The sequence below is a fragment of the Microbacterium lushaniae genome (assembly GCF_008727775.1).
In the GTDB taxonomy this organism is placed as follows: Bacteria; Actinomycetota; Actinomycetes; order Actinomycetales; family Microbacteriaceae; genus Microbacterium; species Microbacterium lushaniae.
In genome coordinates this window covers 3,389,259-3,446,266 of sequence record NZ_CP044232.1, presented here as the reverse complement: position 1 = coordinate 3,446,266, position 57,008 = coordinate 3,389,259, and the positions used below count along the sequence as shown (strand labels likewise).

General features: G+C 68.7%; 53 protein-coding genes (2 of these 53 cut by a window edge). 41 read left to right on the top strand and 12 right to left on the bottom strand.

What is annotated here, in order from left to right; genetic code table 11:
• Window positions 1–192: the beginning of a GntR family transcriptional regulator gene (locus F6J85_RS16630; RefSeq protein ID WP_150926770.1), read on the bottom strand. Its footprint begins 465 nt before the window's first position; only the first 192 of its 657 coding nucleotides appear in the window; it begins with the start codon at window positions 190–192; the stop codon falls past the left edge of the window.
• Window positions 193–368: 176 nt separating this feature from the next.
• On the opposite strand from F6J85_RS16630, the gene F6J85_RS16625 reads away from it, so the two are divergent.
• Window positions 369–1,865, top strand: a complete 1,497-nt coding sequence (locus tag F6J85_RS16625; protein ID WP_150926768.1) for an aldehyde dehydrogenase family protein — start codon at window positions 369–371, stop codon at window positions 1,863–1,865.
• A 190-nt stretch (window positions 1,866–2,055) separates the two neighbouring features.
• Here F6J85_RS16625 and F6J85_RS16620 read toward each other — a convergent pair whose 3' ends face one another.
• Complete coding sequence (locus F6J85_RS16620) at window positions 2,056–2,862, bottom strand: SDR family oxidoreductase (RefSeq protein ID WP_150926766.1); 807 nt, start codon at window positions 2,860–2,862, stop codon at window positions 2,056–2,058.
• A 184-nt stretch (window positions 2,863–3,046) separates the two neighbouring features.
• Here F6J85_RS16620 and F6J85_RS16615 point away from each other — a divergent pair, with 184 nt between their 5' ends.
• On the top strand, window positions 3,047–4,138 hold the full coding sequence (locus F6J85_RS16615) for an LLM class flavin-dependent oxidoreductase (RefSeq protein WP_191906669.1): 1,092 nt from the start codon (window positions 3,047–3,049) through the stop codon (window positions 4,136–4,138).
• A gap of 63 nt (window positions 4,139–4,201) precedes the next feature.
• On the opposite strand, the gene F6J85_RS16610 is transcribed toward F6J85_RS16615, so the two are convergent.
• Window positions 4,202–5,149: an alcohol dehydrogenase catalytic domain-containing protein gene (locus tag F6J85_RS16610; protein ID WP_150926762.1), complete on the bottom strand. Its 948-nt coding sequence runs from the start codon at window positions 5,147–5,149 to the stop codon at window positions 4,202–4,204.
• 152 nt (window positions 5,150–5,301) lie between these two features.
• Between F6J85_RS16610 and F6J85_RS16605 the strand changes: the two genes are divergently transcribed.
• The 9 genes from F6J85_RS16605 to F6J85_RS16565 all read left to right on the top strand — a co-directional run bounded on the left by F6J85_RS16605 (window position 5,302) and on the right by F6J85_RS16565 (window position 15,965).
• Window positions 5,302–6,399, top strand: a complete 1,098-nt coding sequence (locus F6J85_RS16605) for an LLM class flavin-dependent oxidoreductase (protein WP_150926760.1) — start codon at window positions 5,302–5,304, stop codon at window positions 6,397–6,399.
• A 10-nt stretch (window positions 6,400–6,409) separates the two neighbouring features.
• A complete protein-coding gene (locus F6J85_RS16600; protein ID WP_150926758.1) occupies window positions 6,410–8,155 on the top strand; it encodes a CocE/NonD family hydrolase in 1,746 nt (581 codons plus the stop codon).
• Window positions 8,156–8,187: 32 nt separating this feature from the next.
• Complete coding sequence (locus F6J85_RS16595; protein ID WP_150926756.1) at window positions 8,188–9,483, top strand: ABC transporter substrate-binding protein; 1,296 nt, start codon at window positions 8,188–8,190, stop codon at window positions 9,481–9,483.
• A gap of 83 nt (window positions 9,484–9,566) precedes the next feature.
• On the top strand, window positions 9,567–10,391 hold the full coding sequence (locus F6J85_RS16590) for an ABC transporter ATP-binding protein (RefSeq protein ID WP_150926754.1): 825 nt from the start codon (window positions 9,567–9,569) through the stop codon (window positions 10,389–10,391).
• Window positions 10,388–11,200 (top strand): ABC transporter ATP-binding protein, encoded by an 813-nt coding sequence (locus F6J85_RS16585; protein WP_150926752.1) that lies wholly within the window; start codon window positions 10,388–10,390, stop codon window positions 11,198–11,200. Before F6J85_RS16590 ends, F6J85_RS16585 begins: the two co-directional genes overlap by 4 nt.
• Window positions 11,200–12,105 carry a branched-chain amino acid ABC transporter permease gene (locus F6J85_RS16580; protein WP_150926750.1) on the top strand — a complete coding sequence of 302 codons (906 nt, stop codon included), beginning with the start codon at window positions 11,200–11,202 and terminating at the stop codon, window positions 12,103–12,105. The genes F6J85_RS16585 and F6J85_RS16580 overlap by 1 nt, the downstream gene beginning before the upstream one ends.
• Before the next feature lies 1 nt (window position 12,106).
• Window positions 12,107–13,270 (top strand): branched-chain amino acid ABC transporter permease, encoded by a 1,164-nt coding sequence (locus F6J85_RS16575; protein WP_150926748.1) that lies wholly within the window; start codon window positions 12,107–12,109, stop codon window positions 13,268–13,270.
• Window positions 13,267–14,178, top strand: a complete 912-nt coding sequence (locus tag F6J85_RS16570; protein ID WP_150926746.1) for an SDR family NAD(P)-dependent oxidoreductase — start codon at window positions 13,267–13,269, stop codon at window positions 14,176–14,178. Before F6J85_RS16575 ends, F6J85_RS16570 begins: the two co-directional genes overlap by 4 nt.
• A gap of 50 nt (window positions 14,179–14,228) precedes the next feature.
• The gene (locus tag F6J85_RS16565) at window positions 14,229–15,965 is read left to right on the top strand and encodes a sigma-54-dependent Fis family transcriptional regulator (RefSeq protein WP_150926745.1); all 1,737 of its coding nucleotides are present in this window, start codon (window positions 14,229–14,231) and stop codon (window positions 15,963–15,965) included.
• Window positions 15,966–15,974: 9 nt separating this feature from the next.
• Here F6J85_RS16565 and F6J85_RS16560 read toward each other — a convergent pair whose 3' ends face one another.
• Window positions 15,975–17,144, bottom strand: a complete 1,170-nt coding sequence (locus F6J85_RS16560; RefSeq protein ID WP_150926743.1) for a flavin reductase — start codon at window positions 17,142–17,144, stop codon at window positions 15,975–15,977.
• A 135-nt stretch (window positions 17,145–17,279) separates the two neighbouring features.
• Here F6J85_RS16560 and F6J85_RS16555 point away from each other — a divergent pair, with 135 nt between their 5' ends.
• Window positions 17,280–18,782, top strand: a complete 1,503-nt coding sequence (locus F6J85_RS16555; protein ID WP_202980848.1) for a 4-hydroxyphenylacetate 3-hydroxylase N-terminal domain-containing protein — start codon at window positions 17,280–17,282, stop codon at window positions 18,780–18,782.
• Here the strand turns inward: F6J85_RS16555 and F6J85_RS16550 are convergent.
• Complete coding sequence (locus F6J85_RS16550) at window positions 18,734–20,332, bottom strand: FAD-binding oxidoreductase (protein WP_191906668.1); 1,599 nt, start codon at window positions 20,330–20,332, stop codon at window positions 18,734–18,736. The genes F6J85_RS16555 and F6J85_RS16550 overlap by 49 nt on opposite strands.
• Before the next feature lie 164 nt (window positions 20,333–20,496).
• On the opposite strand from F6J85_RS16550, the gene F6J85_RS16545 reads away from it, so the two are divergent.
• From F6J85_RS16545 to dhaK, 6 genes are all read left to right on the top strand, one after another.
• Window positions 20,497–21,441, top strand: coding sequence for an AraC family transcriptional regulator (locus tag F6J85_RS16545; protein WP_150926737.1), 945 nt, complete (start codon window positions 20,497–20,499; stop codon window positions 21,439–21,441).
• Between the two features lie 99 nt (window positions 21,442–21,540).
• Entirely contained in the window at window positions 21,541–22,443 is a 903-nt protein-coding gene (locus tag F6J85_RS16540) for an SDR family NAD(P)-dependent oxidoreductase (RefSeq protein ID WP_150926735.1), read from the top strand.
• Between the two features lie 24 nt (window positions 22,444–22,467).
• Window positions 22,468–23,325, top strand: a complete 858-nt coding sequence (locus F6J85_RS16535; RefSeq protein WP_150926733.1) for a class II fructose-bisphosphate aldolase — start codon at window positions 22,468–22,470, stop codon at window positions 23,323–23,325.
• 1 nt (window position 23,326) lies between these two features.
• On the top strand, window positions 23,327–24,067 hold the full coding sequence (locus F6J85_RS16530; protein ID WP_150926730.1) for an HAD-IA family hydrolase: 741 nt from the start codon (window positions 23,327–23,329) through the stop codon (window positions 24,065–24,067).
• On the top strand, window positions 24,064–24,732 hold the full coding sequence (dhaL, locus tag F6J85_RS16525; RefSeq protein ID WP_150926728.1) for a dihydroxyacetone kinase subunit DhaL: 669 nt from the start codon (window positions 24,064–24,066) through the stop codon (window positions 24,730–24,732). Before F6J85_RS16530 ends, dhaL begins: the two co-directional genes overlap by 4 nt.
• A gap of 1 nt (window position 24,733) precedes the next feature.
• Window positions 24,734–25,729 carry a dihydroxyacetone kinase subunit DhaK gene (dhaK, locus tag F6J85_RS16520; RefSeq protein WP_150926725.1) on the top strand — a complete coding sequence of 332 codons (996 nt, stop codon included), beginning with the start codon at window positions 24,734–24,736 and terminating at the stop codon, window positions 25,727–25,729.
• Window positions 25,730–25,795: 66 nt separating this feature from the next.
• Here the strand turns inward: dhaK and folE are convergent, their stop codons facing one another.
• From folE to F6J85_RS16485, 7 genes are all read right to left on the bottom strand, one after another.
• The gene (folE, locus tag F6J85_RS16515; protein WP_135070012.1) at window positions 25,796–26,392 is read right to left on the bottom strand and encodes a GTP cyclohydrolase I; all 597 of its coding nucleotides are present in this window, start codon (window positions 26,390–26,392) and stop codon (window positions 25,796–25,798) included.
• Window positions 26,389–26,979, bottom strand: coding sequence for a PadR family transcriptional regulator (locus tag F6J85_RS16510; protein WP_150918980.1), 591 nt, complete (start codon window positions 26,977–26,979; stop codon window positions 26,389–26,391). The genes folE and F6J85_RS16510 overlap by 4 nt, the downstream gene beginning before the upstream one ends.
• Window positions 26,980–27,084: 105 nt before the next feature.
• A complete protein-coding gene (ligM, locus tag F6J85_RS16505; protein ID WP_150926723.1) occupies window positions 27,085–28,488 on the bottom strand; it encodes a vanillate/3-O-methylgallate O-demethylase in 1,404 nt (467 codons plus the stop codon).
• Window positions 28,489–28,539: 51 nt separating this feature from the next.
• Window positions 28,540–29,415, bottom strand: a complete 876-nt coding sequence (gene purU, locus F6J85_RS16500; RefSeq protein WP_150926721.1) for a formyltetrahydrofolate deformylase — start codon at window positions 29,413–29,415, stop codon at window positions 28,540–28,542.
• A gap of 13 nt (window positions 29,416–29,428) precedes the next feature.
• Entirely contained in the window at window positions 29,429–30,235 is an 807-nt protein-coding gene (locus tag F6J85_RS16495; protein ID WP_150927566.1) for a methylenetetrahydrofolate reductase, read from the bottom strand.
• A gap of 167 nt (window positions 30,236–30,402) precedes the next feature.
• Complete coding sequence (locus F6J85_RS16490; RefSeq protein ID WP_191906667.1) at window positions 30,403–30,972, bottom strand: MarR family winged helix-turn-helix transcriptional regulator; 570 nt, start codon at window positions 30,970–30,972, stop codon at window positions 30,403–30,405.
• A gap of 142 nt (window positions 30,973–31,114) precedes the next feature.
• Window positions 31,115–32,602, bottom strand: a complete 1,488-nt coding sequence (locus F6J85_RS16485; protein WP_150926717.1) for an aldehyde dehydrogenase family protein — start codon at window positions 32,600–32,602, stop codon at window positions 31,115–31,117.
• A 217-nt stretch (window positions 32,603–32,819) separates the two neighbouring features.
• Between F6J85_RS16485 and F6J85_RS16480 the strand changes: the two genes are divergently transcribed.
• The 23 genes from F6J85_RS16480 to F6J85_RS16370 form a co-directional block, all read left to right on the top strand.
• The gene (locus F6J85_RS16480; RefSeq protein WP_191906666.1) at window positions 32,820–33,698 is read left to right on the top strand and encodes a transketolase; all 879 of its coding nucleotides are present in this window, start codon (window positions 32,820–32,822) and stop codon (window positions 33,696–33,698) included.
• Complete coding sequence (locus F6J85_RS16475; RefSeq protein ID WP_150926713.1) at window positions 33,698–34,663, top strand: transketolase family protein; 966 nt, start codon at window positions 33,698–33,700, stop codon at window positions 34,661–34,663. The genes F6J85_RS16480 and F6J85_RS16475 overlap by 1 nt, the downstream gene beginning before the upstream one ends.
• A 37-nt stretch (window positions 34,664–34,700) precedes the next feature.
• Window positions 34,701–35,771 carry an alcohol dehydrogenase catalytic domain-containing protein gene (locus tag F6J85_RS16470; RefSeq protein ID WP_150926710.1) on the top strand — a complete coding sequence of 357 codons (1,071 nt, stop codon included), beginning with the start codon at window positions 34,701–34,703 and terminating at the stop codon, window positions 35,769–35,771.
• Entirely contained in the window at window positions 35,768–37,294 is a 1,527-nt protein-coding gene (locus F6J85_RS16465) for a sugar ABC transporter ATP-binding protein (protein ID WP_238706995.1), read from the top strand. Before F6J85_RS16470 ends, F6J85_RS16465 begins: the two co-directional genes overlap by 4 nt.
• A complete protein-coding gene (locus F6J85_RS16460; RefSeq protein ID WP_150926708.1) occupies window positions 37,291–38,280 on the top strand; it encodes an ABC transporter permease in 990 nt (329 codons plus the stop codon). The genes F6J85_RS16465 and F6J85_RS16460 overlap by 4 nt, the downstream gene beginning before the upstream one ends.
• Before the next feature lie 90 nt (window positions 38,281–38,370).
• The gene (locus F6J85_RS16455; protein WP_150926706.1) at window positions 38,371–39,366 is read left to right on the top strand and encodes a sugar ABC transporter substrate-binding protein; all 996 of its coding nucleotides are present in this window, start codon (window positions 38,371–38,373) and stop codon (window positions 39,364–39,366) included.
• A gap of 72 nt (window positions 39,367–39,438) precedes the next feature.
• Window positions 39,439–40,221 (top strand): SDR family NAD(P)-dependent oxidoreductase, encoded by a 783-nt coding sequence (locus F6J85_RS16450; RefSeq protein ID WP_150926704.1) that lies wholly within the window; start codon window positions 39,439–39,441, stop codon window positions 40,219–40,221.
• 14 nt (window positions 40,222–40,235) lie between these two features.
• Window positions 40,236–41,186: a TIM barrel protein gene (locus F6J85_RS16445; protein WP_150926702.1), complete on the top strand. Its 951-nt coding sequence runs from the start codon at window positions 40,236–40,238 to the stop codon at window positions 41,184–41,186.
• Entirely contained in the window at window positions 41,183–42,646 is a 1,464-nt protein-coding gene (locus F6J85_RS16440) for an aldehyde dehydrogenase (protein ID WP_191906665.1), read from the top strand. Before F6J85_RS16445 ends, F6J85_RS16440 begins: the two co-directional genes overlap by 4 nt.
• Window positions 42,643–43,731, top strand: coding sequence for a zinc-binding dehydrogenase (locus tag F6J85_RS16435; RefSeq protein WP_150926700.1), 1,089 nt, complete (start codon window positions 42,643–42,645; stop codon window positions 43,729–43,731). Before F6J85_RS16440 ends, F6J85_RS16435 begins: the two co-directional genes overlap by 4 nt.
• Before the next feature lie 22 nt (window positions 43,732–43,753).
• Window positions 43,754–44,047, top strand: coding sequence for a hypothetical protein (locus F6J85_RS16430; RefSeq protein ID WP_150926698.1), 294 nt, complete (start codon window positions 43,754–43,756; stop codon window positions 44,045–44,047).
• Between the two features lie 183 nt (window positions 44,048–44,230).
• Entirely contained in the window at window positions 44,231–45,715 is a 1,485-nt protein-coding gene (locus tag F6J85_RS16425; RefSeq protein WP_150926696.1) for an aldehyde dehydrogenase family protein, read from the top strand.
• Window positions 45,716–45,789: 74 nt separating this feature from the next.
• Complete coding sequence (locus F6J85_RS16420; protein ID WP_150926694.1) at window positions 45,790–46,563, top strand: IclR family transcriptional regulator; 774 nt, start codon at window positions 45,790–45,792, stop codon at window positions 46,561–46,563.
• Window positions 46,564–46,691: 128 nt separating this feature from the next.
• Window positions 46,692–47,762 (top strand): amidohydrolase family protein, encoded by a 1,071-nt coding sequence (locus tag F6J85_RS16415; RefSeq protein WP_150926691.1) that lies wholly within the window; start codon window positions 46,692–46,694, stop codon window positions 47,760–47,762.
• Window positions 47,759–48,781, top strand: a complete 1,023-nt coding sequence (locus F6J85_RS16410) for an ABC transporter substrate-binding protein (RefSeq protein ID WP_191906664.1) — start codon at window positions 47,759–47,761, stop codon at window positions 48,779–48,781. Before F6J85_RS16415 ends, F6J85_RS16410 begins: the two co-directional genes overlap by 4 nt.
• Window positions 48,782–48,813: 32 nt before the next feature.
• A complete protein-coding gene (locus tag F6J85_RS16405; RefSeq protein ID WP_150926687.1) occupies window positions 48,814–49,626 on the top strand; it encodes an ABC transporter permease in 813 nt (270 codons plus the stop codon).
• On the top strand, window positions 49,623–50,453 hold the full coding sequence (locus tag F6J85_RS16400; RefSeq protein ID WP_150918994.1) for an ABC transporter permease: 831 nt from the start codon (window positions 49,623–49,625) through the stop codon (window positions 50,451–50,453). Before F6J85_RS16405 ends, F6J85_RS16400 begins: the two co-directional genes overlap by 4 nt.
• A gap of 9 nt (window positions 50,454–50,462) precedes the next feature.
• Window positions 50,463–51,275, top strand: coding sequence for an ABC transporter ATP-binding protein (locus F6J85_RS16395; RefSeq protein ID WP_150926685.1), 813 nt, complete (start codon window positions 50,463–50,465; stop codon window positions 51,273–51,275).
• 34 nt (window positions 51,276–51,309) lie between these two features.
• Window positions 51,310–52,800 carry an aldehyde dehydrogenase family protein gene (locus tag F6J85_RS16390; RefSeq protein ID WP_150926683.1) on the top strand — a complete coding sequence of 497 codons (1,491 nt, stop codon included), beginning with the start codon at window positions 51,310–51,312 and terminating at the stop codon, window positions 52,798–52,800.
• A complete protein-coding gene (locus F6J85_RS16385; RefSeq protein WP_191906663.1) occupies window positions 52,797–54,587 on the top strand; it encodes a thiamine pyrophosphate-requiring protein in 1,791 nt (596 codons plus the stop codon). Before F6J85_RS16390 ends, F6J85_RS16385 begins: the two co-directional genes overlap by 4 nt.
• Complete coding sequence (locus F6J85_RS16380; protein WP_150919003.1) at window positions 54,584–55,636, top strand: amidohydrolase family protein; 1,053 nt, start codon at window positions 54,584–54,586, stop codon at window positions 55,634–55,636. The genes F6J85_RS16385 and F6J85_RS16380 overlap by 4 nt, the downstream gene beginning before the upstream one ends.
• A gap of 215 nt (window positions 55,637–55,851) precedes the next feature.
• Window positions 55,852–56,835 (top strand): ABC transporter substrate-binding protein, encoded by a 984-nt coding sequence (locus F6J85_RS16375; protein ID WP_150919005.1) that lies wholly within the window; start codon window positions 55,852–55,854, stop codon window positions 56,833–56,835.
• 80 nt (window positions 56,836–56,915) lie between these two features.
• A protein-coding gene (locus F6J85_RS16370) for an ABC transporter permease (RefSeq protein WP_150926678.1) crosses the window boundary here: on the top strand, window positions 56,916–57,008 show its beginning. It continues 756 nt past the right edge of the window; only the first 93 of its 849 coding nucleotides appear in the window; its start codon is at window positions 56,916–56,918; the stop codon falls past the right edge of the window.

Here is a 57,008-nt window from a genome sequence, read left to right as displayed (position 1 = left end):
GAGTCCTTCGCCGGCCAGGTTCAGCAGCGCAGTGCGCACCGACGCGCGGGTGGCTCCGAATCGTTCGGAGAGGTCGGCTTCGACCAGACGCTGGTGGGGGACGAACTCGCCCCGCAGGATCGCCTCCCGGATCTGTACCGTCAGGTCCGGTGAATCGGTCGACGCCGGATCTTCGGTGGGCAGCGTGCTCATGCATGGTCCTTCCGCCTGGCGCGGGGCGTCCCGCGTCAGGATCATTGTCGCCGACATTCGCGCCAATCCGGCTAGCATCATTCGAGGACATGGAATGCCGCAGCGCTGCGGCACTGCGCAGCATCCCGTCGTCCGCACCGCTCGGTGCGGACAGTGTCGAGGCGAGGAGCGCAGAGATGACGATGACCGAGACGTCTGCCGGAGTGCGGACGGGACTGTACATCGGGGGAGCGGAGCGCTTCACCGACGACGTGCTCTCCGTGACCGATCCCGCCAGGCCCGGCGCGGTCGTGGGGCAGGCCGCTGCGGCATCTGCGGCGGATGTGGCGGATGCCGTCGCTGCCGCCAACGCGGCGTTCCCGGGCTGGGCGGCGCTGGGCGCAGCCGAGCGGGCCCGCATGATGGCGGAGGCCATCGCCGGCATCGCCGATGACCGGGACGAGGACGCCGCGATCCTGTCGCAGGAGAACGGCAAGGTCCGGATGGAGGCCTGGGTCGACGCGCTCGTGTTCGAGATCCGCTGGAACCTCGCGCTGATGCTGGCCGACGAGGTGGAGAAGGGGCACACCCTGCCCGTGGTACCGGGAGCGATCCCGGTCTCGACCGAGGTGGCCTATCAGCCTCTCGGCGCGGTGACGGTCATCGTGCCGTTCAACTGGCCGATCGCGATCCTGGGTGCGGCGCTGCCGCATGCCCTGCTGGCGGGCAACACCGCGATCGTGAAGCCGCCGCCCTCGGCGCCCCTGGCCACCGCGCGGGTGGTGCAGCGGGTGGCCGAGAAGCTGCCGCCGGGCGTCCTGAACGTCGTCACCGGGCGGGATGAGGACATGGCGGGCCTCATCCAGAACACCGACGTGGCGAAGGTGTGCTTCACCGGCTCGGTCAACGGCGGCAAGCGCATGATGGAGATGGCGTCCAAGACCCTCACCCGCGTGACGCTGGAGCTGGGTGGCAACGACGCCGCGGTCTTCCTCGCCGACGCGATTCTCGATGAGACGCACCTCGACCGCCTCTTCGCGGCGGTCTACGACACCACCGGCCAGATCTGCATGAACGCCAAGCGCGTCTTCGTGCACCGCTCGCGCATGGACGAACTCCTCGCGGGACTGGAGGCGCGGCTGAACAAGGTCGTCCTCGGCTACGGGCTGGACGAAGGCACGAGCATGGGTCCGCTGCACCAGCCGGCGCAGAAGGCGTTCGTCGAGGAGATCATCCAGGAGGCCAAGGATGCCGGCGCCGACGTGCGCGAGTTCGGGGAGCTGCCCGGCGGCGACCTCGCCGGCGGCAACTTCCTGCGTCCGGCGATCGTGGTCGACCCCGACCTGCAGCTGCGCGTCGTCACGCAGGAGCAGTTCGGCCCGGTCATCCCGATCATCCCGTTCGACGATGAGGACGAGGCCGTCCGGATGGCCAACGACACGTGGGGCGGCCTGTGCGGGTCGGTGTGGACCGCGGATCCCGCCGCGGCGCAGCGCGTGGGGTCGCAGCTGGTGTGCGGGTACGTGTGGGTCAACGACCACGGTGCGACGCGCCTGGATCTGCGTGCCCCCTTCGGCGGCATGAAGCAGTCCGGCATGGGACGCGAGCAGGGGATCGAAGGCGTGCGGGCGTTCCAGGACACCCGCTCGATCGCCACGATCGACCCGGAGGCGCTCGCCGCCATGGCCCACTGAGCAGGACCGGGGCGGCCACCGACGGCCGCCCCATCCGGCCCCTCGGTCAGGTGCGGACGGAACCCAGGTCACGCATGCGCTCCCGAACTCCTCAAAACCGTTGCCGGGGACCGGTTGCAGGGGCGCGTTCGGCGTCTTCCGGCCGCATTCTGCCGGAGTTCGGGCTGCGACGGGGGCGGGGTGCGCCGGCTCAGGAGTAGCGCGTCATGGCCGCCCGCACGCCGTCGAAGGATGCTTCGACGTCGCCGAGCATGTTCGGGTGCGTGAACGCATAGCGATCGCCGTTGCGCACGGCGCGCAGGACGATCGCCCCGGCATCCTCCGGCTCTATCCACATGTCGGTATCGGTGACCTTCTGGGCGATGTCGAAATCGACGAGTCCGCCGGTGGAGCCGGACGGTCGATTCCGCAGGCTGTCCTTGATGTTGGAGCGGACGGCGCCCGGGTGCAGCACCGTGACGCCGACCGTGTCGCCGGCAGCTTCCAACTCGGCTGCGATGGTCAGGCTCAGCCCCTCGACGGCCGCCTTGCTGGCGACGTAGGGCGCATACCCGGGAGGAGTGAAGAAGCGCGACATCGACGCCGTGTTCACCATCCACGCTCCGTGCGGATTCGCGAGAAGCGCGGGCAGGAACGCCTGGACTCCGTGCACGACCCCCATCAGGTTCACGTCGAGCACCCAGCGCCAGTCCTCGATGGTGAGGTCTTTCGCCGCAGCCTTCGGCCCGACTCCGGCGTTGTTCACCACCAGATCCACGCGTCCGAAGGCTTCGAGCACCTCGTCGGCGAGCCGGGTGACCTCCTCGGCATCCGTCACATCCGTGGCATATGCAGGGTAGCCTTCCGCACGCGCGCGCTCCAGCGCGGCCACGTCCCGATCTGCCACGACCACAGTGGCGCCGGCCTCCCGGAACGCGCCGGCGATGCCCTTGCCGATGCCACTGGCACCGCCGGTGACGACGGCCACGCGGCCGTTCCAATCCTTGATGCCCTCCATGGGACCTCCCTTTTCCTGCCTCCGAGCATTCTGTCGTCGTCGAGACGACGCGGAGGTCTCAGATTGCGTCACAGCCGGTCGATCGTCTCAAGGTGATAGCTCCCAGACGGCCCCCGCCCTCTTAACGTTGAGGCCGTCCGACGCACTCGCGCGTCCAGGCGTCCCACCGCGCAAAGGAGCATCCATGCACATCGGTCTGAACTTCGGCTTCGGAAAACTCGACCCGGAGGTGTCCGACCACGACGTCTACCGCAACGAGACAGAGCTCGCAGTGCTCGCCGAGGGGCTCGGGTACGACAGCGTCTGGGCGGTGGAGCACCACTTCAGCGACTACGCGTTCTGCCCCGACAACCTTCTGTGGCTCGCGCACGTGGCGGCGCGGACCTCGTCCATCAAGCTCGGCACCGGCGCGGTCATCCTGCCGTGGAACACCCAGCCGATCCGTGTCGCCGAGAAGCTGCTCATGCTGGACCACCTCTCCGAGGGGCGCGTCCTGTTCGGGATGGGCCGCGGACTCTCCCGCAAGGAGTTCGAGCCGTTCGGGATCCCGCTGGAAGAGACGCGAGGCCGCTTCGACGAGTCCTCCAAGATGATCATCGAGGCGATCGAGTCGGGATACATGCAGGGAGACGGACCGTTCTTCCCCGTGCCCCGCACACCCATCAAGCCCGGTCCCTTCGCCCCGTGGGGCGACCGCATCTTCACGGTCGCCGGCTCGCACGACTCCATGGTGTCCGGCGTGAACAACAAGTGCCGCTTGATGTCGTTCATCCTCCGCCCGGTCGACAAGATGATGCCCACCTTCCAGGCATACCTGGACTACTACCGCGAGGTCTGGGACGAGCAGGCGCCCCCCGTGTCGCTGAACGTCGCGATGTACTGCCACGAGGACGCACAGGTCGCTCTCGACGGCATGTACGAGTACGTCGGCAACTTCTTCGAGGCGAACGTGGACCACTACGAGATGGACGGGGTGCACTTCGCGGACACCAAGGGGTATGAGCGCTACGCCGACACGGCCGCGCTCATCCGTGAGAAGGGCGTGAGCAAGGCCGGTCGGGACTACGCCGATGCCGCGCTGTACGGCACGCCCCAGGAGATCCTCGACAAGCTCGTCTGGATCCAGGAGCAGATGGGTCAGTTCGACCTGGTCCTGCAGCCGTCGTTCGGCGGTATGTCGCACGACACCGCACGCAAGAGCGTGGAGCTCTTCGCCCGCGAGGTCATGCCCAAGGCCCGTCAGCACTACGACGCCACCGTCTCCGCATCCGTCTGAGCCCGCCGGCCGGGCGTCTTCGGGCGTCCGGCCGACCGGGTCAGGCCCGGGGGTCTCGCGCGCTCACCGGAAGTCGATGACGACGCCGGACCGGAGTCGTCCGGACTGGATGCGGGCGTGGGCCTGGGCCGCGCGGTGCGGGGCGAACGTCTCCACGGGCCGGGTGATGTACGGTGCGTCAGCGAGCATCTCGAGCTGACGGCCGGCGCGCCACTCGCGCGGAACCATCACCGGGACGATCCGCGCGCCGCTGTCCTCCGCGCCCGCCCAGCCGCGAAGAGTCACCACGACACCGCCGGGCCGAACGGCGGGCACGATCGCTTCGTCGACCACGGCCAGATCCACAGCGGCGTCCACCGGGCCGCCTGCATGGGAGAGCACCCGCGCTGCGAGGTCGTCGCCGCGCGTGACGACAGACGTCGCACCTCGCTGCAGGACGGTGTCGTGGTCGTCGTCGGCGCAGACCCCGATGACCCGGAGCCCGGCGGCGGCAGCCAGCGGGAGGAGGATCGCGGCCAGCGCGCCCGCGGCGCCCGTGACGACGATCGTGGACCCGGCCGCCAGATCGAGCACGCGCATCGCCTGGATCGCGGTGTGGCCGTTCATCGGCAGTGTGGCGGCCTGGTCGAGCCGGATGTGATCGGGCACCGCGGCGAGCGTGTCGTCCGGTGCGACGATCCGCTCGCGGTACGCGCCCCCGTAGGGGCTCGAGGGCAGGGCCATCCCCATGACGCGGTCACCGGTCCGCCACGCGCTGCCCGTCCCGGTGGCCTCGACGACCCCGGCGTAGGCCATGCCCGGAACGTGCGGAGGGGGCCCGGCGATGGGCATCATCCCCGCCCGGATGGCGATGTCGGACGGATGCACGGCGGCGGCTTCGACACGGACGCGCACCTCGCCGGGGCCGGGCTCAGCCACCGGTACGCGCGTCACGTGGAGCACGTCGGGGCCGCCGGGCTGCGTGAAGGCGACAGCGAGGCCGGTCGTCGGGGAAGCGGTTTCTGGGTGCATCCGAGTGATGGTAGACGGGTCGATGCCGGTCTCCCGTCGCACAGCCCCGGCGTCTCACGATGAGACGTCGGGGCGCGCACGCGCCTCAGTAGCTTGAACAGAAATCAGGGTGCGCGGGTGCCCCTGATCACGATCGCAAAGGAGCATCGGCGATGCACATCGGAGTGAACTTCGGTTTCGGCCGCTACGACAAGACCGTCCCGGAGTACCAGGTGGTGAAGGGCGAGACCGACCTCGCGATCCTGTCGGAGCCCCTCGGGTACGACAGTGTGTGGGCCGTCGAGCACCACTTCACCGACTACTCCTTCATGCCCGACAACATCCAGTGGCTCTCCTATGTCGCGGCGAAGACCGAGCGCATCGGCCTCGGCACCGGCGCGGTCATCCTGCCGTGGAACGATCCGCTCCGTGTCGCGTCGAAGCTGCTGCTGCTGGACAACCTCTCCGGCGGGCGCGCGATCTTCGGAATGGGCCGCGGCGTCGCCCGTGTGGAGTTCGAGGGCCTGCGCATCCCGGTCGGCGAGTCGCGCGAGCGCATGGATGAAGCCGTGCCGATGATCATCGAGGCGCTCGAGACGGGTTTCATCGAGGGCAAGGGTCCGCACTACGAGCAGCCGCGGCGCCAGCTCAAGCCGGGTCCGATCCGGAGCTTCAAGGGCCGCATGTACACGGTGGCCGGGTCCGAGGACTCGATCATCGCCGCGGTGAAGAACCGCGTGAGCGTGATGTCGTTCATCCTCCGTCCGGTGGACAAGCTCGTGGAGACGTTCGAGCTGTACAACAACCTGTGGCGCGAGACGTGGGACGATGAACCAGCCCCCATCTGCATCAACGCCAACATGTACTGCCACGAAGACCCCGACGTCGCGAAGGACCGGATGTACGAGTACATCGTCAACTTCTGGCACCAGAACGTCGAGCACTACGAATTCCTCGGTAACCACTTCGCGACGCAGAAGGGGTACGAGCGCTACGCCGAGAAGGCGGGGGCGCTGCGGGAGCGGGGCGTGGATCAGGCCGGACGCGACTACGCCGATGCCGCACTGTATGGAACGCCGCAGCAGCTGATCGAGAAGCTCGACTGGATGCAGGACGTGATGGGGCAGTTCGAGCTCGTGGTGGCGCCCTCGTTCGGGGGCATGCCGCAGGCGATGGCAGAGGTCAGCCTGCGGACGTTCGCGGAGAAGGTCATGCCGACCGCGCGCCGCAACTACGACGCCCGCATCGCCGGCGGCGCCAAGGCCCGCTGAGCGCCCGGTCATGGTTGACAGCAGGGGTGAGGTCGGCACGCCCAACCGGCGACTGGTCGACAGCGGCGTGCCGATGACGACGCGCGACGGTGTCACGCTGCGTTCGGTCGTCCACCGGATGGCGGATCGGGAGACCCAGCCGATCGTCCTGGTGCGGAACCCCTACGGGGAGCCGCTGACGCGGAACCTCCCCATCTGGGCCCTCCTTGATCGCGGATTCGCGATCGTGATCCAGGACTGCCGCGGAACGGGTGATTCGGACGGCGAGTTCGTCCCGTTCGAGGGTGAGGGTCCGGACACGGCGGACGCGATCGAGTGGTGCGGTTCGTTGCCCTTCTCGGACGGCCGCGTGGTGATGTACGGGGCGTCGTACTCCGGCATGGTCCAGTTCGCCGGTGCCGTGGAGCGCCCCCGCGCGCTGGCCGGGATGATCCCGGTGGTCACGCCGGATGACTACCAGACGCGGTTGGCCTATCGCTCCGGTGCGTTCCAGATGGGACAGCTCACCGGGTGGTACACCATGAAGACGCTGCAGTCCTTGATCTACCGCGCCCAGCACGGTGAGGACGTGCGCGACCTCATGGGCCGCTTCTTCCGGCATGCCGCCGACCCGTACGCCTCCGTCGGATCGGGTGCGCTCATCGACGCTCCGGTGCTCAGTGAGGTCCTTCCCACGTGGCGCCGGTGGGCAGCTGCCGACACGACCGGGGAGTACTGGCCCTCCATCAGCTACCGTGACCGTCGGGCGGACATCGAAGTGCCCGCGCTCCACGTCGGCGGCTGGTTCGACCTGTTCCTCGGTGGCACGATCGCGAACTTCACGTGTCTCCGCTCCGAGGCCTCGACGGAGCAGGCCCGCACCGGACAGCGCCTCATCATCGGTCCCTGGCAGCACATCGACCAGAGCGGCACCGTCGGCGACCTGAGCTTCGGCGCCGCGGCCTCGGCGGCAGGGTTCGGCTTGGAGACCGCGGTCGCAGACTTCGCGCGCGCGGCCGCCGAGGGGAGCGAGGTGCCCGGGGCCCCCGTTCGCATCTACGTCATGCAGGCTGGGCGTTGGCGCGAGGAGCAGGAGTGGCCCCTTCCGGGAACGCGATGGACGCCCTGGTTCCTCGACGAGGGGGGATCGCTCTCCCCGCGGGCGCCGCAGGGGGACGCCGGCGAGACCCGCTACATCCATGACCCGAACGACCCTGTTCCCATGCGGGGAGGGCAGTCCGGCGTCTTCGCAGGAGGCCTCGATGGCGGCAGCGAATGGACCGCCGGTCCGCGTGACCAACGGCCGCTCGATGGTCGGAGCGACATCGTCCGTTTCACCGGCGACGAACTGGCCGAGGATCTCGAGGTCACGGGGCCGGTGACGGTGCGGCTGTTCGCGGCGACGGATGCCGAGGACACCGACTTCGTCGCTCGTCTCATCGACGTGTACCCCGACGGGCGCGCCATCGGTGTCGTGGACGGGATCGTCCGCGCCAAGTTCCGCAACGGGCAGGATGAGGCGACGCCCGTCGGGCCGAACGAGGTCGTGGAGTACGAGATCGACCTGTGGGCGACGAGCTGGCTGTTCCGGGCGGGGCACCGTCTCCGCGTCGACATCGCCAGTTCGTCCTACCCGAACTGGGATGTCAACGCCGGCGTGCTCGGCAACAACGCGATCGTGCCGCCGGAGCAGCGGCGTACGGCGCGGCAGAGGATCCTGCACAACGGCGTCCATCCGTCTCACATCGTGTTGCCCGTGCAACCCGTTTCTCCCTAGCACCACCCGAAAATCACAGCAAGGAGGACTCAATGAAGAGAGCACATGTCACCGGTGCCATCGCACTACTCGCCGCCGCGGGACTGGCCCTGAGCGGGTGCGCCGGAACCCCGAGCGGTGGTTCGGACGCCGGCCCCGCCGGCGACGGCGAGATCGTGAGCGGTCCGGGTGTCGACCTGGACACGAAGACGATCAAGGTCGGAGCGCTCGTACCCGTCTCCGGCGTCTTCGCCGGCGCCATCACGAACATCGAAGGCATGGATGCCGCATTCCACCGCGCCACCCAGCCCGGAGGTGCCATGGAGGGCTGGACGCTCGAGGTGGTCAACCAGGACACGAAGTACGACGCCGCGACCGCGATTCCGCTCTACGAGGGCTTCAAGGACGACGTGGCGATGGTCTCGCTCGTGCTCGGCTCGACGATCATCGACGCCATGCTGCCCTCCATCGAGACCGACAAGATGACCCTCATCCCGGGTGGAACGACTCCCAACCTTCAGTTCGCCGACCATCTGGTGCCGAGCCTGCCGATGACCAGCAGCCACGCTGCGAGCCTCATCCCCTACGCGGTCGAAACCTACGACGTGGAGGACGCGACGTTCTGCAGCATGACCGTCGAAGACACGCTCGGTAAGTACATCCAGGAGAACTTCGACTTCACCCTGGAGGAACTGGGTCTCACGAAGGGCATCGACACGACCTTCGCCCCGAACGCCGACCAGCTGACCGCGCAGATCACCTCGATGAAGAACGCCGACTGTGACGTCGTCATGACCGGCGGAACCGGCGGCTTCCTGCAGACGCTGGCGGTGCAGTCGGTGCAGCAGGACTTCGCTCCGCTGGTGCTGGCCGGAAACAGCGCCTACAACATCACCCTGGCAACCGGACCCGGCGCAGACTGGCTGGCGGAGAACGCGATCATCTCGGTTCCCGGTGACGAGTGGCTGGGAGAGAACGCTCCGGGCCAGGCCATGCTCATCGAAGACCTCGAGGCGATCAACCCGGACTACACCCCGAGCGCCAACGCCCACCTGACGGGCTACGTCAACGGCCTGCTGACGGCCGACATCCTCGCCCAGGCCCTGAAGAACGGCGACCTCAGCCGTGACGGCATCGCCACGGCGGCCACGGAGATCGGCACGTGGGAGGACGAGCTCGGCCTCACCGGCGGCGATGTCGTGATCGGGGCGACGGCCGCCGAGAACGTGCCCCCGCACAAGCTGTCGATGTTCCGCATCGACGGATCGGTTCCCACCGGCCTGAAGCTCGAGGCGTACAACTACGACTCGGACGTCGCGGTGAAGTACCTGGAATCCGTCGCTCCGTGAGTCTCAGCGGGCGGCGACGGCACCCGTCGCCGCCCGCTCCGTACCCGTCTCCGGCAGTTGCCGGACTCACAGAGAGGTGCCCCATGGCATCCGATGCCGCAGCAGGTGCGCGAGAGCTGCCCCTGCTCGAACTGACCGAGGTGTCCGTCAGCTACTCCGGTGGCGCCGTGCGAGCGCTCCAGAACGTCGACCTGCGGGTGTACCGCGGTCAGATCGTCGTTCTGATCGGCGTGAACGGCGCCGGTAAGACGACCGCGCTGTCCACGATCTCCGGACTCCTGCCCTTCACCGGAGGCTCGCTCGACACCGGCGCGGTCCTGTTCGAAGGTCAGGACCTGAAGTCCAGGACGGCGTCCGCCCGCGTACAGCGGGGGATCTCCATGGTCATGGAGGGGCGCCGCACCTTCCCGGACCTGACCGTCGAGGAGAATCTCACCGCCGGTGGCTTCACCAGGACGTTGGCGGAGGCGAAAGAGAGCCGTGACCGCGTCTACGGGATGTTCCCGATCCTGGCAGAGCGTCGCAAGCAGCTCGCCGGCCTCATGTCCGGCGGCGAGCAGCAGATGCTCGCCATCGGGCGGGCCCTCATGCAGCGTCCCACGCTGCTCATGCTCGACGAACCGTCGCTGGGGCTCGCACCGCTCATCGTGGAACAGATCAAGGATTACATCGTCGAGATCAACGCCGAGGGGACCAGCGTCCTCCTGATCGAGCAGAACGCCGCGATGGCGCTGTCGATCGCCGATTACGCCTACGTCCTCGACGGGAAATCCGTCGCGCGGCAGGGAACCGGCGCGGATCTGCTGGCGGACCCGGTGGTGCAGGAGCTGTATCTGGGTGTCGCCGGCGAAGGCCGGCGTTCCTTCCGTGGGGCCTACGAGGAGCGCAAGAGAGGTCGGATCCGATGAGTGGACCATTGCTGAGCGCCCAGGATGTGACCGTCCGATTCGGTGGCGTCACGGCCGTCGACCAGGTCAGCTTCGACGTCGAGAGGGGAGAGCTGTTCGCGATCATCGGGCCCAACGGCGCAGGAAAGACGACCCTGTTCAACTGCCTCAGCGGGCTCGTGAGCTATTCGGGCGAGATCCGTTTCGACGGCACACCCTTGACGGGCCAGCGGGCGGATCAGATCGCGCAGCACGGTATCGCTCGGACCTTCCAGAACCTGGGCCTGTTCTCCAGCATGACGGTGCTCGAGAACGTGCTCGTCGGGCGAGCCAGCAAGATCGGCGCAGGCATCCCGGCCGGTCTGGCGTGGTTCGGCAAGGCCCGTCGCGACGAGATCGACGCGCGCCAGCATGCCTACGAGGTGCTGGATGTCATGGGGATGGCCGACCTCGCCCACACGCCCATCAAGAGCCTGCCCTACGGCACGCGCAAACGGATCGAGTTGGCGAAGGCGGCTGTCGTCGCACCGCAGCTGCTGCTGCTCGACGAGCCGGTTGCCGGGCTGAACCATGCGGAGACCGACGAGTTGATCGGGGCGGTGCTCGAGCTCAAGGAAGCGATGGGCTTGACCATCGTGCTCATCGAGCACGACACCTTCCTGGTGATGGATGTGGCGGACCGGGTGCTCGCCCTCAATTTCGGTCAGGCGATCGGACTGGGCACCCCCGCGGAGACGCAGGCCAATCCGCGCGTCGTAGAGGCATATCTGGGCGCCGCTGCGGTCGGGGGCGCGTCGGCCGTGAAAACGACGAAGGGAGGCGAAGGCTGATGGACACCTTCGTCCAGATCCTCATTTCGGGCATCGCGCTCGGGTTCCTCTATGCGCTGGTGTCGCTCAGCTTCGTCGTGCTGCTGAAGGCCACGGGGCACTTCAACCTGCTGCCGGGGTCGTTCGTGCTCCTCGGCGCCTACACGCTGTTCCAGTTCCATCAGAACTTCGGCATCGACTTCTGGCTCTCGCTGCTGATCGCGATCCTCCTGGTGACGGCGCTGGGGCTCGGCATCCAGTACGTGATCTTCCAGCGGATCGACCGCACCGCAGACCAGCATGCCGCCGGCCTGGCGATCCTTCTCGTCACCATCGGCCTGCTGAGCCTGAGCCAGGCCACGGCGGTGTCGTCCTGGGGGGCGGAAGTGCTCCTCCTGGGCGACCCGTGGGGCCTGAACACCCTCCGGCTCGGCGCCATCAACGTGCCGATGCGCGACATCTGGGTGATCGCCCTGAGCATCGCCGTCCTCATCATCTTCTGGCTGGTCATCCAGCACACTCGCGTGGGAGTGGGGATGCGCGCCATCGCGAGCGACACTCAGGCGGCATTCGTGCAGGGCATCAGTCCGCGGAAGGTGGCGCCGTACGCATGGCTCATGAGCGCCGGGGCCGCGGTGATCGCGGGAGTCCTCATGGCGACGGAGGCCGGCGGGGGGCTGCGCCCGACGCTGGATGTCGTCGCCTTCACCGCTCTGCCGGCTCTCATCCTCGGCGGCATCCGATCCCTCCCCGGCTGCGTCGCCGGTGGGCTCGTGCTCGGGGTGCTGCAGCAACTGGCCAACGGGTACGCCCCGGCGGCCTTCGGTCAGCACTTCGCGACCGTCCTGCCCTGGATCATCATGATCATCGTTCTTCTCGTCCGTCCCAGTGGCCTGTTCGCCACGCGTGAGTTCCGGAGGGCCTGATATGGCCACCTTGGCAAGCACCGGCACCCTTCGGACGCAGGGTGTGTTCGACGATCGCATCCGGCGTGAAGTGCGGATATTCCAGTCGCCCGTCACCAGGTACGGAGCGGTGCTCCTGACCCTGCTCGCCGTGGTCCTGCCGCTGAGCACCGCCGATTCCTTCCTGCTGTCGCTCGGCATCACCGTCGGCTTCTTCTCCATCGCCGCGATCGGCCTGAACGTGCTGAACGGCTATGCGGGTCAGATCAACATGGGGCAGCCGTTCTTCCTCGCGATCGGCGCCTTCACGGCGGTGGGGTTCGGGTCGATCATGGACCTGCCACTGCCCCTCTGGCTGCTCGCGGTCGTGGTGGTGGGAGCCCTGTCGGGAGCGCTCGTGGCGCCCTTGGCGCTGCGGCTGAAGGGCGTCTATCAGATCGTCCTGAGCCTCGGACTGATCTTCATCGGCCAGTACATCTTCGTGAACTGGAGCGACCTCACCGGTGGCGTGGCCGGGCGCAGGGCCGCGCTGAACCTCTCGGTCGGGCCGCTGGATTTCGCGGCGCTGCAGTTCGGCGGGATGACCTACAACTACCAGCAGGGGCTGTTCATGCTCGTCTGGCTGTTCGTCGCGCTGTGCATGTTCCTCGTCCACCTGCTGATGAAGTCCCCCGGCGGCCGCCACATCGTGGCCCTTCGGGATGCGGACCTCCCCGCGCGCGTCGCCGGCATCAACCCGGTGCGCTCGATGGTCGGCGCCTACGCCATCTCCAGCGCGATGGGCGCGCTCGGCGGTGCGTTCTACGTCGCCCAGCTGCGTTTCGTCAGTCCTGAGCAGTTCAACCTCGGCATGGGCCTGAACTTCATCATCATCGTCACGGTGGGCGGGCTGGCCACCGCCTGGGGGCCGGTCGTGGGGAGCCTGATCATCTGTTCCATCCCCGTCCTGGCCAGTCGGTACGCCGAGTTCATCCCCTTCCTCAAGGCGAACTCGTCGACGCCCGACGGGACGTGGGGCATTCCGGTGGGGCAGTTCCCGGTCGTGCTGTACGGCGTCCTCCTGGTCCTCATCCTGATGTTCGAGCCGCGAGGGCTCACGCATCTGCTCAAGGTCTTCGGTCTGTGGCTGACGGGGCCGCTGCGGCGCCGTCGGGTGGCACCGTCCGACGGGCAGGAGACCTCGTGAACCCGTTCGCAGGTCGTGTCGCCTTCATCACGGGCGCGGCCTCGGGCGCGGGCTTCGGTCAGGCTGTCGTGTTCGGGCGGGCGGGGGCACGCATCGTCGTGGCGGATGTGCGGGAAGCCGCCGTCGAGGAAGCGGTCGACCGGCTGCGCGCGCAGGGGATCGAGGCGTGGGGCATCCCCCTCGACGTCACCGACCGCGTCGCCTACGCCGCAGCTGCCGACGCCGCCGAGTCGCACTTCGGCGACCCGGTCACACTGCTGTTCAACACGGCGGGCGTGAACGGCTTCGGTTCCGCCGAAACCCTCACCTTCGCCGACTACGACTGGCTCCTCGGGGTGAACCTGGGCGGCGTCGTGAACGGGATGGTCACGTTCGTCCCGCGGATGATCGAGGCCGGCCGCGGCGGGCACGTGGCGTCGGTGGCATCCGTCGGTGGGTTGGAGGGCGGTCTCATGACGGCTCCCTATTCCGCCGCCAAGGCGGGCGTGATCAGCCTCATGGAGAGCTACGCGAAGGTGCTGCCCCGGCATGGCATCGGGGTGACCGTGCTGTGCCCCGCGAACATCCGCTCCAACATCGCGACGTCACACGACCTTCGCCCCGGCGACGGCGGGGACACGGGTATCCGCACCGACGAACAGTTCGTGTCGGCGCTCACCGAGGTGCACCGGCACGGCATGGAGCCGGAAACGCTGGCGCTGCACCTGAAGCATGCCATGGAGGCCGGAGAGCTCTACGCCATCCCCTACCCCGAGGTGCGCGAGGACCTGGAACGGAAATTCGGCAGCGTGCTGGACGCGGTCCCCGTGGTCGACCCCCTCGCTCCGGGCGGTTCCGAAGCGCGTACCGAAGCGCTGCGGCAGTTCCGGCGAGTGGCGGCCGAGGGCGGGGGGCGGTCTTCGAAGTAGGATCATCACAGGCGCGCTCCGGCGCGCAGCGTGTCGACAAAGGAGCTGACATGGCGTTCGCGGACGCACCTTCCCGACCGAGCGATGCCGCGCGATTCGACAGCGCGCTGCGGGCGCGCGTCCGGCAGGCTCGGAATGAGTTCCTGTCCGGCAGCCCCCGACCCGACCTGGGCGGGGTGAGCTCGGAGATCTACACCTCCTGGGTTCGCTCTCGCCAGCTGGGTGTGGACGCCGGCAGCGCGGATGTGCCGCTCAACCCGCTCTCGGTGACGCATGCGCGCCGCCTGGTCGACGCCGCGACTCCGGTCATGAAGAACCTCGCCGATCAGTGCAAGGACTCCGACGCGTGGGGGATGCTGCTGGATCGCGAGTGCGTGCAGGTCTTCCCGCTGGTCGGCGACGCGCGCGTCGTACGCGAGGGAGAGCAGCGCGGTGGCGGCCTGGGGGCGACCTTCCAGGAAGCCGTGGTGGGGACCAATGGTGCGGGGATCTCGGCGGAGCGACTGGAGAGCTTCCTCGTCGTCGGCGAGGAGCACTTCCGTGAGGCCGAGCACAACCTCGCCTCGGTGGGCGTTCCCCTGCGGGACCCGTACGGCAGGATGGCGGGCGTGCTGCTCATGTGCCAGCGGCTGTCGTCGGCCAACCACATGATCGTCCCCTACACCCAGACGCTCGCCGTGGCCATCGAGAAGCAACTGGCGCTGGCGACGAGCGGTGACGAACGCGCCCTGTTCGAGGCGTTCGCCCGCCACTCCCGGCGACCGTCTCTGGCCGTGGTGGGGATCAGCGAAGACGTGTACATCGCGAACAACGCCGCACAGCAGCTGCTGCGTGACGGCGCGGACACGGACGCGCTGCGCGAGGCCGTCCTCGCCGTGGCGGACGGCGGCCGGTCTCGGCTGATGACGCTGGCGTTCGAGGAGGAGCGGTATCGGGTGCACTGCCGGATCGTGGAGCTCTCCGCGGGCAGGAGCGGGGTGGTGGCATCGCTCAGCCGCGTAGTCGCTCCGCCGATGCTGACACCCGGCAGGCCCGCGGCCCCGACGCCGGCGGTCGATCCGGTCGCGCGGGCGAAGGAGCTGGGTTTCCCGGTCCTCGTCAGCGGCGAGCCGGGATCGGGCAGGGCGCGTCGCGTGCACTCCGTCGCATCCCCGGCCGAACTGGATGCCGCGGTCGCAGCGTCAGACGGTGCCGCGTGGATGGCGCAGTGCCGCGAGCTCGTCGGCCGCGGCGACGTGCTGATCCGGCACCTGGACGCCCTGCCGGCGATTCTCCGCCCGGGTGTGCTGGAGCTGGTCCGAACGGGTGCGCACTGGGTGGCGGCGACGGTGGAGTCGGTCTCGCCCGAGCTGGAGACGACCTTCCCGGTGGCGGTGCCGGTCCTCCCGCTGCGGGAACGGACGGCCGATCTGCCCGCCCTCGTGGAGAGTCTCCTGGCCGAGCTCGGAGCGGCGCGGATCCGCCGTACGCCCGAGGTCATGAGCATCCTGGCGCGGTACCCCTGGCCGGGGAACGTGGCGCAGCTGCGGCGCCTCCTGGCCGGCATCCTGGTGCGGCTCGAGGGGGATGCCATCTCCATCGATGACCTGCCGCGCGAGATCGCCAGCAGTGGACGGCGCAACCTGGGGGAGGGGCTGCTCGCCCGGACGGAACGGGAGCTGGTGTTCGACGCCCTGCGCGAGGCGAATTGGAACCGTGACGCCGCGGCGAAGACGCTCGGCATCTCCCGCGCGACGATGTACCGGCGGATCCGCCAGTTCGGGTTCCAGATCCCGAGCAGTCGCTGAGCAGTCCGCTCAGACGGCCCCGCCGTGCGCGGCGATGACCGCCTTGGCCCCCTCCTTGACGAACTCCACCTGCTCGCAGGCGATGCGCTGCGCGGCGGAGACGTCACGCTGCTCGAGTGCGGCGGTCAGACGCGGGACGAAGGTGGGACCGAGCTGGCGCTCCCAATCGCCCGCCTCGTACGTCTCCCGCCACACCGTCGTCACGTTGAGGGCCCGGAAGCTCGCGGTCAGCTTGCGGGAACCCGCGAGATCGACGATCGCGGCGTGATAGTCGAGATTGAGCTCGAGGAACTGTTCCAGTGTCTCGGCGGACGTGGGGATGGCCGCGAGCACCTGGTCGCTGAGCCGGCGGATCCGGTCGAGATGCTCGTCCGACGCGCTGGTGAGGTACCGCTCGATGACTCCCGTCGCAATGGTCAGGCGATCGCCGTAGAGCTTGTCCACGAGCGCGGGGGTCATCGCGGTGGGCAGGTAATGACCGCCGTCGCGTTTCTCCACGAGAGATTCCGTGGCCAGGCGCAGGAGGGCGTGGTCGACGAGCTTCTGCTCGAGGCGGAGTGAGGATGCGACCGCCGAGACGTCGATTGTCTCCCCCAGGGGTGTGCGCCGGTGCAGCACCCACTCCCGGGTTCCTTCGTACGCGGCGGTCTCCAGGGCGCTCTCGAGGTTGCCGAATGTCCCGCGGTAGTAAGCGAGGGGCTCGCCGTCCTGTGCTTCGGCCGCGACGACCCGGCCGAGGAAGATGGTGTGCGTTCCGCCGACGGCCGTCTCATCCACCACGCACTCGATGGAGGCGAGCGCGCCGGCCAGCAGGGGGAGGCCGCGCGCGCTGATCATGTGCCCGACGCCGGCGAACTTGTCATCTCCCTTGCGTGCGAAGGTGCGGGCGAGATCGCCCTGGGCGGCGGAGAGGATGTTGATCGCGTAGCGACCGGAGCGCGCCACGGCGTCATGGGTCACACTCGAACGATTGAGGCAGATGAGCATCATCGGCGGGTCCGAGGACAGGGACGACACCGCCGAGACGGTGGTGCCGAACAGGTCGTCACCATCAGCGGTCGTGATGACCGTCACCCCGGATGCGAAGTGACCGACGACGTTGCGGAAGACGTTCTCCTCCACCACGGGAAGCCCCAGATCGATCCCGTAGCGGACGTTTCCCGCATGCTCGTTCGTCATGGGATTCCTTCCTCCGTGAAGCACCTGTCAGAACCGTAATCCGCTCGCCTCCGCCACCCGGGTCTCACGGTGAGACAGCCGGGTGGACGACGGGGCTGGAAGAATCACGCCACGCAGCGACTGGAGGAACCGATGGTGGAACGCGCGGAATCCCGTCCGCAGACGGGGGCGGAATACCTCGACAGCCTCCGCGACGAGCGAGCGGTGTGGCTGCGCGGCGATCGGGTCGCGGATGTCACCGTGCACCCGGCGTTCGCGCAGACCGCGCGCACGGTGGCCGGTCTGTACGACGGGCTGCACGACGGGTCCGTGCCTCTCCTGCCGACCGACGCGGGCAACGGCGGGCAGACCCACCCGTTCTTCCTCGCGGCGCGCTCGCCGGATCATCTGGTCGCCTCCCGAGACGCCATCCGTGCATGGGCCAGACGCACCTACGGCTGGATGGGGCGGACACCCGACTACAAGGCGGCCTTTCTGGGGGCGCTCGGCGCGACCGGCGAGTGGTACGGGGAGTACGCCCCGAACGCGCAGAGGTGGTACCGCCGCGCGCAGGAGCGCGTCTCGTTCTTCGGGCACGCCATCGTCGATCCGCCCGTGGACCGGCACCTCCCCCCGGACGAGATCGGCGACATCGCGGTGCACGCGGTGCGGGAGACGGATGCCGGCGTCGTCGTCTCCGGCGCGAAGGTGGTCGCGACGGGGGCCGTCGGCGCGCAGTTCGCCCTCATCGCGCCGACGGGGGCGGCGCTGCGAGACCCGGCATTCGCCATCGTGGCCGTCGTCCCGATCTCCGCACCCGGCGTCAAGCTGCTCGCCCGCACGTCGTACGCGGAGGCGGCGTCGGAGATCGGGAGCCCGTTCGACTATCCGCTCACCAGTCGGTTCGACGAGAACGACGCCATCCTCGTGCTCGATCACGTCCTCATCCCCTGGGAGGACCTGCTGGTCTACCGCGACCTCGATCGCGCCCGCGCGTTCACGGGGGTCGCCGGTTTCCCCGCGCGGCTGGCGCTGCACGGCGCGACGCGGCTGGGGGTGAAGTTCGACTTCCTCGCCGGCCTCCTGCTGAAGGCGCTCGAAGCGACCGGCACGGGAGACTTCCGGGGGGTGCGTACGCGGGTCGGTGAGGTGCTGGCCTGGCGCAGTATGGTCAATGCCCTGACCGACGCGATGGTGCTCGACCCGATTCGCAGATCGGACGGAACATGGGCGCCGCAGGCGGATGCGGTGGACGCCTACCGGTGGCTCAGCACCATCGCGTACCCGCGGGTGCGGGAGATCGTGCTGCAAGACCTGGGGTCGGCACTGATCTACCTGCCGTCCCATGCCAGCGACTTCGACGCCCCCGAGCTGGCGCCCTCGCTGAGACGGTACCTTCGCGGATCGGAGGGGGTCACCGCCGAAGCGCGCGTCAAAACGATGAAGATGCTCTGGGATGCCGTCGGAACGGAGTTCGCGGGCCGCCACGACCTCTACGAGCGCACCTTCCAGGGCAATCATGAGGGCCTGCGTCTCGTCGTCTACGGCGACCATGAGGCCTCGGGACGAAGTGATCGTCTGCGCGCGTTCGCGGACGAGGCGCTCGGTGACTACGACCGCGGCGGGTGGCTGCCGCGCGACGAAGGCCAGATGCCGTAGCGGCCGGGGCTCAGCACGCCTGCGGGGTCGATCGCGTCTTTGATGCGGGTGACGAATCGCCGGTAGGCGTGATCGTTCCACGACATGAACCCGGCTACATCCTCCATGAAGTCGAGATGGGCGCGGTATTCGCTGTAGCCGCGGGCAGCCAGCTCCGCCACCAGTTCGCGCGCCGTGGCGTAGGCGGCGCGCGCCTGATCCGGATCGCGGGGGTCGAAGTTGATCGAGGACACGAGTGCGCAGGAGCGCTCGTTCACGACGAGGATCCCGGCCTTGTAGTTCAATCCGGTGCGCTGCTCGATGATGTCGCGCACCAGATCGACGACCTCCATCACGTGATCGCCCACCATCGGCACGATGGGGGCGATGCCGATGTGGCCGAAACCTTCGCCCTTGTGCTTGATGACATCCAGGTTCGGCACGCCCGCCGTGATGCGATCGGAGATCGAGGCGATGCGGGCGTACTCGTCGGGGCCGTAGACCCCCTGCACGGACAGGGTGGATCCAGGGATCCGCTCCCATGCCTCCCGGACCTGACGAACCTGCAGGTCGACCTCCGCCCGTGACCCCCAGAGGGCGCTGCGGAGGTACCAGCGGCCCAGGCCGGTCTCGTCGGCGATCCGCTGGACGTCGTCGTCGGGAAGGAACCCCTTCTCGGCCCGCGCGATGACGTCGGCCACACCGGTCATCGTGGCCGCCATGAGTGTGTTGTAGAAGCTCGGGACCCCCCGCAGCCGGTTGGCGAGGCGCAGTTCGCGGACCGTATCGATCGCGCGCGGAAGATCACCGTCGGCCGCGACGGTGAGCAGCAGCGGTGCATACGCCTCCGGCGACGGCATGAGCCACACGCCCATCCGGACCACGATGCCGAAATTCGATTGGATGAAGAGCGGATCGAGGGTCGGGCCGACCCCGCGCTTGTACGTGTGCCACGCCGGGTTGTCGGGCATCGCGCCCATTCCGGTCCGCAGGAGCGACCCGTCCGGCAGGACCACCTCCATCCCGCACGGAGCTTGGAAGTCCGCGCCGTAGGGAAGATAGGTCACGCCGTTGTCGAGGGAATTGCCCACGACGCTGCCCCAACCCAGATCAGGTACCGATACCTGGAGCCTGGACCCGCGCGCGCGGAGCTCGTCGTACAGGTCGAACCACCGCACACCGGGCTCGACGACCGCATAGGCCAGCTCCTCATTGATCTCCAGAACCCGGTTCATCCGCCGCAGGCTCAGGGAGATGGAGCCGCCGACGCGAGGCGAGGAACCGCCGTACCCGTTGTTGCGACCCTGGGAATGCGTGCTCACCGGCAGGCCGGTCTCGTTGGCCAGTCGCACGATCTCCTGCACCTGTTCGGTCGTCGTGGGGTGTACGGCCACGCCGGCGGTGTAGGTTTCGTCGCCCGGGACCCAGTACGGATCGCGCAATGGCCAATCGGGGTCGGACATCAGATCGTCCTGCGCTGTCACCGCGTCGGCTCCGACGATCGCGATCAGTCGTCGCACGATATCCGGGGTCACTCCCTGCTCCGGTTGCTCCGTCGGTGCGGTGGTCATCGGCATCCTCCGGGTCGGTGGTCAGGTGCGGGCCGGCGTGCGCGCTCGACTCACAGGATCCGAGACTGCACGCCTGAGACGGACACGGTCTGCGCAGATGATCACGTCGTCTGCGCGATCGTGATAGCAACGGGGAAGGCGGGCGTCCGCCGACGGAGGCGGATATGGCGACGGAGCTGGACCTTGTCACACGGAGCTTCCGGGAGTGGGCGACCCACTTCCCGGTGATCCGCCGCGGCGCCGGGTGGGTCGGTGACGGCCTGGCGGACAATTTCGAGGGCGCGGTGACCCGGCGGGTGATCGACGACAGATCCATCGCGATTCTGCGGGTGCGCGCGCACCCGCACGCCATCGTGCGTTCGGCCGACCAGGTGCGTGCGGGTGGGGAGGACGTCGTGCTCGCCGTCGTGCAGCTGTCGGGGAGCAGTCGATTGACCACGGAGAGCGGCACTCGGACGCTTCGCCCAGGTGATCATCTGGTTTCGTCCTGGGGTGTGCCGTCGTCGTGGGAGTTCGACGCCGAGTTCGCTCTCTTCGTCGCACGGTTGCCGAGGGACGATCTCCGGGCTGCGCTGGCGCGGCCGGGTGTGCCCTTCGGGGAGCCCTTGGCATCCCGGGAGGGCGTCGGCCCGGTTCTGCTGGCCTTCGTCCGCGCGCTCGCCCGAGACATGAACCTGCTCCGCGGGCCGACGGCGCCGCTCGTGGTGCGATGCCTCGTCGGCATGTTCGAAGCGAGCCTGCTCGCCGCCGCCCCGCCTGTGAGCCCGGGCGGGTTGACCGACGTCTACAGCCGCGCCGTGGGCAGGATCGAAGACCGCATCGCGGACCCGCACCTCGGGGTCGACGCGCTGGCGAGCGCTCTGTCGGTGTCGCGGCGGCAGCTGCAGGCGGCCTTCACAGCGCACGGGACGAGCGTCACGCAGTGGGTGCGGACACGACGCCTCGAGCGTGCCCGCGCGGCGCTCGCCCGTACATCGGCCTCGGAGCGGGGGGTCGCTCAGATCGCCGCGGAGCACGGCTTCCGGCACCCCGCACACTTCTCCCGCCTGTTCCGGGTCGCGTTCGGCATGTCCCCCACGCAATGGCGGTCGCAGGCCCTCGACCTCTGACGGCGCCGGGCGTCTCACAGTGAGACGCGCCACGGCAGCCGTCCTGGGAGATGCTGGCAAGGGCCGCGCAGGGCAGCGCGGCCGGGGAAGGAGCGCACGGTGCAGGACTTCGCGGGCCGGGTGGCGGTGATCACCGGCGGCGCATCCGGGGTCGGGTTCGGCCAGGCGCAGGTCTTCGGCGATCTGGGCTGCCGCGTGACGATCGTCGACATGCGCGAAGAGGCCCTCCAAGCCGCAGCCGAGACCCTTCGCGCTCGGGGTATCGACGTGCACCCGCTGCAGCTCGACGTGCGCGACCGCGTCGCGTGGGAGCGCGCGGCGGACGACATCGAGGCCCGGTGGGGCGCCGCTCCGTCGCTCCTGTTCAACACGGCCGGGGTGAACGGCTTCGGCCCGCTCGAGGAGGCCTCCTATGCCGACTTCGACTGGATCATGGGCGTCAACTTCGGCGGGGTGGTCAACGGCATCGTGACCCTCCTGCCCCGGATGCTCGCCGGCGGGACAGACGGGCACATCGTGTCCGTCGCGTCGATGGGCGGGTTCCAGGGAAGTCCCAGCGCAGCCATCTACGCCGCCTCCAAGGCCGCCGTGATCAACCTCATGGAGAGCTACGCGCTGACGCTTCCCGCGCAGGGAATCGGGGTCAGCGTGCTGTGCCCCGCGAGCGTCCGTTCCGACATCGCGCACACGCTCGATCGCCGGCCCGCCGAACTGGCTTCGGGCTCGAGCTTCATCACCGACGAGCGGTTCATCGAGCTGCAGCGTCGTCTGTACGCCGGCGGGATGGACCCGGTGGAACTCGCCGAGCACGTCCGGGAGGCGATCGTCGCCGACCGGTTCTGGGTGCTCCCCTTCACGGAGACCCGCGACGGCCTGCGTGCGCACTTCGACAGCATCCTGGCCGCGTACGACGACTGCGTCACCGACCCGGATGCGGCCGCCGAGCGCGCCCGCACCTTCGACGAGTACCGCGCGCAGTCCGCGCGCCTGCGCGATTCCTGATCCACGTCCCCAAGGAGAACGCCCATGCCTGTCGTCCCCCTCACCGAGATCGTCGGCCGCTCGTTCGCAGAGCGCTACGGCGTCCCTGCGGTCAACATCTTCAACGACCTCACCCTCGAGGCCGTTCTCGCCGGAGCGGTGCAGGCACAGTCGCCGGTGATCGTCCAGACCTCCGTCAAGACGGTGCGGAGCCTGGGCGCGAGCTTCATCAAGGCGATGTGGGACGATCTCACCCGCGACATCCCGGTGCCGGTCTCGCTGCACCTGGATCACTGCCCCGACCGCGACGTCATCACGACGTGCCTTCAGCACGGCTGGAACTCGGTGCTCTTCGACGCATCCGAACTGCCCGTCGAGGAGAACCAGCGACAGACCATCGAGGTCGTCGCCGAAGCGCGCCGCTTCGGGGCGCACGTGGAGGGCGAGATCGAGTCGATCCAGGGCGTCGAGGACGATCACGGCTCCGACGAGGAGAGCCAGCGGCAGAGCCTCGAGGTGCAGCTGGCGTTCCTGGAGGCGACGGGGGTCGACGTGTTCGCGCCGGCGATCGGCAATGCGCACGGCTCCTACAAGAGCACACCGGTGCTCGACGGTGAGCGCATCACGCAGATCGTCGAAAGTCGCCCCGTCCCCATCGCGCTGCACGGCGGAAGCGGTCTGAGCGACGATCAGTTCCGCGATCTGATCGCCCGGGGGTGCGCCAAGGTCAACATCTCCACGGCGCTGAAGGAGCGGTTCATGAAGGCGGAACTCGACTTCCTCACGCGCGCGCAGGCCGCCGGCACGTGGGATCCGCCGTCGCTGTTCCGGCACACGCGCCAGGAGGTCGTCGATCTCGTGGTCGGTCTGTGCGACACCTTCGGCAGTGCGGGGAAGGCCTGACATGCCCGCGCTGATCTTCGACTGCGACGGTGTGCTCGCCGACACCGAGATGCACGGACATCTGCCGGCGTTCAACCAGACGTTCCGCGAGTTCGGGGTCCCCATCGAGTGGTCGACGGACGTCTACGGCGAGAAGGTGCGCATCGGGGGCGGCAAGGAGCGCATGCGGAGCGAGTTCACGCCCGAACTGGCTGCACGCTGGGCGGAGTTCCCGGCGGATGCGGCGGCGCAGGACGAGCTCATCGCCGCCATGCATCGTCGCAAGACCGACCTGTACACGGCGCTCATCGCTGAGGGGCGTATCGATCCGCGCCCCGGTGTGGAGCGTCTGGCCCGCGAGGCTCATGAGCAGGGGTGGGCCCTCGCGGTCGCGTCGACCTCCGCGGAGCCGTCGGTCCGGGCTGTGCTGACACGTGCCGTCGGAGAAGACCTGGCGGCGGAGTTCCGTGTGTTCGCCGGAGACGTCGTTCCCCGCAAGAAGCCCGCGCCGGACATCTACCTGCATGCCCTCGCCGAACTGGGCATCGGAGCGTCGGACGCTGTCGTGATCGAGGACAGTTCCATCGGTCTGCGTGCCGCCGTGGGGGCGGGAATCGCGACGATCGTCACCAAGAGCGCCTACACCGGCGGTGAGGACTTCGAGGGGGCGTCCCTCGTCCTGGAGGACCTGGCCACGACGACCCTGACAGACATCGAACACGTGCGGGCCCTCGGGATCGCACACACGACGGAGGAATCATGAGCGCCGCAGACGTCAACGTGACGCGGTTCGTGCTGGAAACGGTCGCCGCCGAGATCGTCGAGAAGGAGACCTACTTCGGCGACCTGGACGCGGTGGTGGGAGACGGCGATTTCGGCTTCTCCCTCGCGCGCGGGTTCGAGAAGGTTCTGGAGGACTTGCCGGACTACCCCACGCAGAGCGCCGCCGCGATGATCCAAGCAGCTGCCATGACCATCTCCAGCCGGGTCGGCGGCACCTCCGGTCCGATCTGGGGAACGGGGTTCCTCCGCGCGGCGATGACCGCCAAGACGGCCGAGAGCCTGGACGGCGCGACGGTCGTGTCGATGCTCCGCGCCGCCGTCGAGGGCATCCAGGCCCGCGGGAAGGCGGAACTGGGAGACAAAACCCTCCTGGACGCTCTGGTACCGGCCACGGATGCACTGGAAGAGGCCATCGCCGCCGGCGCGGACTCCTCCGCTGCCGTTCAGCGCTTCGCCCAGGAGATGAGGGCGGCCGCGGAGCGGACGACGCAACTGCAGGCGCGGCGCGGCCGCGCGAGCTACTCGGGCGAGCGCAGCATCGGGTCGCCCGATGCCGGCGCAGTGGCCCTGGCCGTCCTCGCCGAGCGCGTCGCCGACAGGTGGCCCGAGCGTCAGGGCGGCGACGCGTCCCCACGAAAGGAATGACATGAAGAAGTTCGTCAACGACCCGAAAGACTTCGTCGCCGAGATGCTGCAGGGGCTGGCCCTGGCCAATCCCGACACGCTCGTCTACGTCCCCGAGTACAACCTGATCCACCGCAGCGATGCGCCCAGCGACGAGCGCGTGACGATCATCCAGGGGTCTGGCTCCGGCCATGAGCCGGCGCATGTGATGACCGTCGGCCCCGGCATGCTGACCGCTGCGTGCCCGGGAGACGTTTTCGCGGCCCCGCCCGTCGACTACGTCTACGAGACCATCAAGCGGCTCGCCTCGAGCAAAGGCGTCCTCCTCATCGTGAATAACTACACGGGGGACCGGATGGCGTTCGAGATGGCGCAGGAGATGGCGTCGGCCGAGGGGATCGACGTGCGCACCCTCTTCGTCGACGACGATGTCGCGGTGCAGGATTCGCTGTACACCGTGGGCCGCCGTGGGGTTGCCGGCAACTTCTTCGTCATGAAGGCCGTCGGGGCCGCCGCAGAAGCGGGCGCCGATCTGGACGAGCTCGTCCGCATCGGCGAGAAGGTGAATGCCGCCACGCGCACCATGGGGCTCGCGCTGACCGCATGCACTCCGCCGTCCAAGGGCACGCCGCTGTTCGACCTCGAACCGGACAAGGTGGAGTTCGGCGTGGGCATCCACGGGGAGCCGGGGCGCATGCGCGTCGAGCTCGCATCCGCAGACCAGATGGTGAACGACCTCGTGGAGGCGGTCGCGACCGACCTGCAGGTGACCGGCGCTGACCGGCTGGCGCTGATGATCAACGGGCTGGGCGGAACGCCGATCAGCGAGCTCTATCTCGCCTACGGCATCGCCCACCGCGCGATCACCGCCGGAGGGGCGCAGGTCACCCGGTCGTACGTCGGCGAGTACTGCACATCGCTCGACATGGCCGGGTTGTCGGTGACCGCCGTCCGGGTGGACGAGGAGATCGAGCAGCTCCTGGCCGCCCCCGCGGAGATCGCCGTCCGCGTCTTCTGACCGACCGCCGCAGTCCCCCGGTTCGACTCGAGCCGGGGGACTGCGGCGTCCTCCTGCCGATCGTCCTCAGGCCTGCGCCGTTGCGGCGAGCCGCCACAGGTCGCCGGGAAGCGTGCCGGCCGTGGCGACGGTGACCGCGCGCGCGGATGCGGCCGCCGGCTCCAGGTGCGCGACGCAGCCGTGGGCCGCCTCGATCCGCACCGCGACGCCGTGCGGGCTCAGGACGGCCATCATGGCGTCGACGATCTGCTGGCCGAGGCGCTCCTGCAGCTGCGGGCGCCGGGAGGCCGCGTCGACGAGGCGGGCGACGCGGCTCAGGCCGGCGATGTGACGGGAGGGTGCATAGAACACGTCGACCGTGCCCTCGAAGGGCAGGAGATGATGCTCGCACACCGACCGGAAGGGGATGCCGGTGACGCCTACGAGCTCGCCGGGCTGTTCGTTCTCGGTGAGGGCGACGGGGGCGCCGAGGGCCGACGCGGGGTCGCGCCCGATGCCGGAGAACAGTTCCAGATAGAGATCGGCGACGCGCTCGGGCGTGCGCATGAGGCCCAGGCGCTCGACGTCTTCACCGACGGCCGAGAGCAGCTCGCGGACCGCGGCGACGGCGCGCTCGCGGTCCACGGCGGGAGCGGCATCCGCCGTCCGTGGCGCCGTGGTCATCCGGGCGTCCCTTCCAGGCGGTCCACGAGTGCGAGCCCGCGGCGCGCCCACGCGATCTCGCCGCGGGCGCGCTCGACGAGGCCCTCGTAGGCGAAGCGCTTGTAGGCGATCGTGCGTTCACGGTCCTCGTCGGCCGTGACGGCCAGGCGACGCAGCAGCATGGGGTTGTCGACCGCGTCGATGCGGCGCAGCTCGCCCTCCCACTGCTCCAGCTCGCCCTCCCACTGCGCGATGTGGGCGCGCAGGAACGCGCGGGCCTGATCGGGTGTGGCGGCTTCCAGGTAGGCGGCGCGCAGGTGCGCGGGGTCGCGCACGCGCTGGTATTCGGGGGGCGAGGCGATCCACTCCAGGAACGCCCGATGCCCGGCGGGGGTGACGTGGTACATGCGGCGCGTACCGCGTTCTCCCCGCGTCTGCTCTTCACCCCGGATGAGGCCCTCGGCCTCCATCTTGCGCAGTTCGGGGTAGATCTGGGAGTCGGGTGCGTGCCACACGTGACCCACCGACACCGCGAACTGCTTCTGCAGGTCGTAGCCGGACTGCGGGCCGACCCGAACGAGCGCGAGGAGCGCGTAGCGCAGACTCATGGGTCTCCCTCCTCGGGCCTTGCGACGGTGAGTCGTCGTGGTGGATGCGGCATGAATGACATGAGGGGCCCGAGCGCGCGCGCCCGGGCCCCTCATGTCAGCGGGTCAGGACTGGTAGCCGGTGCGCCAGCCGCCCTGGTAGGACTGACGGACGACCGTCGAGTACGGCACGGGGCTGACCACGGCGCGGACCTCGGTCTGCTCGTGCTTCTCGACCGACGCCTTGGACGTGCCGCCGTTGGGCTCGCCCCAGACGACCTTGAGCTCGGTGCCCTCGGGGACGTTGGGGTCCACGACACCCAGCGACAGGCCGCGCTTCTCGTTGGCGCTGTAGCCGGTGAACATCGAGAAGCCGACCACGGTGCCGTCCGCGTCCACGACGGAGTCGTAGTTGGCCGAGCCGTAGTTGGCCAGCGGGAGGTCGAAGAACTTGTAGGTCGGGCCGTCCACGTTCAGCAGCGAACCCCAGACCTTCGCGAGGTCTTCGGCGTTCCAGGCGAGAGTGACCTTCTTGCGCTGGTCGTCCTTGTTCATCTTCTCCAGCGCGTCGCGGCCGATGAAGTCGTGGTCGAACTTCACGAAGGAGCCGTATCCCAGCTCCCACGGGGTCATGTAGTAGTCCTCGATGTTGTCCGACACGAACGAGCCGGCCAGCGTCCCGGTGGCCTCATAGCTGTCGACGCCGAGCCACTCGCGGTACGCGCGCTCCGCCTCGCCGGTGTAGATGGCGGGGAGGGGCGAGGGGATCCAGCCCGACTCCAGCGTGTTCGACGGGTAGGCGCGCGAGCCGACCGGCACGAGACCGAACTCGGCGCCGGCCTCGACGATGGCGTCACGGATCTCGTCGTGCTCGGCGTACGGGCCCCAGATCTCCAGACCGGGTGCACCGGCCATGCCGTGACGGAGGGTGCGAACCTCCTTGCCGGCGATGATCATCGTCGACATGTTGAAGAAGCCGAGCTTCTCCAGCGGTCCGCCGTTGAGCTTCTCGATGACGGCCCACGCGTTGGGGCCCTGGATCTGGAAGCGGTAGTACTGACGGCTCACGCTGTGACCGTACGGGCGCGAGGGCGAACGGCGGTCGACCGTGATGTCGAGGTTCGAGTAGCCCCCGGTCTCACCGTGGAACATCAGCCAGTTCGACGCCGGCGCGCGGCCGACGTACACGTACTCGTCTTCGGCCTCGCGGAAGAGGATGCCGTCGCCGATCACGTGGCCCGACTCGGTGGTCGGCACGTACTGCTTGGCCTTGTTGACCGCGAAGTTCGCGACCGAGTTGATGGCCGTGGCGCTGATCAGCTTGATCGCGTCGGAGCCCTTCAGGAACACGTTGTCCATGTGGTGGGACTGGTCGTACAGCACGGCGGTGTTGCGCCAGGCCTGCTGCTCCTTGATCCAGTTCTGGAAGTCCGCCGGCACGACGGGGTAGATGTAGGAGCCGATCTGCGAGTTGCGCAGCATCTCGACGGGGTTCTGCTGGTCGATCAGCTCTTGCAGGTTGTTGGCCATGGATGAACTCCTCTGTTCTTTCGGTGGACGCCCCGGTCGAGGCGCCCGGTGTCAGGCGAAGACGATGGTCTGGTTGCCGTGGCGGATGACCCGGTCCTCGGCGTGCCATTGGACGGCGCGGGACAGCACGGCGCGTTCGACGTACGCGCCCCGCGCCTGCAGGTCGTTCGCGCTCATCGCATGGGTGACGCGGGCGACGTCCTGCTCGATGATCGGACCCTCGTCGAGGTCCTTCGTGACGTAGTGCGACGTCGCGCCGATGAGCTTGACGCCGCGTTCCTTGGCCTTCTTGTAGGGGCCGGCGCCGATGAAGGCGGGCAGGAACGAGTGGTGGATGTTGATGACGGGCACCCCGACCTGGGTGAGGAAGTCGTCGGAGAGGATCTGCATGTACCGGGCCAGGACGACGAAGTCGACGTTTCCGGTCAGGAGCTTGACGATCTCCGCCTCGGCGGCGGACTTGTCCGGTCCCTGGGAGGGGATGTGGAAGAACGGGACGCCGAACGAACGCACCGACTCGGCGGTGTTGGTGTGGTTGGAGATCACCATCGGGATGGTCGCGTTCAGTTCGCCCCGGCGCTGGCGCCACAGCAGTTCGAGCAGGCAGTGGTCGCTCGTGGAGGCGAGGATCGCCATGCGCTTGGGCACCGACTGGTCGGTGAGCTGCCACGTCATACCCTGCGCGCCGAGGGTCTTGTCGAGGTCGGCCTCGATCTCGGGCATGGCGGCGGAGAGGTCGGGGCGGTGGAACACCACCCGCTGGAAGAACGCGCCGCCCTCCGGGTTGTCGGAGTACTGATCGAGCGTGACGATGTTGCCCTTGTTGCGGGTGATCAGCGACGTCACGGCCGCCACCAGTCCCGGCTGGTCGGGGCCGTGCACGATGAGGCAGGCGTGGTCGTGGAGCGATTCGGGGCGCAGAGGCATGGGTGCTGTCTCCTCAGGAGCGGGCGGCGACGTACTCGCCCGCCCACTTGGAGGTCGCGAGCAGTCCGCCGAACGTATAGAAATGCAGTCTGACATTGCCGGAGGCCGGGTTCTGCGCGAGCAGCGCCGCGAGGTCGGTCACGAACCGGTCGGGACCGGCGGTGCCCATGAGGTTCGTCAGCGAGAACCCGTATTTCTTCACGATCATCGCGTTGGCCCCGACGCCGAAGCGGCGCGCGAAGCCGATCAGCCGCTTCACGCCGGCCGGGCCGGGCGTGCCGATGCGGATCTCGGTGTCGATGCCGCGGTCGCGGACGGCCTGGATCCAGGCGGTGACGGGGTCGGTGTCGAACGCGAACTGCGTCAGGATGACCGCATCCAGCCCCTGCTCCTTGAGCGCGGCGGACTTGTCCTCCAAGTGACGCCACAGCACGTCGGCGGGGATGTCGGGGTGACCCTCGGGGTACCCGGCGATCGACACCTCCTTGACGCCGTACTGCTGCAGGATGCCGGAGCGGATGACCGAGAGCGAGTCGGGGTACGGGCCTTCGGGCTCGGCCGGGTCGCCACCGACGGCGAAGACGTGATCGGTCGCGCCGACCTCCTGCAGCCGGCCGAGGAACTCCTCGAGCTGGCCCTGGGACGACAGGCGGCGGGCGGAGATGTGCGGGACGGGGACGAAGCCCATGTCGGCGACGGCCTTGGCGGCGGCGACGCGCATGTCGAGGTCTTCGTTGCCGAGGAAGGTCACGTTGATCTTTGTGCCGGCCGGGATGGTGTCCCGTGCCTCTTCCAGACCGGGGATGTCCTTGCCGGTCATCTCCAACGAGAATCCGTCGATGAGACGCAGGGAGGCGGCGTTGTCCGCCGTGGGGGAAGTATGTGCCACTGATCGAGGTCCTTTCCGCTCTCAGTTGGAAGTCGTCTACGCCTTCCAACCCTGACATTACCTATGTGCATAGGGAATGTCTATAGGTAAATCCGCACTCAGTCGGTGTCGGTCGCCCCAGACGACACCGGAGCGCTCGACAGATCCGGCACCTTCAGAAGGAGCCTGGCCAGTAGGGAGTTGAGTTGATCGACCTCGGCCGCGCTGAGATCGCCGAGGATGATCTCCTGCCCCTCGAGCGAGATCGGCATCATCCGATCGTGCATCTGCGCACCCTCGCGGGTCAGATACAGCGGGCGGGAGCCGCGCGCACCATCGGCGGGAATGATCAGCCCGCGGCCGATGAGCGTGTTGACGCTCTTCGAGACCACTGCCTTGTTCATCGCCAGGAATTCGGAGATGTCGCTGGAGGTCGCGCCGGGTCGGGTCGCGAGTGCGGAGATCACCCGCCAGTCGTTGGTGCCGAGGTTGAACGACTGCCGCAGCAGCCGCGACTCCCGCCACACGAGCGCGTTCGACAGCAGCGCGATCAGCCGAGGGGTGAAGCTCACAGTGTCGATCACATCCGCCAGCGGCGTCGTGACGATCTCTGGGCTGCCCACGAAGAGGGCACCGGGGTCAGTGCCCAGGTCGCTAGTCAATGGGACTCCGTTCCGGCGACGGATCACGGCAGAATCCGTGACGCGAGTGTATCGAGGAGACGGTGCGGGGGTGCCGACACCCCCGTCGGCGTGCCGCCGGGACAGACGAAGGACGACGCGGCGGACATCCTCGGCCCGATGGGACGAGGATGTCGACCGCGGCCGCCCATCAGTGCGCCTGCGCAGCGAGCGCGGCGGCGTCGATCGTGGCGATCGAGCGGGTGTCCTGGAAGGCGCGGATGCCCTCGATGCCCTGCTCGCGCCCGAATCCGGACTGCTTCATGCCGCCGAACGGCGCCCGCAGGTCAAGCCGCGTTGCGCCGTGGTCGTTGACCCACACGTAGCCGCACACCAGCTGCGAACCGACGCGCGTGGCCGCGGCCGGATCCGCCGTCCACACCGAACCGCACAGACCGCCCCACGTGTCATTGGCCAGCGCGACGGCCTCCGCCTCGGAGTCGAAGCCGATGACCGGGATGACCGGACCGAACTGCTCCTGCGTCACCACGCGCAGCGAGGAGTCCGGGTTGACCACGATCGCCGGGCGAAGGAAGTTGCCGGCGGCCAGATCGCCACCCGGGAGCTCGCCGAACTCGCGCACGTCGGCGCCGGCATCCTTGGCCTCCTGGATGATCTCCTCGACGAACGCCTTCTGCACGGGGGAGTGCAGCGGTCCCATGGTCGTGCCCTCGTCCAGGCCGTAGCCGATCACGGCGTTGTCCAGTCGCTCGCTGAGCCCGGCGACGATCTCGTCCAGCCGGGAGTTGTGCACGTACACGCGCTTGGCGTTCATGCAGATCTGCCCGGTGGTGTCGTAGATCGCGGCGTAGAGGCGGTCCAGGTGGGTGTCGTCGATGACGGCGTCCTCGAGGAAGATCGCCGCGTCGTTGCCGCCCAGTTCGAGGGTCACCCGCGTCAGCGTCGAGGAGGCGAGCTCCATCATCCGCTTGCCGCCGTTGACGCTGCCGGTGAAGCAGACCTTGGCGACATCGGTGTTCGAGATCAGGCCGGACATGTTCTCGTCCTTGCCGGTGACGACGTTCAGGACCCCGGCCGGGAGCTTCTCGGCAAGTCGCTGGACGACCCGGGTAGTGGCCAGGGGCGCCGAGGGCGGCGGCTTGACGATCGCGGTGTTGCCGGCCAGCAGGGCGTGCGGGAGCGCAGCGCCGAGGATGGCGATCGGCCAGTTGAACGGCACGATGACGGTCACGACGCCGAGCGACTGGTAGGACACCACCGTCTCGACCGGGATGCCGGGAACGACGGGAAGGGTCTTGCCGGTGTCCACCTCGTCGGCGAGCATCAGGGCGAGGTTCCAGCGGATCTCGAAGACGAGGGCGTCGACCCAGGCCTCGAAGCGGACCTTGCCGTTCTCCTGGGAGAGCACCGCGGCGTCGGCGTCGCGCTCGTCGGCGATGCCGGCGATCGCCTCGGCCATCACGCGGGCGCGCTCGGTCGCGCCCAGCGCGGACCATGCCGGATAGGCGACCTTGGCGGCGGCCACCGCATCGGCGACGTCCTCCTTCGTGGCGGATGCCGCGTGCCCGACGATCACTCCGGGCTTGGCGGGGTCCGCGATCGCGAGCGTGTCGGAGGTGGAGCGCTCCGCCCCTCCGATGTACAGACCGGTTCGAATGGTCTCCAGCGTTTCAGTCATGACGATCAAGCACCTCTCTGTGACTTGGGTGTGCTCCGCTGCTGCGGGTAAGCACCACAAACAAGTTTACGTGCATTCTGGTTTACTTGTAAATCGCTTCGTGTTATTGTCGCCCCGTCGAGGTCCGAAAACCGGATCAGATCGCAAGCGAGAGTCGATGAGGACGCGCGCAGAGGCAGCCTCAGAGACGTCCGTGTCATCGATGAGGAGGCATGTGATGGGTGAGCCGACCCTTCAGGAGCGCGATGATCCGCGCACCATCCCGGAGCTGCAAGATCTCGCATTCGAACTGAGGTCAAAGCTGCTGCACCTGTGCGGAACCTACGAGGGTGCCGTCCACATCGGCGGCGACCTGTCCGCCGCGGACATCCTCACCGCACTGTTCGAGTACGGCTTGAATGTCGACCCGACCGACCTGCGCAACCCCGAGCGAGACCGCTTCGTGCTGAGCAAGGGCCACGCGGCCGTGTGCATGTACATCGCGATGTCCATCCGGGGATTCTTCTCCTACGAGGGCATCGTGGACACCTACGGCCAGCTGGACAGCGCCTACGGGATGCACCCGTGCAAGGTGCAGCTGCCGGGTGTGGAGTGCTCCACGGGGTCCCTCGGGCACGGGCTGCCGATCGCGGTCGGCATGGCGCTGAGCGCCCGCGGCCGCGGCGAGTCCCACCGGGTGGTGTGCCTGCTCGGCGACGGCGAGACCGGCGAGGGATCGGTCTGGGAGGCGGCCATGGCGGCACGCAGCAACGAGCTGGGCAACCTGGTCGCGTTCGTGGACCGCAACCGTCAGCTGATGACGAGCTTCGCCGAGGAACGGGTCGTCTTCGAGCCCTACCCGGACAAGTGGGCGGCGTTCGGCTGGAACGTCGTGCACGTCGACGGGCACGACATGGGCCAGCTGGTCGAGGCGATCGACGCCCTTCCGGGCACGGACAGTGATCGCCCCACCGTGGTGATCTGCGAGACGGTCAAGGGGAAGGGCGTCGAGTTCATGGAGCACAATCTCGCCTGGCACGCCGGCTCGCTCAGCGCCGCCGATCTGGAGCGCGCGATGGCCGCGCTCGAGGAATCCCATCAGAAGGAGTCCGTCTGATGCCCGTCACCTTCACTTTCGGAGAGATGCTCTCCGCCCGCTCCGTGATCGGAACGACCCTCGCCGAACTCGGCGACGAGCACGAGAACCTGTGGGTGCTCACCCCCGACATCGGCGCGACCCTGGTGGAGTTCCGCGACAAATTCCCGGAGCGCTTCCTGGACGTGGGGCTGGCCGAACAGGTGTGCGTCGGCATCGCCGCCGGACTTGCCTACGACGGGAACATCCCGGTCGTCTCCGGGATGCTGCCGTTCCTGAGCATGCGCGCGCTGGAGCAGGTGCGCTCCGACGTCTGCTACCCGAATCTGCCGGTCAAGATCATCGGCACGCACGGCGGCCTGGTCGGCAACGGCGGCTCCACCCACTACGCGGTCGAGGACCTGGCGCTGATGTGCGCGCTGACCAACATGACCGTCACCTCGGTGGGCGATCCGCTGATGGTGGGCGAGGTCATCCGCCAGTCGATGTCGATGGAAGGCCCGATCTACATCCGTCTGGCCGTCGGCAAAAAGGACAAGGTGCTCTACGAGCCCGGGCAGCACGAGGTCCGCATCGGCAAGGGCATCGTGGCGCGCGAAGGCACCGACGCGACGATCTTCACCCACGGCACGGTGGTGGCGCAGGCGCTGGATGCCGCGGACGAGCTCGCGAAGGACGGCCGGTCGGTGCGCGTGGTGGACATGTTCACGCTCAAGCCGATCGACGAGGAGCTGATCGCGCAGTGCGCGGTCGAGACCGGCGGCCGGTTCGTCGTCCTCGAGGACCACCTCGCCTACGGCGGCCTCGCTTCCCGCATCGCGGACGTGGTCGCCGACCGCGGCATCCATCTGTCCGCCTTCGAGCGCCTCGGGATCCCCCAGGTCTACGCCGGATTCGGTGAGGACGAGGAGCTGCGCGACAAGCACGGCTACGGACTGGCCGCGACCGTCGCCGCCACCCGCCGCGTCATCGCCGGTGGCCCGTGACGCCGATGCATCGCCCGCGCGCCCGAGGGGGAAACGAATGAGAACAGTCGCGGTCACCAAGATCGGCAGTCTGCGCGACCCGGATGAAGACGTCCGCGGCCGGATCGGGGTCGTCGACTTCCCCGAGCAGCCGCTGGGCGGGGAGGATGTCCGCATCCGGGTCGCGTACTCGGCGATCTGCGGATCTGATCCGCACCTGGCGGAGGGGTTCTTCGGCACCGACGTCCCGATCGGCCTGGGCCACGAGCTCTCCGGAGTGGTCGAGGCGCTCGGTGACCGTGCCCACCGCACCGGGCTGCAGGTCGGCGACCGCGTCGCCGGAAACTTCCTGCGCTTCTGCGGCACGTGCACGCCCTGCCGCGCGGGCAGGCAGCAGTTCTGCGAGCACATCCAGGACTACAACCGGCCCGGGATGGCCGAGACGGTGACCTGGCATGAGTCTCAGGTCTACAAACTGCCCGACTCTGTCTCGCTCCTGCATGGCTGCCTGCTGGAGCCCACCTCGGTGGCGGTGCGCATCGCGGACAAGACGCACATCAAGGTCGGCGACCGCGTCGCGATCTGCGGTGGCGGCCCCATCGGCCAGCTCGCTCTGCAGGTCATGAAGCGCAACGGAGCGACCTCGCTCACCCTCATCGAGCCGATCGCCGAACGGCGCGAGATGGCACTGCGACACGGTGCGGATGCCGTCATCGACCCGGTGGCGGAGGATCAGTACGCGCGGTCCGAGGGGATCACGCAGGGCGCCGGGTTCGACGTCGTCATCGACGCCTCTGGGGCTGCCCGTGCGGTGCGCGGACTTCTGGACATCGCCGCGAAGGGCGCGACGGTCATCTACGGCGCGATGTATCCGCATGACTTCGAGATGCCGTTGAACCTCTCCGACTACCTGTACCTGAAGGAGCTCACCCTCACCGGCGTCTTCGTCTCGCCGTACGCCTTCCCGCGCGCGCTGCAGATGCTGCCCTACCTGGAGCTGGACGATCTGACGCAGTCGGTGTTCGAGCTCGAGGATGCCGCCGAGGCGTTCGCCACGCACATCGGCGGCGCGTACCCGAAGGTGCTGATCCGCTGCAACGACATCGACGACCCGAGGAGGGCATCGTGACGCTCACCGGAGGCGAGCCGGTGCTGACCGCGATCCCCGCCCTCGAGGCCGTTGACATCGTGAAGAGCTTCGATGGCGTGCACGCCTTGAAGGGAGTGCGGCTGTCCGTGCGGCCCGGCGAGATCCATGCGCTCCTGGGCGAGAACGGCGCCGGCAAGTCCACGCTCATCAAGGTCGTCACGGGCCTGTACGCACCCGACTCGGGACAGATCCGCCGCAACGGCGAGGACGTCGAGTTCGCCAACGTGCGGGCAGCTCACAAGGCCGGGATCGTGGCGCTCTACCAGGAGCTGTCGATCGTGCCGACGACCTCGGTCGCCGAGAACGTGCTGCTCGGCGACCAGCTGCCCAGCCGGGCCGGCATCGTCAACGGCCGCGCCCTCCGCCGCCAGGCCCGGGAGCATCTTGAGCGGCTGAACCAGAAGATCTCGATGCGCAAGCTGGCCGGCGACCTCTCGCCGGTGCAGCAGACCATGGTTGCCGTCGCGCGCGCCCTGGCCACCGATGCTCGGGTGCTCATCCTCGACGAGCCGACGGCATCCCTCACCGACACCGAGATCCGCGAGGTGTTCGCCGTCCTGCGCGCCCTCCGGGACGAAGGCGTGGCGGTCGTGTACGTGTCCCACCGGCTCGAGGAGGTATTCGAGCTGTGCGACCGCCTGACGATCATGCGCAACGGCGAGACGATCGTCACGAAGGACGTGGCCGACACGACGATCAACGAGGTCATCTCGACCATGGTCGGCCGCAACGCCGACTCGCTCTACCCCGAGCGGGGGACGACCTCGACTGAGGTGGCCCTGGTCGTGCAGGATCTGCAGGGGCGCCGCGTCAAGGACGTGTCGTTCACGGCACACGTCGGCGAGGTGGTCGGTATCGGCGGTCTCGCCGGCTCGGGTCGCAGTGAGCTGCTGCGTATCCTCGCCGGCGCGCAGCGGTCCGCGTCCGGGACGATCACCGTGGCGGGCGCGGAGGTCCCGCGGCACTCCGGCGTGGGCCGGGTGCTGGCCGCGGGGATGGCGCTGGTGCCCGAGGAGCGCCGCAGCCAGGGAGTCCTGCTCGGTGCGTCCATCCAGGACAACATCGCGCTGGCCAACATCGGGGCGGTGAGCCGCGCGGGCCTGGTCTCGCGCAAGCGCATCGCGGAGATCGCCAGCCGGGGTATGGCCGATCTGCAGATCAAGGCCCGCAGCCCTCGCCAGACGGTCGGCGAGCTGTCCGGCGGCAACCAGCAGAAGGTCGTCCTGGCCAAGATGCTCGCCCGCCGCCCCAAGGTGCTGCTGATGGACGAGCCCACGCGGGGCATCGACGTCGGCACGAAGGCGGAGATCTACCGCCTCATCCGGGAGCTCGCCGCGACCGGCACCACCGTCATCGCCGTCAGCTCCGAACTGCCCGAGCTGATCGGGATGTGCGACCGCATCCTCATCATGCACGAAGGCTCCATCTCCGGCGACGTCTCCGCAGAGGGCGCCGACGACGAGCTCCTCCTCTCCCATGCCTACGGAAGGTCCACCTCATGACGATTCAGAAGGAGCCGACCCGGACCGGGGCCATGATGGCCCAACAGTCCCGGACCGCCGGCCGCGTGCTCGTGCAGAGCGGCACGATCGTGGCACTGATCCTGCTCATCCTCTTCTTCTTCGCGATGCGCCCGGACACCTTCCTGTCGTTCGTGAACATCCGCAACGTCCTGTACCAGATCTCGATCCTCGCGATCATCGCGGGGGCGCAGACGATCGTCATGGTCGTCGGGGACTTCGATCTGTCCGTCGGGGCGACCTCCAGCCTCGCCGGTGCGGTCACGGCCGCGCTCCTGCTCGGGGAGAACCCGATGGGGGTGGCTATCCTGGCCGGTCTCGCGGTGGGGCTCTTGGTGGGCCTCGTCAACGGCGTGCTGATCGCCTATCTGCGCCTCTCCGCGTTCATCGCGACGCTGGCCACGATGACCTCGGTCATCGGCCTGGCATACATCGTCACCGGCGGCACGACGGTGTTCGGGCTCCCGGCCGAGTTCAACGAACTCGGCCAAGGCCGGTTCCTGAACGTGCCGCTGCCGGTGTATTTCGCGGTCGCGATCTCGGTGCTCATCTGGGCCCTCTTGCGGTTCACGACCCTCGGACGACGCCTGCACGCCATCGGCGGCAACGAGGAGGTCGCCCGACTGTCCGGCGTCAATGTGCGCTGGGCGCGGATGCTCGCCTTCACCATGGCCGGCTTCATCTCCGCGATCGGCGGCATCCTGCTGACCGCGCGGCTGGGCAGCGCCGCGGCCGAGCAGGGCGGTGACAACACCCTGTTCTCGGTGGCGGCGGTGTTCCTCGGCATGACCGTCATCCGTTCCGGCGCGGCAAACCTCGGCGGCACCATCGTCGGCGTCGCGATCATCGGCGTCATGAGCAACGGCTTGAACATCCTCGGCGTGAACGCCTACATCCAGCAGGTGGTGACCGGGCTCATCATCATCGCGGCGGTCGTCCTGTCCGGACTCAAGACGCGGGAGAGATAGCACCACGATCCCGCGCGATCAGCACGCGGACACCCGGTCCGCGTGGGCACCAAGAAGCACATCAGCGCAGTCACACGAAGGAGTAGCAACATGCGAACCAGATTCAAGATCGCCGCGGCGGTCGCCGTCGCGACCGCTCTCGCACTGACGGGTTGTTCCAGTTCGGCCGACGGAGGCGGCGCCGGCGGCGGAGGCGGCGACGAGCCGTTCAAGGTCATCGCGTTCACCTCCGGCAACCAGACGCCGGTCGGTGCCTGGTGGGTCAAGGCCGTCACCGCGCAGGCCGAAGAGCTCGGCTGGGACCTCACGATGATCCAGGGAGACTTCGACTTCCAGAAGATGAACCCCGCTGTCGAGAGCGCGATCGGCCAGGGCGCCGACGTGATCCTCGACGGCTACACCGATGTCTCATCGATCGGTTCGATCGTCACCGCGGCGAAGGACGCCGAGATCCCGATCTTTTCGATGGACGCCGGGACGGAGGCGACCGATGCGTTCGCAACCAACATCACCACCAACCAGCAGCAGATCGTCGACAAGACGGTGGAGGCGATCGGCGAGTCGATCGGCGGGCTGGAAGGCAAGACCATCATGGTCATCGGGCACGACCCGCACGCCGGCATCCGGCTCCGCTCGGCGCTCGCCGTCACGGCATTCGAAGAGGCCGGCGCGACGGTCGTCAGCGGCGAGCCGCAGCAGGTGACCAGCCCGGCGACGGGGCGCACCGAGGCGCTCAACTTCGTGTCCGACCACCTCTCCGCCAACCCCGACGGGCTGGATGCCGTGTGGACAGGCTGGGACGACGCCGCGCTGGGCGCAGGGCAGGCCCTCTCCGAAGCGGGATCGACCGCGCCGGTCACCGGTGTGGACGCTCTGGCCGAGACCCTCGCGGCGATCGAGGCCGGCGGCAACATGATGGCCACGATCGACCAGCCCTGGCCGGCCGTGCTGGACATGCTCATCGAGGATGTCCGGGCCTACCAGGAGGACGGCGAGCTGCCGGCCGAGAACTTCGTCGACGTCGACGTGACCCTCGTGACGAAGGAGAATGCCGCGGACACCACTCCGTCGGACCAGCTGGGCTGAACCACCTCGTGGGGGCCGGGCGACCGGCCCCCACGTCTTCCCCGTCATCTCGCACCACGAAAGAGAACCCCCATGCGTTTGCAAGGCAAAGTAGCCGTCATCACCGGTGGCGCCAGCGGAATCGGTCAGGCCACTGTGCTGAAGTTCGTCCGAGAGGGCGCCCAGGTCGTCATCGCCGACATGAATCCCGCGCAGGCCGAGGAGGTCGTAACGCAGGTGGACGCGCTGGGATTCGAGGGCTCGGCCACGGCCGTGCGGACCGACGTGTCGGTGTACGCGGATGTCGCCGCGGCGGTGGCCCGTGCCGTCGAGGTGTACGGCCACCTCGACGTCATGTTCAACAACGCCGGCATCGCCGGCGGCAAGCCGCTCCTGGACCACGACCCGGAGGTCGACTACGCCCCCATGATCCGCGTGGATCAGGACGGCGTGTACTACGGCATCCTGGCCGCCGGCCGCCAGTTCCGCGACCAGGGCAGCGGTGGGGTCATCATCAGCACCTCGTCGATCTATGGCGAGCAGGCCGCGGAGCTGTCCTTTACCTACAGTGCCGCCAAGGCTGCCGTCATCTCCTTCACCCGCTCCGCGGCGTACGAACTGGCCGAATACGGCGTCCGCGCGCTGGCCATCACGCCCGGGCGGGTGGGCACCCCCATCATCAACCAGTTCAGCGAAGAGCTGCGCGGCACCTTCGCCGCCGAGCAGCTGCGCAACAAGATGACCGAGCCGGACGAGATCGCCAACGTGGTCGCGTTCCTCGCCTCGGATGAGTCCAACGTGATCAACGGCACTGTGGTGCACGTCGACGACGGGTACTCCGTCTTCAAGCAGCGACTCGACCTGCCGACCTTCTAGAGAGCGGGAAAGCCGTGACCGGAGAATCCGCCTCGCGCATCGCGCTCGATGTCGCGTGCCACCTCAACGTCCTCGTCCCGGACCTCGCGGCAGGCACGCTGAGGGCGGCCTTGGATGCGATCGCGGCGGCAGGCTACGCGCGCGTCGTGCTGCCGCCGCTGGACGCGGAGGCGACCGACGCCGCCGCGCTGCGCGCCGCCTTCATCGACCACGGTCTGCGGCCCATCACCATCGCCGGGCAGGCGCCGGGTGCCGACGTCTCCTCCGCGGATGCGGACGAGCGTGCTGCCGGTGCCGCGGCCCTGCGGGCGAGCGTGGACCTCACGATCGCGCTCGGCTCGGACCAGATGAACGGCGTTCCGTACGGTCTGTTCGGCCATCCGTCGGGGCCCACGTCCCGGGCGGCGTTCGAGCGCGCTGCGCACGAGGTCGGCATGGTCGCGGACTACGCGCACGAGCGCGGCGTGACGATGACCTTCGAAGTGCTCAACCGCTACGAGACCTCGGCGGTCAACACCGCGGCCCAGGCTCTGGAGTTCGTCGCGGCCAGCGGTTCGGCGCATCTGCGCATCCATCTGGACACCTTCCACATGGCCGTTGAAGAGTCCCACATGGCCGCGGCGGTTCTGCTGGCCCTGCCCGCACTGTCCTACCTCGAGCTCGGACAGTCCGGCCGCGGCCCGCTCGTCGAGGGTTCGGTTGACGTCGAGAACATCATCCGCACAGCCCTGGATGCCGGATACACCGGTCGCTGGGGCGTCGAGGCCTTCTCGCGCCCCGTGCTGTCGGAGGGAGCCGCCGACATGCTGGCGATCTGGCGCTCCCCGTACGACCGGGGCGCCGAACTGGCCGCCGACGCGATGCGCCTGATCGAGCGGGCCGCGAGGCGACACCCACCAGAGCCGGACCGCCCCGCGGCTGCCGCTCGAACCGAAGAGGACCTGGCACTACGGAGGAACGAATGACGATCACCACCGAATCCGACAACCGGCTCTTCGTCGGCGGCGAATGGCGGCCGGCCCGCTCGACGGCGCGGATCGAGGTGGAGGACCCGTACGCGCGCACCACCGTGGGAGTCGCGGCGGACGGCAGCTTCGACGACGTGGACGCGGCGGTCCACGCCGCCCGCACGGCATTCGACCGCGGCCCCTGGCCGCGGATGGCCCCCGATGAGCGCGCCACCTATCTGGAGCGTCTCGCCGACGAGCTGGAGCGCCGTGGCGAGAGCACCGCGAGCCTCGTCACCGGCGAGATCGGGCAGCCGGTGGGCTTCTCCCGCATCGTCAACATCGCCCTGCCCACGCGGCATCTGCGCTACTTCGCCGACATGATCCGCGGTTTCGCGTTCGAGGAGCAGCGCGCCAACGACGGCGGGCCGGGCATCTCGGTGGTCCGCCTGGAGCCGGTGGGCGTGGCGGGGCTGATCACCCCGTGGAACTACCCCCAGTCCATCCTCACCGCCAAGCTCGCCCCCGCGCTCGCCGTCGGCTGCACCGTGGTGATCAAGCCGGCGGCCGAGACGCCCTTGGACGCACTCGCCTTGGCCGCCGCGGTCGAGGCCGTCGGATTCCCGCCCGGCGTCGTGAACGTCGTCACCGGCGGTCGCGAGACCGGCGACGCCCTGGTCAAGCATCCCGGAGTCGACAAGATCGCCTTCACCGGCTCGACGGCAGCCGGTCGCATCATCGCCCGCAACTGCGGCGAGCGTCTCATTCCGGTGACGCTGGAACTCGGCGGCAAGTCCGCTGCGATCGTCGCCGAGGACGCCGATATCGAGGTGGCACTGGCCGGCCTGCGCTCGGGCTCGTTCATGAACTCCGGTCAGACGTGCTTCCTCCTCTCGCGCGTGCTGGTCCCGCGCACCCGCAAGGACGAGGTCCTGGAGGGCTTGGTCGAGTTGGCACGCTCCTTCCGTCTCGGCGACCCCCGCGACCCCGCGACCGACATGGGCCCGCTCGTGTCCGAACGGATCCGCGGGCGAGTGCGCACCATGGTGGAGGATGCGCGCGGCGACGGCGCGCAGATCCTCACCGGTGGGCGGGACCTGCCGGGTGAGAGCGGCTATTTCTATGAGCCCACGATCATCGCGGGTGCCGCAGCCGACTCCCAGATCGCCCGCGAGGAGATCTTCGGCCCCGTCGTGACGGTCTTCGAATACGACGGTATCGACGAGGCGATCGCCCTCGCCAACGACTCCCGCTATGGTCTCGGCGGCGCGGTCTTCTCCGCGGACACAGCGGCCGCGCTGGATATCGCCCGTGCCGTGCAGACCGGCACGATCGGCGTGAACGGATACGCACCCGATCTGGCGACGCCGTTCGGCGGATACAAGGAATCGGGCCTCGGGCGGGAACAGGGCACTGAGGTTCTGTACAACTACCTGAACACCAAAGCCATCAACACGAGCATCGGACAGTCCGCATGAGAGCAGCAATCGTCAACGCCTTCGGCGGTGGGTTCGACATCGAGGACATCGATATCGCCCGGCCCATCGGCCGGGAGGTCCTCGTGGACGTCAAGGCGTCGGGGCTGTGCCACTCCGATCTGCATTTCGCCGTGAACGATTTCGGGATGGCGCCGCCCATGGTGCTCGGCCACGAGGTCTCCGGGATCGTCGCAGCGGTCGGACCGGAGGTCAGCGAGTTCACCGTCGGCGACCACGTGGTCGGCTCGCTCGTCCAGTTCTGCGGCGCGTGTCTGGAGTGCCTCAGCGGGCGCACGGTGAGCTGCCTCCGCCCCGAGGCCACGCTGCGTGCCGACGGAGCACCGCCCAGGCTGAGCCGCCGGGGCGAGCCGATCCTGGCGGCGATGGGGACCGCCGGTTTCGCCGAGCAGGCGCTGATCCACGAGAACCAACTCGTGTGCATCGACCCCGCCGTCCCGTTCCCCGAGGCGTCGGTGCTCGGGTGCGGCACGATCACCGGTGCCGGCGCCGTGCTGAACGCCGCCGGCGTGCGCGCGGGCGAGGCGGTCGCGGTCATCGGTCTGGGCGGTGTGGGCCTGAACGTGGTCAGCGGTGCCCGCCTGGTGGGGGCCTCTCGGATCATCGGCATCGACTTGAACGACGAGAAGCTCGAACTGGCCCGCGCATTCGGCGTGACCGATGGGATCAACGCCGGCGAAGGCGACGTGGTGGCGAGGGTGCGCGAACTGACGGGCGGAGGCGTCGATCACGCGTTCGAGGTGATCGGGCGCAAGGAGACCGCCGAGCAGGCGATCGCCATGCTCCGAGTCGGCGGAACCGCGAGCCTGATCGGCATCCACGGTGCCGGTGGCATGGTCGAGTTCGACGCGAACGGGCTGCTGCGCGAGCAGAAGAAGGTGAACGGGGTCTACATGGGATCCGCGAACATCAAGCACGACATCCCGCTCTACGCGTCGCTGTTCCTACAGGGCAGGCTGAACCTGTCCGATCTCATCGCATCCGAGATCGCCATCGACGAGATCAACGAGGCCTATGAAGAGCTCGGCTCCGGCAGGACCGCTCGGACGGTGATCACCCGCTTCTGAGAGCGAGACGTCGATGCTCAACATGGCCGCGCAGGCGTTCGAGTTCGTCGGTCTGAGCGGTTCGGACCATCTCGGTATCCACCTCGGCACCTTCCACATGGCGATCGAGGAGGCGGACATGTCCGAGGCGATCCGCCTCGCGTTCCCGAAGCTGCGCTACCTCGAACTCGGCCAGTCCGGCCGCGGCCAGCTGAGCACCGGAGCCGTCGACGTCGTCGGCATCGTCGCACACGCCGTGGACGACGGATACGCGGGCTGCTGGGGCGTGGAGGCGTTCAGCCGTCCGGCGCTGTCGCCGCAGGGGGGGCCGACATGATGGCGATCTGGCGCGAGGTCTATGACGATGGAAGCCGGCTGGCCGGTGACGCGATGCGTGTCATCCAGCGTGGATGGTCGGTGAGTACGGTGGGTCGCCGTTCGCAGCGGCTGGCTCGCGGCGCGACAGTGTGACAGTACGAGCGACGGATCGTCCGTCCAATCGATGCACCCAGGAGATGACATGACCACTCTCACTCAATCCGACACGCTCTTGGACGCCTCCGTGTTCGCGGGCAGGATCTTCATCGACGGGGAGTGGGTCGCCGGTGGCGCGGGCGAGATCCCGTCGATCGAACCGGCCACCGGCGCCACGCTCGCGATGGTGGGCATGGCCGACGGCGCCGATGTCGCCCGTGCCGCCGCGGGGGCGGCCCGCGCGCAGAAGGAGTGGGCCGCGCTGCCGCACCCTGCTCGAGCGGCCGTGCTTCGCCGGGCAGGCGCGCTATGGGAGCAGTACGCCGATGAGATCTCCGGGTGGAACATCCGAGAGGTCGGAGCGATCCCCGCGCTGGCTGGATTCGCCCTCCACGTGAGCGCTGCCGAATGCTATGAGGCATCCGCGCTGCCTTCCGCTCCCCTCGGTTCGATCCTTTCCAGCGAGGAGCCGCGCCTGTCGCTGGCGCAGCAGATCCCCGTCGGCGTCGTCGGCGTCATCTCGCCCTTCAACGTGCCGCTCATCCTCGGCATCCGCGCCGTGGCGCCCGCCCTCGCCCTCGGCAATGCGGTGCTCCTCAAACCCGACCCCCGCACCGTCATCACCGGCGGTGTCGCGATGGTGCGCATCTTCGAAGAGGCCGGTCTGCCTGCCGGGGTGCTGCAGCTTGTCCCCGGCGGTGCCGAGGTCGGCGAGAGCATGGTCGCGGACCCGCGGGTACGAGTCATCGCCTTCACCGGCTCGACGCGCGCCGGCCGGGCCGTCGGGGAGATCGCGGGGCGCCACCTCAAGCGTGCGCACCTCGAACTCGGCGGTAACTCGGCCTACATCGTCCGCGAGGACGCCGACGTCGACAAGGCAGTCAACCTGGCGACCTGGGGATCGTTCCTGCACCAAGGCCAGATCTGCATGACCGTCGGTCGTCACATCGTGCACGAGTCGCTGTTCGAGGAGTACGTGCACAAGCTCGCGGCGAAGGCCGACTCTATGCACGTGGGCGACCCCGCCGCGGGACAGGTCCACCTCGGCCCGCTCATCGACGAGGTGCAGCGGGACCGCGTGCACAACCTCGTCCAGGACGCCGTCGCCGGGGGCGCCCAACTGCGCGCCGGTGGTACGTACGACCAGCTCTTCTACCGACCGACCGTCCTCGCGAACACACCGAAGGACGCCGCGGCCTATGCGGAAGAGGTCTTCGGCCCCGTGGCATCAGTCGTCCCCTACTCCACAGACGAGGAGGCGATCGCGCTGGCGACCGACACGGAGTACGGCTTGTCGCTCGGTATCGTCACCGCCGACGCGCTTCGCGGCCTGGAGCTGGCGAAACGGATCCCGACGGGCATCGTGCACATCAACGACCAAACCGTCAACGACGAGGCGAATTCGCCCTTCGGCGGCGTGGGCTCGTCCGGCACCGGCTCGCGCCACGGCGGAGCTCAGGCCAACATCGACGCGTTCACCGAGACGCGCTGGATCACCGTGCGGCGCGAGCCAGGCGCGTACCCGCTGTGATCGCCGGCGATGCGGGGTGCGTTGACCTACGTCGACGGTGCGGCGCACCCCCCGCCGCGCGATAGCGTCGTGAGGTGCGTATCGACGAGGATGCGTCGGCACCGCGACATCCCGTGGGTGCTGTCGACCAGGCGCTGCAGCTTCTGCTCCTGCTGCGGATGCACCCCGAACTGAGGGTGACCGACGTCGCCCGCGAATTGGGTGTGGCCCCCTCGACGGCTCATCGCCATCTCTCCACCTTGCAATATCGCGGCTTCGTCACCCAGGACCGGATCACCCGCGCGTACCGCACGGGTCCCGCCCTCATCGAGCTGGGCTTCTCCAGCACTCGCGCGATCGACCTGAGGAGCGTGAGCGAACCTCATCTCCGCGCCCTCAGCGTCGCCCTCCGCGAGACGGTGAACCTCATGGTGCTCCAGGACTCCTCCGTCCGGTTCATCGCCGGCTTCGAGGCGGACCAGCGGACGCGCACGCACGTGCTGACGGGGACCCTGCTTCCGGCCTACGCCACGTCAGGCGGCAAGGTGCTCCTGGCGGAGTTGTCCAGGGAGGAGCTGCGGGCCCTGTACCCGCGGGCCCTGCGGCGCTTCACCCCGCACACGAGGACCTTCACCCAGCTCCTGGACGAACTGGCCCTGGTCTCCATGCGCGGATATGCCGTCAACGATCAGGAGAGCGTCACGGGGCTCCGCGCGATCGCGGTGCCGCTGCGCGACCGCGGGGGCACCACCATCGCGGCCGTTGCGATGTCGGCGCCCAGCGCCCGCCTGTCCGACCGTGGCATCCGCGAAGTCGTCGTCCGTCTGCGCGGGTGCGCTGCCGGCATCCGCGCGCACCTCACGCGGTGAGGGGTATCGGCCGATTCCGCGATGCGGAATCCCTCAGGGCGCCGGCTTTACCGCAGGTGCCGCGGGTTGGTTGGCTCGGAACCACTCGCGCCGCGACGAAGCGTGCCGAGTCGAAGGGACCAGATTCGATGAAGATCGATGCTTTCTGCCATCTCCTGCCGACCGCGTATGCGGAGCGACTGTTCGCGATCACCGACAGCGCCGTGGCACGCAACATCCAGAAGCGCGTGAGCGGCGTGCCCGCCCTCGTCGATCTGGACGAGCGCTTCCGCGTGATGGACGAGTTCGGACCGGACTACCGACAGATCATCAACACCGCCGCCCCGCCGCTGGACGACCTGGGGCCGCGGGCCCGCACCGCCGAGTTGGCGCGCATCGCCAACGACGGGATGGCCGACCTCGTGGCCCGGCACCCGGACCGCTTCGAGGGATTCTGCGCGGCCGTCGCGCTGGATGACGTCGACAACGCGATCGGCGAGGTGGATCGTGCGTTCGATGAGCTGGGCGCCGTCGGGGTGCAGATCTACACGCACGTCAACGGCGGACCCATGGACCAGGAGCGGTTCTTCCCCTTCTACGAAGCCGTCGCCCGCCGCGGCGAAAAGATGATCCAGGTCCACCCCTGCCGTGACTCCAGCTGGTCGGATTACAAGACCGAGGAACGGTCCAAGTTCGAGATCTGGTGGACGCTGGGCTGGGAGTACGACCTGTCGGCGTTCATGTCGCGGCTGGTGTTCTCCGGCGTCTTCGAACGGCTCCCCGACATCAAGATCCTCATCCACCACGGCGGGGCGATGATCCCGCACTTCGCCGGCAGGGTCGGCCCGGGGTGGGACCAGCTGGGGTCGCGAACTCCGGCGGACCAGGCCGAAGACATCACCGGTTATCCGTTGACGCAGCGGCCCATCGACTACTTCAAGAAGTTCTACGTCGACACGGCGTACTTCGGAGCGGGGGACTCGATGCGCACGGCGATCAAGTTCTTCGGTGTGGATCACACCCTGTTCGGCTCCGACACCCCCTTCGACCCTGAGAAGGGCCCCGGCTACATCCGCGACACGATCGCCAATCTGAACGACATGGACATCCTCACCGACGCCGATCGTGACCGCATCTACAGCGGCAATGTCACGGCGCTGCTCGGGCTGGACAAGGACGCGGCGCCGAGAGCGTCCGTCGAATCGGAGGTTTCACTGTGAACACATCCATCGCGCGCCGGCTCGGCGCCATCGCGCTCGCCGGAATCGTCGCGGCGTCGCTCGCGGCCTGCTCCGGCGGGGACGGCGGAGCAGACGCCGGCGCGGGAGAGGGCGGGGGCGAGCCGGAGAAGGCGTCCCTCACCGTCGCGATCAATCCGTCCACGCAGTTCGCCCCGCTCTACTACGGGCTGCAGGAGGGCATCTTCGAGGAGCACGGGCTGGAACTGGAGATCATCCCGCAGACCGACATCGCCGCCATCGTCTCCGGCCTGGCCAGCGGCACGTATGACGTCGGGTTCGCCACGGTGGTGCACGCGGTGACGGCCAACGCCAACGGAATCCCCATCCGCGCGATCTCCTCCATCGAGGGGCAGATCCAGGAGGACGACGAGGGCACCCTCACCATCGCGTCCGCGGAGTCGGGCATCACCGACTTCGCCGGGCTGGAGGGCAAGCGCGTGGCGACGGTGGGCCTGTCGTCCCACAACACGCTCACGATGTGGGAGCTCGTCGACCGCGCCGGCGGCGACACGGCCTCGATCGAGCTGGTTCAGCTGCCGTTCGGGCAGATGGCCGCCGCGCTGGACAGCGGCGACGTGGATGCGGCGATCATGCAGTGGCCGTTCGCGGCGGAGGCCCTTGCCGCCGGAGGCGTGGAACTGGGCTATAACAACCGCGAACTGTTCGAGGGCACGGCCACGACGCTGTTCAACACGTCGCAGTCCTTCGTGGATCAGAACCCCAACACCGTGCAGGCCTTCGCCGACGCGATGGCCGAGTCCATCGAGGGGGCCAGTGCCGATCCGGAGACAGCGAAGACCGCCCTCGTCGACGGCCTCGGCATCACGGAGGAGCAGGCTGCGGGAGCGCGGTGGAACATCGGTGGCGACCCGGCGCTCAACGTCGACGCGTTCGAGGTGGCCCGCGATCTGCTGGTGAAGTTCAGCACCGACGACTCCGCGAAGGCGGCTCTCGAAGAGCTCGACGTCTCCACGATCGTGTGGCCGGGCGCGCTGTAGGAACCGGCGAGCGGGCGAAGGGAGAAGATGCGATGCTCAGCGCCTCGCGATCCTGGCTGACGTGGACGCTGCCGATCGTCACCGTGGCGGCGGTCCTGCTGGCATGGCAGGCAGTGACCGCCGGTGGCTGGGTGAGCCCGTCGCAGTTCCCCACGATGTCCGACACCATGGTGGCGCTCGGGCGGGAAGTGGCCACCGGCCGGGTGTGGCCGGCGGTCGGCGCCACGCTCGCGGGGTGGGTCATCGGGATGGTGATCACGATCCTGCTGGGTCTGCTCATCGGCACGGCACTGGCTTTCAACGCCTTCGCGCAGCGCAGTGCGGCGCCGGTGATCGAGATCTTCAAGGCGATCCCGGCGATCGCGATCCTTCCGCTGGTGATCCTGATCGCCGGCTCCACCCTGCCCATGAAGGTGTTCCTGGTGTGCTTCGCCGCCTTCTGGCCCTTCCTCATCCAGGTCATCTACGGGGTGCGCTCGATGGACCCGATCGTCCTGGACACCGCGCGCGCCCTCGGGGTGCGTGGTGCGCGCCGGTTCCTCATGGTCAGCGTGCCGAGCGCGTCCCCGTATCTGGTGACGGGGATGCGCATCGCGTCGGCGCAAGCGCTGATCCTGTGCGTCGTCGCCGAGATCGTCGGCGGGGCGGCGGGCATCGGGCGCAACATCCTGCTGGCGCAGAACACCGGAGTGGTGGCGTACCCGACCATGTACGCCTACATCCTGGTGGCGGGGATCCTCGGCATCGCTCTCACGGGGGCCTTCTTCCTCCTCGAGAAGCGGGTCATGCACTGGCACGAATCGCAGCGGAACATCCGTGAATCGAACAAGGTGGGCGCGGCATGAGCAGGATGACCACGAGCCTCGTGCCCACGGTACGGGTCCGCCGGGGGAGCAGTCCCCTGCGCCGAGTGGGGCAGGCGCTCACACCGGTGTGGCTCCCGCTGCTGCTCATCGCCGTGTGGTGGTTCGTCTCCGCCGAGTCGGTGTCGCCGTTCTTCCCCCCGCTCAGCGACATCCTCGTCGACACGTGGGATCAGTGGGTGGTGTTCGGAGCCTGGACCAACGCGGTCGCGAGCCTGCGCAACCTGTTCATCGGCTATCTGCTGGGGACGCTGATCGGCGTCGTCGGGGGCTCGCTGATGTGGCGTCTGAAGTATCTGCGCATGGCGGCCAACCCGATCATCTACTTCCTCTACGTCCTGCCCGCCCCGGCGCTGCTGCCGGCGATGATCGCGATCTTCGGCATCGGCGATGTCCGTCAGATCGCCCTGATCGCGCTCGGATCCATCTGGCCGACGCTTCTGAACACCCTCGACGGCATGCGGGGCATCGACACGGTGAAGTTCGATACGGCCAGGGCGCTGCGGCTGGGCGGATGGCGGACGTACACCAGACTCGTCCTCCCCGGCGCGGCCCCTCAGATCGCGGCGGGACTGCGGGCCAGTCTCACGGTGGGCATCGTCCTGATGGTGGTCAGCGAGATGGTCGCCGCCAACTCCGGGATCGGGGTTTTCATCCTCCAAGCACAGGCGGAGTTCGCGATCAAGAAGATGTGGACCGGCATCCTGGTCCTCGCCTTCATCGGGACCGCCCTCAACTACCTGTTCGTCTTCGTCGAGCGCCGCGCCCTCCGCTGGTACTACCGGTCGCGCGCCCTCGGATCGTCGTAAGGAACCCTCATGTCTGCATCAGCCGTTTCCACTCCCACTGCCACCGAGACCGTTCTCGCCGTCGACGGGCTTCGCAAGATCTACAACGAGGGCACCGCGCAGGCCAACATGGCCATCGACTCGGTCTCCTTCCACGTCGACAAGGGTGAGTTCGTCTGCATCGTCGGACCCAGCGGTGCCGGCAAGACGACGCTTCTGCGCTGCATCTCGGGGCTGGCCTCCCCCAGCGCGGGGTCGGTGACCTTCGAAGGTCGCCCGCTCACACAGGTGCCCGAGCAGCTGGGCCTGGTGTTCCAGGACTACAGCCGCTCGCTGTACCCGTGGATGACGAACGGGGAGAACGTCGCGCTGCCCCTGTCCGCCCGTGGGCTGTCTCGCGCCGAGCGTGCCAGCCGCGTCACGGAGACCCTGCACAGCGTGGGCTTGGGGCATGTGGAGCGGAAGTACCCCTGGGAGCTGTCCGGCGGGATGCAGCAGCGGGTCGCGATCGCGCGCGCCCTGTCGTACCGGCCTGAGCTCCTCCTCATGGACGAGCCCTTCGCATCCGTGGACGCCCAGACCCGGTTCGACCTGGAGGACCTCATCCTCAGGGTGCGCGAGGACCTCGGCATCACGGTCGTCCTCGTGACGCACGACATCGACGAGGCGATCTACCTCAGCGACCGCATCATCGTCCTCTCCAAGAACCCGAGCATCGTCCGCGAAGTGGTCGACGTCGGTCTGGGTAGCGAACGGAGCCAGGTCGAGACGCGGGCGAGCGAGCAGTTCCTGGCGCTGCGGCGGCACCTGATGTCACTGGTGATGCCGAAGGACGCGTCGTGAGTGTCGCGGCAGGCGAACGACGGAAGGACGAGCGATGACAATGGTCGACGAGAAGGCAGCGGGGCCGGTGTTCGGTCATCTGATCGCCGGTGCAGAGCGGTCGGGAGAGCGCACGTTCGAGGTGCACAACCCCAGCCGGACCTCGGAGGTGGTCGGGGTGGTGGCCGACGGGACGGCCGCCGATGCCGTCGCTGCGGTGGAGGGCGCCGTTTCGGCTGCCACCGCCTGGGCGGCGACCTCCGTGACCGAACGGGCGGAGCGCCTGCTGCGGATCGCCGACGCGATCGACGCTCATGCCGCCCGCCTCATCGACCTGGCCACCCGTGAGAACGGGAGCGTGGTCTCGACCATCCGCCGCGAGGTCGCCGCCGCTGCCGAGTCGTTCCGCCTTGTCGCGGCCTACCTGCCGGCTGTCCTGGAGCCGACGGCCGTCGACGGGGCGGGCGCCGGGGAGTTCGTGCGGGTCGAGCGGCGCCCCTACGGCGTCGTGGCCTGCATCGTGCCCTGGAACGCGCCCGTCCTGCTGACGGCGAACAAACTGGCCCCCGCGATCGCCGCGGGCAACGCCGTGGTGCTCAAGCCCTCGCCGTTCGCGCCGCTCGCGGTGTCGCTCCTGGCAGGCCTGGCCGCTGCGGAACTCCCGCCGGGCGTCGTCAACATCGTCAACGGCGACGCCGACGTCGTGCGTGCGCTGCTCGCGGACCGCCGCGTCCGGAAGGTCTCGTTCACGGGCGGCGGGGCGACGGCGCGGCACATCATGCGACAGGCGTCTGAGTCCCTCCTGCCGGTGCACCTCGAGCTGGGAGGCAACGATCCTGCCGTCGTGCTGGAGGATGCGGATCTCGCCCACACGGCCGAGCGCATCGCACTGTCGGCTTACCGGCGCGCGGGTCAGGTCTGCTTCGCCACGAAACGCGTGTACGTACCGCGCAGCATCGCCGAGGAGTTCCGCGGCCTGCTCGTGCAGAGCGTGGATCGCATGGTCGTCGGGGATGCCTCCGACGAGCGGGCCGACATGGGGCCGGTCAACAACGCAGGCCAGTTCGAGCGGGTGCAGGCGCTGCTGGAACGCACGCGCGCGGCGGGACGTGACGTCCGCGTGCTCGGGTCGCAACTCGACCCCGCCAGGTGGGCGGACGGGTATTTCCTGCTCCCCGCCCTCGTCCTCGACGCACGACACGACGACGAGGTGGTCCGAGAAGAGCAGTTCGGGCCGATCCTCCCCGTCATCGAGTGCGATGACGAGGAGCAGGCCATCGCTCTGGCCAACGACACCGACTACGGCCTGTGCTCCTCGGTGTGGTCGCGCTCGCCCGAGCGCGCGCTCGCCGTCGCGGACCGGCTCGAAGCCGGAGTGACGTTCGTCAACAGTGCGATGTTCTCCGCGACAGGCACGCGGGAGATTCCGATGGGCGGCTGGAAGCAGAGCGGGATCGGCTGGGAGGGCTCGCCCCACGGCATCGACGAGTACCTGCAGTTCCACAGCGTCGACGTGCAGGCGCTGCCTGCGCGTGGTGCGGCGTGAGCGGTGCGGAGCGTTCGGCCGGACACCTGATCGTCGACGCGCTGCGCCAGGCGGGTGTCACGCACCTCTTCGCGAACTTCGGCAGCGACCACCCCGCGATCATCGAGGCGCTCGCAGCCGACCGTGAGGCCGGGATCGACTCTCCCGCGGTCATCCTGTGCCCGCACGAGTACACCGCGCTGAGTGCCGCCCACGGCTATGCGGCCGTGACGGGCAAGCCCCAGGCGGTCTTCGTGCACACCGATGTCGGAACGGCCAACCTCGGCGGCGCGGTCCACAATGCCGCGCGCTCGCGGGTGCCGGTGTTCATCTTCGCGGGGCTTACGCCCTACACCCTGGAGGGTGAGCTGCCGGGGAGCCGGAACTCCTTCGTCAACCACCTTCAGGACGTCCCTGACCAGCACGGCATCGTGCGGCCGTACGTCAAGTGGAGCTACGACATCCGCACCGCCGCCAACGTCCCGCAGATCGTGCACCGATCTCTGCAGGTGGCTCGCAGCGCACCCGCCGGCCCGGTCTATGTGACCGCGGCGCGGGAGGTGCTCGCCGAACGGGCGCCCGACCCGCGTCTGGAGGTGGCGCAGTGGCGGCCCGTCGAGCCGTCTCCGGCGCCCGCGGATGCGGTGGACGATCTGTTCGCCGCCCTGTCTGGGGCGGAGCGGCCGGTCGTCATCACCACGTATCTCGGCCGATCGCACGGCGCCGTGGGGGCTCTCGTCCGGGTGGCGGAGAGACTCGGGGTGGCCGTCATCGAGCACAACGCCGAAGTCGTCAATTTCCCGCGCGACCATCCGCTGCACGCCGGCGACGATCCGCACCGGGTGATCGCCGACGCCGACGTCATCCTCGCGATCGACACCGACGTGCCGTGGGTGGACGCGATCAGAACGCCCCGCAGCGGCGCCTCGGTCTTCGTGGTGAACGAAGACCCGCTCCAGGAATCGCTTCCCCTCTGGTACGTGCGCGCCGATCGCTTCATCCGCGCCGACAGCGCACTCGTCCTCGCTCAGCTGGAGGAGCGGTGCGCTCCCACGCCCGATGGCCTCGCCACGCGGCGCGCTGAGACGGCCGCAGAGGACAGCCTCGCGCTTCGGCGAGCGTGGGCCGAGGAGGCGGATGCGGACATCCAGGCCGATCGCCTCACGCCCGCCAGTGTGTCCGCCACGCTCTCCGGACTGCTCGACGACGACACGATCGTCGTCAACGAAGCCATCTCGGCGGCGCCCACGGTCTGGAAGCACCTTCCCCGCCGGCTGCCGGGAACCCTCTACGGCAATCGCGGCACATCGCTGGGGTGGTCCGGCGGTGGAGCGTTGGGAGTCAAGCTCGCCGCACCCGAACGCACCGTCGTCAGCATCGTCGGCGACGGGACCTTCTTCTTCAGCGTCCCCTCTTCCACCTACTGGGTCGCCCACCGCTACGGGCTGCCCGTGCTCACGGTCGTCCTCGACAACGGCGGCTGGAACGCGACCAAACGCAACGTCGAGCGGATCCACCCCGACGGGATCGCCGTCCGTTCCGATCGCTACTGGGTCAACCTCCAGCAGAGTGCCGACTTCGGCGGCATCGCCGCCGCGGCCGGGGAGGCATGGGGTGCGATCGTCTCCGACCTCAGCATGTTGGAGGGCGCTCTCCGCGCGGGACTGGAGCGAGTGCGGGCTGGGATCTCGGCGGTCGTGACCGTCCGGATGGAACCGATCTCCAGCCAGCCCGACGAGCCCGTTTCCACCGAAGCCCACTCCCACGCGTCACAGCACACCCACTCGAGCCCGGAAGGACACCGATGAGCATCGCCGACGAACCACGTCCCTATCTCCGCATCGCCACGGAGGAGGCATGGGCGCCGCCGGAGATGTTCGACCTGTATCGCCGGCACCTGTCCGACGGGACCATCCGCGACATCGGCTTCTCCAGCCTGGTGGGGTACTTCCTCGGCTCATCCCACCCGCAGCCGCGGGCCGTCGTCGAGCGCCTGCAGGACGCGGCGGAGGGGCGGATCGCCGACATGGATGCGAGCGGGATCGACCACCAGGTGCTCGCGCTCACCGCCCCCGGCACCCAGGTCCTGGACGCCGAGGAGGGCATGGGAGTCGCACGGTTGGCGAACGACCGGCTCTCGGCGATCTGCCGGGCGAACCCGACACGATTCTCCGCGCTGGCCGCGGTGTCGTACGAAGACGTCGATGCGGCTGTCGCCGAGGTGCGCCGGGCCGTGACCGAGTTGGGCCTGAAGGGCCTGATCCTCAACGATCACATCCGTGGCTCGCACATCGACCACCCGCGGTTCGCGCCGATCCTCGCCGAGCTCGAGGCGCTGGATGTGCCGCTGTACCTGCACCCGAACACGCCGCCGGACAGCATGATCCAGCCGTATCACGAGGCGGGGCTCGACGGTGCGGTGTACGGCTTCGGCGCGAGCGCGGGCCTGCACCTGCTGAGGATCATCACGTCGGGCGTCCTCGACCGTCACCCGAATCTGCGACTGGTCGTGGGGCACCTCGGTGAGGGGCTGCCCTTCTGGCTGCACCGCATCGACCACATGCACGCGAAGCAGGTCGCGTCCGGCCGCTACGAGCAGATCAAGCCGCTGCGCCAGCGCCCGTCGGAGTACTTCTCGACGAACATCTGGCTCACCACATCGGGCATGCCCTGGGCCCCGGCGATCATGTTCACGCGTGATGTGGTGGGGGCCGACCGCGTCATGTACGCGATGGACTATCCCTACCAATTCGACGCCGCGGAGGTCGCCGCGCAGGATGCGCTGCCCATCAGTGACGAGGAGAAGGCCGCCTTCTTCGAACTCATCGCGAGGCGCGTCTTCGCGCTCGATTTCTGAGTTCCCCCTCCCCTGCGGCACGGGGAAGAGCGCCTCGTTATTCAATCGTTTCGTGACGGGCGTCACGAAACGCTTGACAATCGCCGGACGGCGCAACAGGATCACAGGTGTCGACACACGGTCGTGCCGATCCCGCATACGGGAACGGGGCTCGCGTCCGCGTCGACGCCTACCCGTCCATGAGCTCGCGCTCACTGTTGTGAAGAGGTCCGTCAATGAAGAAGGCTCTTGCTGCCGCCGCACTGGGTGCGGCCGCCGTTCTCGTCCTGAGCGGATGCACCGACTCCGCCGCGCCCGAAGGATCCGCCGACCCGAGCGAGGGCTCGTCGGGAGAACTCACCCCGGTGCGCGTCGCGGCGCTGCCCATCGCGGAGACCGGCGCCCTGTGGGCGGCGATCGACGAGGGGATCTTCGAAGAGCACGGCCTCGACATCGAGGTCGTCCCGGCTCAGGGTGGTGCCAACGCGATCCCGGCCCTGCTCAGCGGTGACATCCAGTTCGCGATCGGCCAGCCCTTCGGCCCGATCCGCGCCGATCTGCAGGACCTCGGCGTCGTGGTCGTCGGCGACTACGCCAACAGCCTGGACGAGGGCACCGACGTCAACGCCGTCGTCGCGTCCGCCGATTCCGGCATCACGCGTCCGGCCGACCTCGCCGGCAAGAAGGTCTCGGTCAACACCATCGGCGCCGCCGGTGACCTCACCATCCGCAAGGCCGTGGAGGACGACGGCGGCGATCCCTCGACGATCGAGTTCGTCGAGGTCGCCTTCCCCGACGTCCCGGCCCAGCTGGAGGCGGGCACGATGGATGCCGCATGGGTCCCCGACCCGTTCCGCGGCATGATCCTCGGCGAGGGTGGCGTGTCGGTCGTCCAGCCCTACCAGGTGACCATCCCGGGCCTGACAGTGCTGACCAACATCACCACCCAGGAGATGCTCGACAACGACGCCGAGCTCGTGGAGTCCTACTCCGCAGCCATGGAAGAGGCGCTGGCCTGGGCCAACGACAACGAGGAGGCGGTCCGCGACGCGATCGCCACCAACCTCGAGATCCCGGCGGAGGCCGCGGCCGGCATCACGCTGCCGGTCTTCACGTGGGAACTGACGATCGAGGACATCCAGACGCTGGGCGAAATGGCCGTGACCTTCGGCTACATCGACGCGGAGCCGGACTACGACCGGCTGATCCAGCAGCAGTAACAGCGGCGGGGCGGGATGCCGCGGCTCGCGCCATCCCGCCCCGCCCCTGTTCCGCCTGCCGTCCCGATCGAAGGGCCCCCATGGATCTCGCCTACTCTCCGCCCGCCGCGGTGACCCACCCCGCGCCGGCTAGCGCACCCCAGCGCAGCCGCCGACGCGGAATGCGCAAGCTC

What these genes read in the sequence shown, in the direction of transcription:
- F6J85_RS16625 (WP_150926768.1), top strand. Translation starts at nt 369, where the DNA reads ATGACGATGACCGAGACGTCTGCCGGAGTGCGGACGGGACTGTACATC.
- F6J85_RS16620 (WP_150926766.1), bottom strand. Translation starts at nt 2,862, where the DNA reads ATGGAGGGCATCAAGGATTGGAACGGCCGCGTGGCCGTCGTCACCGGC.
- F6J85_RS16615 (WP_191906669.1), top strand. Translation starts at nt 3,047, where the DNA reads ATGCACATCGGTCTGAACTTCGGCTTCGGAAAACTCGACCCGGAGGTG.
- F6J85_RS16610 (WP_150926762.1), bottom strand. Translation starts at nt 5,149, where the DNA reads ATGCACCCAGAAACCGCTTCCCCGACGACCGGCCTCGCTGTCGCCTTC.
- F6J85_RS16605 (WP_150926760.1), top strand. Translation starts at nt 5,302, where the DNA reads ATGCACATCGGAGTGAACTTCGGTTTCGGCCGCTACGACAAGACCGTC.
- F6J85_RS16600 (WP_150926758.1), top strand. Translation starts at nt 6,410, where the DNA reads ATGGTTGACAGCAGGGGTGAGGTCGGCACGCCCAACCGGCGACTGGTC.
- F6J85_RS16595 (WP_150926756.1), top strand. Translation starts at nt 8,188, where the DNA reads ATGAAGAGAGCACATGTCACCGGTGCCATCGCACTACTCGCCGCCGCG.
- F6J85_RS16590 (WP_150926754.1), top strand. Translation starts at nt 9,567, where the DNA reads ATGGCATCCGATGCCGCAGCAGGTGCGCGAGAGCTGCCCCTGCTCGAA.
- F6J85_RS16585 (WP_150926752.1), top strand. Translation starts at nt 10,388, where the DNA reads ATGAGTGGACCATTGCTGAGCGCCCAGGATGTGACCGTCCGATTCGGT.
- F6J85_RS16580 (WP_150926750.1), top strand. Translation starts at nt 11,200, where the DNA reads ATGGACACCTTCGTCCAGATCCTCATTTCGGGCATCGCGCTCGGGTTC.
- F6J85_RS16575 (WP_150926748.1), top strand. Translation starts at nt 12,107, where the DNA reads ATGGCCACCTTGGCAAGCACCGGCACCCTTCGGACGCAGGGTGTGTTC.
- F6J85_RS16565 (WP_150926745.1), top strand. Translation starts at nt 14,229, where the DNA reads ATGGCGTTCGCGGACGCACCTTCCCGACCGAGCGATGCCGCGCGATTC.
- F6J85_RS16560 (WP_150926743.1), bottom strand. Translation starts at nt 17,144, where the DNA reads ATGACGAACGAGCATGCGGGAAACGTCCGCTACGGGATCGATCTGGGG.
- F6J85_RS16550 (WP_191906668.1), bottom strand. Translation starts at nt 20,332, where the DNA reads ATGACCACCGCACCGACGGAGCAACCGGAGCAGGGAGTGACCCCGGAT.
- F6J85_RS16545 (WP_150926737.1), top strand. Translation starts at nt 20,497, where the DNA reads ATGGCGACGGAGCTGGACCTTGTCACACGGAGCTTCCGGGAGTGGGCG.
- F6J85_RS16535 (WP_150926733.1), top strand. Translation starts at nt 22,468, where the DNA reads ATGCCTGTCGTCCCCCTCACCGAGATCGTCGGCCGCTCGTTCGCAGAG.
- F6J85_RS16530 (WP_150926730.1), top strand. Translation starts at nt 23,327, where the DNA reads ATGCCCGCGCTGATCTTCGACTGCGACGGTGTGCTCGCCGACACCGAG.
- dhaL (WP_150926728.1), top strand. Translation starts at nt 24,064, where the DNA reads ATGAGCGCCGCAGACGTCAACGTGACGCGGTTCGTGCTGGAAACGGTC.
- dhaK (WP_150926725.1), top strand. Translation starts at nt 24,734, where the DNA reads ATGAAGAAGTTCGTCAACGACCCGAAAGACTTCGTCGCCGAGATGCTG.
- folE (WP_135070012.1), bottom strand. Translation starts at nt 26,392, where the DNA reads ATGACCACGGCGCCACGGACGGCGGATGCCGCTCCCGCCGTGGACCGC.
- F6J85_RS16510 (WP_150918980.1), bottom strand. Translation starts at nt 26,979, where the DNA reads ATGAGTCTGCGCTACGCGCTCCTCGCGCTCGTTCGGGTCGGCCCGCAG.
- ligM (WP_150926723.1), bottom strand. Translation starts at nt 28,488, where the DNA reads ATGGCCAACAACCTGCAAGAGCTGATCGACCAGCAGAACCCCGTCGAG.
- purU (WP_150926721.1), bottom strand. Translation starts at nt 29,415, where the DNA reads ATGCCTCTGCGCCCCGAATCGCTCCACGACCACGCCTGCCTCATCGTG.
- F6J85_RS16495 (WP_150927566.1), bottom strand. Translation starts at nt 30,235, where the DNA reads ATGACCGGCAAGGACATCCCCGGTCTGGAAGAGGCACGGGACACCATC.
- F6J85_RS16485 (WP_150926717.1), bottom strand. Translation starts at nt 32,602, where the DNA reads ATGACTGAAACGCTGGAGACCATTCGAACCGGTCTGTACATCGGAGGG.
- F6J85_RS16480 (WP_191906666.1), top strand. Translation starts at nt 32,820, where the DNA reads ATGGGTGAGCCGACCCTTCAGGAGCGCGATGATCCGCGCACCATCCCG.
- F6J85_RS16475 (WP_150926713.1), top strand. Translation starts at nt 33,698, where the DNA reads ATGCCCGTCACCTTCACTTTCGGAGAGATGCTCTCCGCCCGCTCCGTG.
- F6J85_RS16470 (WP_150926710.1), top strand. Translation starts at nt 34,701, where the DNA reads ATGAGAACAGTCGCGGTCACCAAGATCGGCAGTCTGCGCGACCCGGAT.
- F6J85_RS16460 (WP_150926708.1), top strand. Translation starts at nt 37,291, where the DNA reads ATGACGATTCAGAAGGAGCCGACCCGGACCGGGGCCATGATGGCCCAA.
- F6J85_RS16455 (WP_150926706.1), top strand. Translation starts at nt 38,371, where the DNA reads ATGCGAACCAGATTCAAGATCGCCGCGGCGGTCGCCGTCGCGACCGCT.
- F6J85_RS16450 (WP_150926704.1), top strand. Translation starts at nt 39,439, where the DNA reads ATGCGTTTGCAAGGCAAAGTAGCCGTCATCACCGGTGGCGCCAGCGGA.
- F6J85_RS16440 (WP_191906665.1), top strand. Translation starts at nt 41,183, where the DNA reads ATGACGATCACCACCGAATCCGACAACCGGCTCTTCGTCGGCGGCGAA.
- F6J85_RS16435 (WP_150926700.1), top strand. Translation starts at nt 42,643, where the DNA reads ATGAGAGCAGCAATCGTCAACGCCTTCGGCGGTGGGTTCGACATCGAG.
- F6J85_RS16430 (WP_150926698.1), top strand. Translation starts at nt 43,754, where the DNA reads ATGGCCGCGCAGGCGTTCGAGTTCGTCGGTCTGAGCGGTTCGGACCAT.
- F6J85_RS16425 (WP_150926696.1), top strand. Translation starts at nt 44,231, where the DNA reads ATGACCACTCTCACTCAATCCGACACGCTCTTGGACGCCTCCGTGTTC.
- F6J85_RS16415 (WP_150926691.1), top strand. Translation starts at nt 46,692, where the DNA reads ATGAAGATCGATGCTTTCTGCCATCTCCTGCCGACCGCGTATGCGGAG.
- F6J85_RS16405 (WP_150926687.1), top strand. Translation starts at nt 48,814, where the DNA reads ATGCTCAGCGCCTCGCGATCCTGGCTGACGTGGACGCTGCCGATCGTC.
- F6J85_RS16400 (WP_150918994.1), top strand. Translation starts at nt 49,623, where the DNA reads ATGAGCAGGATGACCACGAGCCTCGTGCCCACGGTACGGGTCCGCCGG.
- F6J85_RS16395 (WP_150926685.1), top strand. Translation starts at nt 50,463, where the DNA reads ATGTCTGCATCAGCCGTTTCCACTCCCACTGCCACCGAGACCGTTCTC.
- F6J85_RS16390 (WP_150926683.1), top strand. Translation starts at nt 51,310, where the DNA reads ATGACAATGGTCGACGAGAAGGCAGCGGGGCCGGTGTTCGGTCATCTG.
- F6J85_RS16380 (WP_150919003.1), top strand. Translation starts at nt 54,584, where the DNA reads ATGAGCATCGCCGACGAACCACGTCCCTATCTCCGCATCGCCACGGAG.
- F6J85_RS16375 (WP_150919005.1), top strand. Translation starts at nt 55,852, where the DNA reads ATGAAGAAGGCTCTTGCTGCCGCCGCACTGGGTGCGGCCGCCGTTCTC.